This window comes from Zunongwangia sp. HGR-M22 (genome assembly GCF_027594425.1).
In the GTDB taxonomy this organism is placed as follows: Bacteria; Bacteroidota; Bacteroidia; order Flavobacteriales; family Flavobacteriaceae; genus Zunongwangia.
The window spans coordinates 2,179,115-2,236,785 of the sequence record NZ_CP115159.1 but is presented as its reverse complement, the minus strand read 5'-3'; the positions used below and the strand labels follow the sequence as shown (position 1 = coordinate 2,236,785).

The following is a 57,671-nucleotide window of genomic DNA, read 5'->3' as shown; positions in this document are numbered from 1 at the left end:
TAATCCAAATTTTTTGAGTGCTTTTTTTAATTCTTCCTGCTGAAAAGCATTTATGCTTTCAATAATTTCTATTTTACCTAATTCTACCAAAATAGAGTGAAGATTTAAAGATTTAAGAGTCTGTTTAACAATCAGCTTACATCTTGAGCTTACCATGTATTTGATATAAAAAACCATAACTAAAGAATTAAAATTATTCACTATAAGAATATTACAGTTTTAAAGTCCAAAACATCAAAAAGCGTAAGTGAAGGTAATGTTTAAAATCTCAATACTCTATCTTTATACATATATTATTACTGTTTTAAGTAAGATTTAGGGGTAAAAGAGTCTCTTTAACAAATAATCATCAAATAAAATCGGTTGACTTCCTCTTTTGGATTTAGAAGAAAGATTAAATTTGATAAACAAATGATACTCTCAGTTGACTAAAGGTGGGACAATGGTTTTTGTTACGCTTTCCGCAAATGATTATCAATATGGTAAAGGAAAAGAAATTTCACAAAATCGGTTTTTATCAAAGCACAACGTAGAATTGTATTTTCATAATACTACCACTATTGATGAAGAATTTGGTGAATTTGGATTAATAGGAGCTAAAGAAATCCTTGAACCGATAAAAAAATCAAAAAGCAACACTCATCAAACTCTTTGGATGGTCACTTGTAAAAAGGGCTAGCTTCGAAAGTTCAGGTTTGCAAATCCTGATTTTCTATTTACGTAGTTGTAAATATAGTCCTATAAGATTAATTTGGGTTTTAAAATTTGGAAGAAATTCAGAGATCCGCACCACTTACTGATGGTGAAGCCTTCATGGCGAGCTTCTAACATAATTTAAAATCATTTGGTTACATTTGTTACATAGAAAGCGTAAAGCGCTCTCGTTGATGTCTTAATTGATGTCCTATTTTTAAAATTAAGATATAAAATACTGGCTTAGAGAGATTTGGTTTTAAATTTTAAATCCTGTCATGATTTGAACAAAAATAGCTTGAAAACTTCAATAGCGAATAAATTCTTTTATTATCTGCACAATTAATTAGATACTGATTTTTCTATTTCCGAAGTCATTAGTACTGTACTTTAAAATACACGATATTTTAAATTTTAGCAGAAATTCAGAAATCTGCCACCACTTACTGGAAAAATAATTAAAAATGATGCTAGAGACCAACGTTAGAAAATGAAGTAACATGTATTTTCTCCATTAAATTCTCGGATAAAAACTTAGAATTTGGTTTCAATTGCCATCAAATGAGATTATTCGAAGTTGCTCTTTTTAATTTATTTGAAATAGGTGAAATTCTGTACCTATTCTGTACCCATAAAATAAAAAAAGGCTTTCGATTTCTCGAAAGCCTTATTATTACTGTAGCGAGACCGAGATTTGAACTCGGGACCTCCGGGTTATGAATCCGACGCTCTAACCAACTGAGCTACCTCGCCGTATCTTGCAGTATTACTGCTATACAAGACATTTGCGATGATCTGCAAATGCGGGTGCAAATATAGAAACAATTTCAAATGCTGCAAACATTATTTTCAAAAATATTTAAATTGTTTTCTTTTAATGTTACTAATTAATATATATATTGCTCGAAACTAATAAATCGAAAAATGGAAGATAAGATAAAGTACGAAATGGAATTTCCAATACATGCTTCTCCTTCATTGCTATATCAATATATTTCAACTCCTTCAGGATTAAGTGAATGGTATGCCGACAATGTAAATTCGCGAGGCGAATTATTTACCTTTATATGGGAAGGTAGTGAAGAGCAAGCTAAGCTTGTTAGTAAAAAAAGTGATGAGCGTGTGAAATTTAGATGGATGGAAGAAGAAGACACCCCATTTTACTTTGAAATTCGTATACAAGTAGATGATATCACCAAAGATGTATCTATAATGATTACTGACTTTGCTGAAGATGAAGACGAAGTGGAAGAAGGAAAAATGCTTTGGGAAAATATGATTTCAGATCTTAAACAGGTTTTGGGATCGGTTTAATATTCAATATTTAAAACTTACCTTTGCCCCGCTATAAAACGGGGCTTTTTTTATGATCAATTTCAACGGAACTCTAATAGAAGAAGATAAAGCTAAATTATCAATTACCAATCGTGGTTACGCCTACGGTGATTCGGTTTTCGAAACAATACGAGTTATTAACGGAAAAGTAATGTTTTGGGAAGATCATTACTTTAGATTGATGGCATCTATGCGTATAATGCGTATGGAAATTCCAAACCAATTTTCACCTGAGTTCCTAGAAGAAGAAATTCTGAGTTTAATAAAAGAGAATAACCTTGAGACGAAATCTGTTCGCGTTAAATTTTCAGTTTTCAGAAAAGAAGGAGGCTTATATACTCCAGAAGTTCGAGATATTGAATATTTTATTCTTACTTCAGAAATTAAAAATTCCTTTTATGTGCTGAATGATGATTTTTATGAAGTGGAACTTTTTAAAGATCATTATGTGACTAAAGGATTGTTGTCGACCATCAAATCAAATAACAAAGCAGTTAACGTTTTGGGTGGTATATTCGCTAATGAAAATGATTACGACAATTGTTTATTGATAAACGAGAATAAATCTATAGTAGAGGCTTTAAATGGAAATCTTTTTCTTGTAAAGGGAAATACAATTAAAACGCCACCATTAACAGATGGAGCTCTAAACGGTATTACAAGAAAACAATTAATAAGTATTATAAAGAAGTTGCAGGAATATAAATTTGAAGAGAAATCTATTTCTCCATTCGAATTGCAAAAAGCAGATGAGCTTTTTATAAGCAATGTAATTGTAGGTATTCAGCCCATTTCAAAATACCGTAAAAAAGAATACAAAAATTCAATAGCCAGAGATCTGCTTGCCAAGTTAAATGCAAAAGCAAGATTAGGCTAGGGAAAAATCGTCAATTGCGGAAATTCCTAATTGTAACTAGGATTTTCTGGTGCGTTAGACCATAAAACATATTCACCACCCAATTGCATCATTTGGTCTTTCCAGAAAGAATCGTATGGTCTTTCGATAACATTTTTCTGATCTTCGTTGGTTACCACGATCCACGAATTTGCATCTAGCTCAACATTTAATTGCTCTGCATCCCAACCTGAATACCCAAGAAAAAATCGAATTTGCTTCTCATCAATCAAATTTTGAGAGATCAAAGTGGTTACGGCATCAAAATTTCCACCCCAATAAATGCCATCTGCAATTTCTACACTATCGGGAATCAAATCTGGTATGCGATGTATAAAATAAAGGTTGTCCTGCTCTACGGGACCTCCATTATAAATTTGAAAGTCTACATTCAAATCGGGCAGAAGATCTTTAAGTGTGAAATCCAGTACCTTATTTAAGATAAATCCAACAGAGCCATTATTAGAATGTTCAGCTAATAAAACGACCGATCTGTTAAAAGAGACATCTCCTATTATGGAAGGCTCTGCTATTAAAAGGTGGCCTTTAGAGGGTTTTAGTGCAATCATAGGCATACTTTTTAACTAATCTAACTAATAATTATTAGCCTTACAAAAAAAATATTGAAAAAAATAATAAAAAAAAGCTTTCCAATAGGAAAGCCTTAATACTTTAACTTAAAAGCTGAAAATTATTAGTTTACTGCTTTTTGTAAATCTGCACCCGCTTTAAATTTTACTACATTTTTAGCAGCAATCTTAATTGTTTTTCCAGTTTGTGGATTTCTACCTTCACGTGCTGCTCTTTTAGATACAGACCATGATCCGAAACCTACTAATGAAACTCTATCTCCTTTTTTAAGAGAATTTTCAATTCCTCCTAAAAATGATTCTAATGCTTTTTTAGCTGCCGCTTTAGAAATCCCTGCGTCCTCAGCCATTGCGTCGATTAAATCTGTTTTGTTCATAATTTAAATTTAAATAATTGTTGGTTAAACACTTTGTTCAATTGCTCTTACAAATTTATATGGATTTCTCAGCCGTGCAAGTAATAGCAAGGGAAAACGGATGCTTTGTTGATAACTTTGGCAAAATGTTAATAATTGATTAAGAAAAATATTGATTTTTTATGATTTCAGTATTCATCAGGGTTCAGAGCATATAGGCATCCTTCTCTAAGGTTAAACCGTTTAGCAAATCTTTTATTCTCATTTTGCGTTTCCCAGGTAACTGAATTTCGTTCACCAAAATAAATCCGTCTGATGTTGCTATTTTAATTTGATTATCTTCAACACTTACTTTTCCTAAAGACTCTTGATGTTCTTTTAAAAGCATTTCACAATCAAAAATCTTTACATTCATCTTTTTTCCATTCATAAAATAACACCAAGCTGCAGGGTAGGGGTTGAGGCCGCGAATAAGATTGTAAATAGCAGTAGTATTTTGTGTCCAATCGATTTTGGTATTTTCCCGGGTCAATTTTGGAGCGGGTTTTAACTCCACTTCTTTGTTTTGTGAAATTGTTTCTACTTCACCATTTTCGATTAGCGCTAAGGTGTCTACAATAAGGTCTGCTCCCAAATGCATTAATCGATCATGTACCGCACCAACGTTTTCTGTTACTTTTATATCTACTTCTTTAGATTTAATAATGGCGCCAGTGTCTATCTTTTCGTCAATAAAGAATGTAGTTACACCAGTAGTCTTTTCGCCATTAATTACAGCCCAGTTGATGGGTGCAGCGCCACGATATTCGGGTAGGAGAGAAGCATGTAAATTAAAAGTGCCATATTCTGGGAACTTCCATACTTTTTCTGGTAACATTCTAAATGCTACTACAACCTGTAGATTGGGTTTTAATTCTTTAAGCTGATTTTCAAATTCTTCAGATTTTAAATTAGTGGGTTGTAAAACAGGTAAACCTTTAACGAGTGCAAATTTTTTAACGGCGCTCTGGTTTAGTTTTCTGCCACGTCCTGCTGGTCGATCGGGTGCAGTTACCACACCAACGACGTTGTAGCCAGCTTCGAGAATTTTTGCAAGACCTTCTACTGCAAAATCTGGTGTTCCCATAAATAATATTCGTAAATCTTTCATTTTAATTGGCTTTGTAGGTATTTGTCGGTGTTCTTATAATTCTATTTTTTTCAACTAAAAGGCGTAAAACTTGTAAAATATGAGATTCAGAAAAAGCTAATTCAGCTACCAATTCGCGCGATGATTTTTCAGAATGTCTCAATTTTTTAATGATTTCCAAATAAATCATATTCATTAAATCCCGAGTTAATTTTCCGGTTTGTTGTTGTGTACAAACCGAGCAAATACCGCAGTCATCTATTTCTTTCTCTCCAAAATAACCTAAAAGTTGTTTACTTCTACAGTTTTTGTTATTATCGATGTAGTTTAAAACCTGCTCTATTTTTTCTTTTTTATTCTGAAGATATTGCTGAATGAATTTAGTATGCGGTATCAAGGTTCGCTCGTCTTCCCTTGGTACTAAAAACGTAACAGAAGCATCATGCTGAGCATAATCAAACTCAATAATTTCATCTTTCTCTAGTTTCTGAAGTAAGTGCAGGGCTTTATCTTCAGTTAGATTTGTCTTTTGCGATAAGGAAGAAATATTGATAGCAGTGAGATTTTCAAAAACACCACCATAGGTGCGTAAAATAGCTCTGGCAAATTCAGAAATTTCAGGGCGTGATTGCAAATAATGGTTTAAACTTCCTGGCGATACTTCAAATTTTACAAGTGTCTTTTTGTGAAATTCTTCACTTAGTTTCAGTATAGAGCAGCGTTCTAATATTTGCAAAGCTGAATAGGCTTTATGAATATTGAACGAGTATTGCTTGCAAAAAGAGTTGAAGTTGAAGTTAAATATCTCTTGTTCACCTTCGCCGTAGGCTATTCTAAAATAGCTAAATAACTTCTTATAGATTTCTTTAATTTCGGAAACTGAAGGTAATTTTGCCAAAAATTGATTCTCTAAAACAGGAATATCGCTTTTATTGGTAATGACTGTGGCCGTTGCGAACTTTCCATCTCTACCGGCACGCCCGGCTTCCTGAAAATAACTTTCTAGATTTTCTGGTAAATTTAAATGAATCACTTGGCGCACATCGGGTTTATCGATTCCCATACCAAAGGCGGTTGTTGCGACCATTATCCTGAATTTATTGTTTAACCAATCTTCCAGTTTTCGCTTTTTTTCTTGCTGTTTCATTCCGCCATGAAAGGCTTCAGCCTGATATCCCTGGGTTTTTAGATAGTTTGCAATGTCTGTAGTTGCATTTCTACTTCTTACGTAAATGATAGCGGTTTCTTCAGCAGATGTTAAGAGCTTAGAAATTTCATAGAATTTATCTTCAGCAACCTTAACATTATAGGCAATATTAGGCCGATAAAAGGACTTTTTGTGCAGCTTTAAGTCAGGTAACTCTAATTGATCCTTTATGTCCTCGATAACATCCAAAGTCGCGGTTGCTGTTAACGCAATTAATGGAATTTCAGGCTTTAACTCCTTAAAAATTGAAATATTTCTATATGCTGGTCTAAAATCATGTCCCCATTGCGAGATGCAATGTGCTTCGTCTATTGCGACTAGGTTTACATTCATTAATCGGATGCGCTCCTGTACAAGCTCCATTTGTAATCTTTCTGGTGAGAGATATAGAAATTTATAATTTCCATAAATACAATTATCCAGTTTTTTATCTAAATCGTTAAAGGAAATTCCTCCGGTAATCGCCATAGCCTTTATCCCTTTGGATTGTAGACTGCTTACCTGATCTTCCATTAAAGCAATTAGTGGAGAAACTACAATACAAATTCCATCTTGTAAAAGAGCAGGTACTTGAAAACATATAGATTTTCCACCCCCCGTAGGCATTAGAGCAAGTACATTTTCCCCTTCAAGAACTGAAGAGATAATAGGCCATTGCAGCGATCTAAACGCTTTATGCCCCCAATATTTATTTAATATATTTAAAGCTTCCTGCACTATTAGGGCTCGATGTTCTTTAAAATAAAATCAGCTCGTTCTTTTACTGTCCCAATAGGGACAATTAAGGGTTTATATCCGTAGTTAATATAAGTATTCGATAAAAACTGAGATATTTTTTCAGCTTCAGCGAATGTTTCATATCGTTCATTATCGCTCTTATAAATTTCTTCCCAAGGTGGTAACATAAAAACCTGTTCGTATTTCCTTTTCTTGCAGATAGAAATAAAAGGCTCGTCGTATTTTGTATTAAAATAATCCATATATGCCACTACGTCATGTACGCCACGATCTATAAATATAAGATCCTCTTCAAAAGCTTCTGCTTCTTGATATTGCGCATCTCTTCCTTCCAAAAGTTTCTCACTAAATAAGAGAGGTTGCTCTAAAAATAATTGATCTATCCCTTCTTTTTGAGCTTCTAAAGTAACCTGTCTAGAAATCTCATGCAGGCAGGTGTAGCCTCTTTTTTCCAATTCGAAAATTATCGAAGATTTTCCCGTTCCCGGTCCCCCGGTTATTACAATTTTTTTTGCTTTCACTCTGCAAATTTCGACATTTGATTTTGATTATAAAAATGGTATAAAGCTTGTATCTTTGTTACCTTAAATTTTTGAACAAAGAATTATGAGTGAATCTAAAAATCCTGATGAATTTTACGCAAAACTAAAAGCTCAACTTCAGGATACAGCCATTTGGCCTTCAGAATATTTATATAAATTTATTGTTCCTTCAAGCGAAGAGAAAATAAAAGGAGTAGAGGATGTTTTTGACAATATGGGGGCGGTTATTACTACTAAAAAATCTAAAAAAGGTACATACACCAGCGTTTCTGTAAATGTTACGATGAAAAATCCTGATGAAGTAATTGCCAAGTATAAAGAAGTAGGGCAAAAAGTAGAAGGCGTAATTTCGCTATAACACTTTTATTGCTAAAAAGCCGTTATTATTATTCAACTTAGTTAATATTTCTTATTTTGCAGGCAGAATAAACTTCTGCAATTAAATATTACCTAATTTAAATCTATTTTTTTGACAAACGCATTAGAATATAACTCTGAAAGGAGTACGTTGATAATTCCTGAATACGGAAGACATCTACAGAAAATGGTAGAGCATGCTGTAAGTATTGAGGATGATGAAGAGAGAAACCGTGTTGCTAATTCTATTATCTCGGTAATGGGAAATATGAATCCGCATCTTCGTGATGTTGCAGATTTTCAACATAAATTATGGGATCAACTTTTTATAATTAGTGATTTTAAATTAGATGTAGAATCTCCGTTTCCTAAACCTAGTCGTGAAAAGCTAGAGGAACGCCCTGATACTCTTGATTACCCACAAAATTTCCCGAAATATCGTTTCTACGGGAACAATATTAAAAGGATGATTGATGAGGCTAAAAAATATGAGGATGGTGAATTTAAGGATGCATTAGTATTAGCGATTGCTAACCATATGAAGAAATCTTTTCTTAATTGGAATCGTGATACTGTAGATGATAATGTGATTTTTGAGCATTTAAAAGAGTTGAGCGGTGGCGAATTAAATCTGAAAAATTCCGACGAAGATTTAAGCGATTCTTCTAATCTTATGCGCGGTAAAAAGAAATTTACCAAAAATAATAATTCTAAAAGATCGGGTCGCAAACCCCGTAAACGTTACTAAAATTTAACCAATTTTAATGGGAACTTTTCAAATAGAAGGAGGGCATCAGCTTCAGGGGAAAATTCAGCCTCAGGGAGCGAAAAATGAAGCCTTACAGATTCTTTGTGCTGTCTTATTAACTTCAGAAGAAATAATTATTAATAATATACCCGATATTATTGATGTTAATAAGCTAATTAGCTTACTGAAGAATCTAGGTGTTAAAATTCAAAAATTAGGAAAAGGGCGTTATTCTTTTAAAAGTGATCAATTAGATCTTGATTATTTACAAAGCGAACAATTTAAAAAAGACGGTAGTGGTTTACGTGGTTCTATTATGATTGTAGGGCCTCTTTTAGCACGATTTGGTAAGGGGTATATTCCAAAACCGGGTGGTGATAAAATAGGTCGCCGTCGTTTAGATACGCATTTTGAAGGTTTTATAAATCTTGGAGCTACTTTTCGATACAATAAAGAAGATCGTTTTTATGGAGTGGAAGCTCCAAACGGACTTAAAGGTAAGTACATGCTTTTGGAAGAAGCATCGGTAACGGGTACTGCTAATATCGTGATGGCTGCGGTAATGGCACAAGGAACTACAACAATTTATAATGCTGCCTGTGAACCTTATTTACAACAGCTTTGTAAAATGTTGAATTCTATGGGAGCTAATATTAGTGGCGTAGGATCCAACTTATTAATTATTGAAGGAGTAACAGAATTAGGAGGTTGCGAGCATACTATTTTACCAGATATGGTAGAAATAGGATCTTGGATTGGTCTTGCGGCAATGACAAAAAGTGAAATTACTATTACCAATGTAAACTGGGAGATGCTAGGTTTGATTCCTACTACCTTCAAAAAACTTGGAATTAGAATTGAGCGGCGAGGTGACGATATTTTTATTCCTTCACATGCTGAAGGTTACGAGGTACAAAGCTTTATAGATGGCTCTATAATGAATATTAGCGATGCGCCATGGCCTGGTTTTACACCCGATTTGCTGAGTATTATTTTGGTAGTGGCAACTCAGGCTAAAGGTAGTGTGCTTATCCATCAGAAAATGTTTGAAAGTCGACTTTTCTTTGTAGATAAGCTTATTGACATGGGGGCGAAAATTATCCTTTGCGATCCCCATCGAGCTACCGTAATAGGTCATGATTTTCAATCGACCTTGAAGGCTACGACGATGACATCGCCAGATATTAGAGCGGGAATTTCCCTACTAATTGCGGCGCTTTCTGCAAAAGGAACATCTACAATCCATAATATCGAGCAAATTGATAGAGGTTACGAAGATATTGAAGCCCGACTAAAAAGTATAGGAGCTAAAATTGAACGTGTTGAATAGAATAAAAGATTTTCATTTATAAAACAAAAGCCTCGAGATTTTTTTCGAGGCTTTTTTATTGCTGCTGATTGATGTTTATCATCAAAAATATGGATGGTCAGCGAATAGATTGTTTTCGATAAATGGTTATTTATTTTTGCGGAAAGCAATATGTAGCACAATGCCAGATAAATTCGTAGTCTTCGCCATTATAAGTGCCGGGCACATTTTCATTTTTAGTGGTCTCTACGGTATATTTTGTATTCCACGGAAGTTTAAATGAGATTTTTCCCTCAGCATCGGTAGTTAATGTTTTAGACCAAAGATCTGAAACATAGATTTTTACTTCCTGTTTGCTAATCGGTTGTCCTTTATAAAACACCTGCAGGTTTTTTTCTTCATTCTCAGACGGTAATTCTCTGATGCTTAATCCTTTTTCGGTTATTTCTGAAGCTTTTTCTCCTTTTCCCACTTTTACTTTTGCGAAAGACTGATAATAGGTTTTAAAAATTCCGAAGTCATATTCAGTATAATCAACAACGTCGATATTATCATTTTTAAGCTGAATGGTAAATATTCCTTCATTTTTAGGAGTAAAATGACCTAAATAATGATCTTCTTTTTTGTCTAAATTTAGTTTGGTCGAAGTTCCATCTGGATTAATTACCCAAACCTCAAACTGCGAAACGCTTTTAAAAGCCTCACCATCGGTTTTTTCAAGAACTCCGTAGGTGTATTCGCCATAATGAATTTTTATTTCCTGCTCTTTATTCAGTTTACCTGTTGGATTGGTCTCGATCCATAAATAATGGGCAAAAGAGGATGTGTAACATAATAAGAATAGTAAAATAAGACTTAGTTTTTTCATATTTAAAATATTTAGTTTAAAGTGTTTATTTTCATTTTTTAAAATCTCTGAAAAGATCATTTGGGTTTAGCGTTTTCTGATTACTTCCACTATAGTTTTGCTATCTAGGAGGTGGAGGTTATTTGGTGTGCCGTTTTGAATCCTCACGAGGGTTAAAATTTATAGTTAAGGCTTAATCTAAAGTTTCTACCCGGTTCACTTTGCCAATATACATAACTTCCGTAATCGGCACCAGAGTATAGATATTCGTTAAGAAGGTTATTAAGGTTAAGTGATACACGGAATTTTCCATTCTCCCAGCTTAATGCACCATCCATCCTGAAGTAATCAGGTAAATCGGTTTGTCCTTCTGAAGCCCAAACCCATGACGACCGGTCAATCAGATATTGATAACCAAGGGAAACTCCAAATCCTTTTAATTTTGCATCCTGGAATTTATAATTTAGCCAACCATTGGTAACATGTTTAGAAAAACCGGCAATAGGATTACCATCTTCGTCTTCTAAATTGGTGTAAGCATAGTTAAGGATTAAGCTCAGACCTCTTGTAATTTCTCCACGAGTATCAAATTCAAATCCCTTAGAAGTGATATCGGTATCTTGTTGAATGGAATAATTTGCATCTTCAGGATCGATAACTAAAAATTTATCTTTATGAATATTGAAGTAAGTAGCGGTAGCATTCCATCTTCCATCCATAAATTGGAATTTTAGGCCACCTTCAATATCCTCAGCAGTAACAGGATCAAAAGGATCTCCTAATCTGTTTGTTCCCTGTTCTGGTAAAAATGATTGATCGTACATTCCATAAATGGTAAGATTATCCAAAATCGAATATGCTAATGCCACGCGTGGAGTAAAAACATTATCATCTGATGTCGCATTGTAACTACTTTCAAATTCAGTATATCGTCCTGCTAATGTTAAGCGAAGTGCATCTTCAAAAAATCCTAATTCATCTTGAAGATAATAAGACAAATATTGTGAGGTAATTATTCCATCAGCTCTTTGCTCTAAGCTTGTTTCTCTATCAAAATCAGGTAGGATGGCAGCCGGTTGAGGGTTATAAATATTAAAAGGGTTTCCTATGGTATCTATAGTAACCGACTGCGACCAATCGGCAATATATTTTTTGTTTCCATAATCTAAACCAGCCAGAATATTGTGAGAAATACTACCGGTTTGTTCTTTACCGCTTATAAATACCTGTCCCAGCTTTTGCTCTTCATGGGCATCCCAAATACTAATATCCCTTAATAGATCACCATTTTCTTTAACCCCAAAATTGCCGTCTATCCATAAACTTTGTCCCTCATGTTGATAATTAATATAACTTAATTGTGCAGTTAAATTCCAGTTATCAGCCAACTGGTGCTCAAAATTAATGAAACCGTAGTGCTCTTTCATTACCGATGGGCCTAGACGTGGATCTGAAAGTGTAAAATCCCTATCTAAATCGGCATATTTGTTTGGGGCAAAAACATAAGCCGAACCTATAAGTTTGGTTTTGTAATACTGATAAGTATATTGTGCTGTTACCGAAGTTTTTTCGTCAATCTGATATTTTAGGGAAGGGGCAAAGGTATAACGGTTTTCAGGCTCGTAATCCCTGTGTGATTCTTTTGTAGATGCAGCGCCAACAAATCGATATTGCAATTTATTATCATTAGATAATTTACCTTCTAAATCTAAAGTTGCTCTAAGCGTACTGTAACTTCCGGTAAGTAAACTTATTTCACCACGCTCTCTTCCGGTTGGCTTTTTTGTGACCACATTATATAATCCACCTGGTTCGCCACTGGAGAGCATAAAAGCCGAGGGGCCTTTTACTACTTCGATTCTTTCAACTAGTGCAAGATCTTCTGCCATTGGTCCCCATGTAGATAACACATTCATTCCATTTCTAAAAGGCGGAATCCTGAAACCACGCATATTAATCCTGGCAAAATTGCCCCAATGTTCGATCATTTGAGCGCCACTAACATTTCGGGTAATATTTTCCATCATTGATATGGTTGCCTGGTCTTGTAAAACATCGTTGGTAATAATCTGGATATTTTGTGGGATATTGATTAATTCCTGATCCAATTTTAATGAAGAAGAAACATTCCTACTAGTATAGCCTTTGTCTTTTTCTCCGGAAAGCCAAACATCTGAAAGAGTATTAACTTCTGTCCGCAGTTCAATATTTATATTTTGACTCGATTGCAGGTTAATTTTCAGTTCTTTTTTTATAAACCCTATTTCAGAAATAACGATGATATATTCCCCTTTTTCAATTCCATTAATACTAAAAGAACCATTTTGATCGGTATAAGTTCCGTAGGTAGAATTTTTTAAATATACATTGGCGTTATTAACTGGATTTTGTTGTTCATCCAAAACAAATCCTTTAAGTTCTATGTCTTGATTTTGTGAAAATCCGACATAAAATCTACTGAGAACAAGAATAAGAATGAGTAATGATTTTTTCATTTAATTTTTATTTAGATTGGTTATAAATAATGTAGCAAATGTATTAAACCGAAACGGATATTCACAAGAAATTATAACGTAATTTTTAATCAATCTAGATAATATCTTCTGAATGAAATATACGATAAGACGCTTTAAGCATCTGAATTAGGTAATTTTAATTTTGGTAAGAAAATTTAATTATTCAAAATTAAATAAAGAAGTGTAAATGTATATTCCAAAACATAAAAAAAAGCGATCAATAATTTGATCGCTTTTTTATTAAATTATAATTTCAAATTTTAGACTTTCTGAGCCTTTTCTTTATTTTCTTTATAATGAAATAAATTTTGTTCTTTAATCATGCCAGTCGTCTTTTCAGGTAGCATATCTTCCCAGCCTTCTTTACCGTCGGTTATCATTTGTAAGACTTCTCTAGAGTAAATGTCCAGAATTTCTGGGTTATAATTTTCAATATCTTCTACACGACCATTGTATTTAAAGAATTTATATAATTCTTTCATTCTTGGATGTACCATTAAGTTTTCACTGGTAGTAATTTCTCCGGTTTCAGAATCTTTAAGTGGGTACAGATAAACTTTTAAATCTTTAAAAAATAATTTACCGAAAGCTTCTAATATTCCACCGCTTAAATGACGGTAGTATTTCTCATCAAATACATCTACTAGGTTGTTTACACCCATCGCAAGACCCATTCTCATCTTAGAATATTTACTAAAGTATTCTACTACTTTATAATATTCCTGGAAATTAGAAATCATTACCGTTTGTCCCAAAGAGCAAAGAAGCTCGGCGCGATCCATAAAATCTCTTTCATCGATCTCACCTTCTGCTCTTAGGTTGGATAGCGTAATTTCAAAAATAACCTCAGTATCTTCTTCAGAAACTCTATTTTCACTAAAGAATAATTCTCTAGATTTTTCAAACATATCCATGTTCACCTTAGTTACTGGTCTAAAGCTACCACGAAGGGCAAGGATATTTTTCTTGTAAAGAATTTTTGCTGGTAAAACATTATTTCCGTTCGGGCTAAACATTACCGCATCGGTCATTCCGTTTTTTACCAACTGTAAGCTCATCAATCTATTATCAACTTTATCGAATCTTGGTCCCGAAAAGTTGATGGTATCAATCTCTAATTGATCTTTATCGATGTGATCGTATAAATATCGAAGTAATTTTTTAGGATTATCATACTTATAATAAGCACCATAAATTAAGTTAACTCCTAAAATTCCCAACGTATTTTGTTGGTGACGTGCATCATTTTCTTTAAATCGAATATGAAGACTAATTTCGTTATAATCTTCTTCTGGACTTACCTGATAACGAATTCCAACCCAACCATGACCTTTATATTTTTTTGCAAAATCGATTGTAGCTACAGTATTTGCATAGCTAAAAAAGAGTTTGTTGGGGTGTTTTTCTCTGGAAATTCTTTCTTCTATTAATTTAATCTCATGAGAAAGCATTTTTTTTAGTCGGGCTTCAGTAACGTACCTTCTGTCATCTTCAACACCGTAGATGGCATCACTAAAATCTTTATCGTAAGCACTCATTGCTTTTGCGATCGTACCCGATGCACCCCCTGCTCTAAAAAAATTTCTTACGGTTTCCTGTCCTGCGCCAATTTCAGAAAAAGTACCATAAATATTTTCGTTTAGATTTATACGTAGCGCTTTACTTTTTATTGAAGGAACATTCTCAAATTCCTTGTCGCCCATTATGGTGATTGGCATATTTTTCCTTTTAGATGAATTCCTTTTTTTACGCTGTCAAAGGTACTAAAACACCAAAGTAAACAAAAAATATTAATTAACTTTGTCACAAATATAACATTCTTGAAAGTTACATTTTTAGGTACAGGCACATCACAAGGAATCCCAATAATTGGTAGTAATCACCCCGTTTGTTTAAGCGAAAATCCTAAGGATAAACGCTTAAGGGTTTCGGTAATGGTAGAGTGGAACGATTTAAACATACTTATAGATTGTGGTCCAGATTTTAGAATGCAGATGCTGGCAAATAATTTTTCAAAGCTGGATGCCATTCTTTTTACCCATGAACATAATGATCATGTTGCTGGTTTAGACGATATACGTCCTTTTTTCTTTAGACAGGGTGATATCCCAATTTATGCTCACAATCGCGTGTTGGATTCATTAAAAAAGCGTTTTAATTATATTTTTGTTACTGAAAATAAATATCCGGGAGCACCTGGCGTTAAGCAGCATGTAGTTACTAATGATATTTTTGAGATAGGTGGAAAAGAAATTATTCCGGTAAGCTATTTACATAATCGATTGCAGGTTTACGGTTATCGAATGGATAAATTTGCGTATTTAACCGATATTAAGTCTATTTCTGACAAAGAAGCAGAAAAACTGCACAACCTTGATGTAGTCGTTGTTAGTGCGCTGCGAATGGAGCCACATCATTCGCATTTTAATCTTGCTGAAGCTTTAGAATTTATTGAAAAAATCCAGCCTAAAAAGTCTTATTTAACGCATATAAGTCATTTGCTTGGTTTTCACGAAGAGGTAGAACAAAATTTACCCGAAAATGTACATTTAGCTTATGATAATTTGAAAATCACGATTGATGAAAAATAAGATCCTACTATATTTATTCATATTCGCTGCGTTGTTTGCGATATTTATTTATGTGAACGACAAGAAAATTCTTGACGATCAAACAAGCAGAATCGTAAGCCTCCAAAAGAAATTAGATAAGTTAGAAGCTGAAGAAGAAAATACAGATATTACTGAATCTGAAAATTTCTATGATTTTAGTCTGAAAAGAAACGAGCCTGCAATCACTTATTTTGAAAATAATGGTTTTAAAGCGGCTGAAGTAGAGCAGAAAGTTCAGGATGCTTTAATTGATATGAATAAAGCGGAAGAGGATAACGAAATGGTTCCTTTTGAAGGCATGAAAGATCCTATGCGTATCAATAAAATCAAATTGCTTAATCACAAATGGGTAATCGCTGAATTCACTGATGGAGAACATTGGGGCGAAGTTTTATTAAAGTATTTTATTAGCGAAAATGGAAGTGTAGAGTTTGAGCCACTAAACTCCTTTTTATATCCTACTGAATAATTTTTATACCTAATTACGAGTAACAAATCTTTACGTGATTCGTCTTTAAAGAAAGACATCAATCATGAAAAGATTATCATCAGTTATTTTAGTTTCTTTATTATGTATTTTTCAATCTGTTTTTGCCCAAAATCAGCAAATTTCAGCACAATTAGATTCTATTTGGAAAACCGATCAGGGAATTAGAATGGAACTCATCCAACTTCAGCAACAGGGAAAAACGAATACTTCAGAATTCAAGAAGCTTATCAGCGGAATGAAAACTCAGGATTCGATCAATCAAAAAAAAGTGATTGAAATTTTACGAAATGGATGGCCAGAAAATCTGAATTTACAGCAAAATCAAACCCTGTTTTTAGTTATTCAGCATGCCGATTTAGGTAAGCAGAAAAAATATCTGCCTCTTATCGAATCTGCCGTTAAAGAACGTAAAACTTTAGCATCGAATCTTGCATTGCTTCAAGATCGAATAGCACTAAGGGAAGGAGGGAAGCAAATTTATGGTAGCCAGGTTTGGATCGATAATGCTACTGGCGAAAAATATGTACGACCAATACAAAATCCTGAAAAAGTTGATAGCTTAAGAGCAGAAGTAGGTCTGCCTGATATGCAAACTTACCTTCAGCAAGGATTTCAGATCAAATGGAGTCTTGAAAAATATTATGAACAACTACCTAAAGTGAGAGCGCTAACTGGCAATAAATAATTCTTTTAAATTTCAAATTAGATAAAAAAGCTCAGATTCTTTAGAATCTGAGCTTTATCAACTTTACAGAAAACTAATTTAGTTTACCAAAGCATAAGACTGCTTGGCAATCTCTAATTCTTCATTCGTAGGAACAACCAAAATCTTTGTTTTTGCTTCTGGCGGATTTATAGGACGAATTGTTTTTCCGCGAACATCATTTTTTCGATGATCCAAATGAAGTCCTAAATATTCCATATCTTCTAAAGCAATTTTACGAATCACACTGCTATTTTCACCAATTCCGGCTGTAAATACAATGGCATCAACACCATTTAAAGCAGCGATGTAAGAACCAATATATTTTTTTATACGATACCCGTTCATGTAAAGCGCTAATCGACAGGTTTCATCACCTTCAGCCGATTTTTCTTCAATATCGCGCATATCGCTATAACCGGTAAGTCCTAACATTCCGCTTTCTTTCAGCAAAATATCATTTACTTGTTGCGGTGTGTAACCAAGCTTATCGATTAAATAAAAAATTACAGATTGATCGATATCACCAGCACGAGTACCCATAATAAGTCCGTTTGCCGGTCCCATTCCCAAAGAATGATCGATAGCAATTCCATCTTTAATTGCAGTTATGCTGCATCCGTTACCAAGATGTACGGTGATTATTTTTTCTGAAGGAAGCCCTTTTTCATTTAAATATTCAATTGCTTTTTCAGAAACATATTTATGACTGGTTCCATGAAATCCATACGATCTTACCGCATTTTCTTCCATAAACTTTTTAGGAATTGCATATTGATACGCTTTTTGCGGCATAGTATGGAAAAAAGCAGTATCAAAAACGACCACTTGTTTCGCATTTGCAAAAACTTTTTCAGCCACTTCAATTCCTCTTAAATTATGAGGATTGTGTAGAGGAGCCAACGGAAATACATTTCTAATCTCTTCTTTAACTTCCGCAGTAACTTCAACTGTTTTTGTTAAACTTTTTCCGCCGTGAACCACGCGATGTCCAACAATCTGAATATGATTTTCATCCTCTATTACACCAACTTCGCTATCCATCAAAAAAGTAGTAATTCTTTTTAATCCGGTTTCGTGATCCGGGATTTCTACTTCTTTACTAAGTTTAGTTTCACCTGCATTATAATGAATTAAAGCCTTATCTAAACCTATTCGCTCTACAAGACCGCTTGCGGCAACGGTTTCTTCGGGCATTTTTATAAGTTGGTATTTTATAGAAGAACTACCTGAGTTTATAACTAAAATATTCATATTAAAATCCTTGTGCTTGTATTGCGGTTATAATTACTGTATTAAAAACGTCGTCCACGGTACATCCTCTACTTAAATCGTTAACCGGTTTATTAAGTCCCTGTAGCATTGGTCCTATAGCCAATGCGCCGGTTTCTCTTTGTACGGCTTTGTAGGTATTGTTCCCGGTATTAAGGTCTGGGAAAATAAGTACGCTCGCCTGTCCTGCAACTTCAGAACCTGGTAATTTACTTTTTCCTACAGTAGCATCTACCGCAGCATCATATTGTATAGGTCCTTCAATTTTAAGGTCTGGGCGCTTGTTTCTAACGATCTCGGTCGCTTCACGAACACGATCTACATCTTCGCCTTTACCCGAAGTTCCTGAAGAGTAAGAAAGCATGGCAATTTTTGGTTCGATACCGAATGCAAGGCTACTCTCTGCGGAAGAAATTGCAATTTCAGCAAGTTCTGCAGCATTAGGATTAGGATTAATCGCACAGTCACCAAATACTGAAACACGATCTTCTAAACACATAAAAAATACTGACGAAACTACAGATACGCCTGGTTTTGTTTTGATGAACTGAAGCGCGGGTCTAATGGTATGCTGGGTGGTATGTGCAGCACCAGAGACCATGCCGTCTGCATCACCTTTATGGATCATCATGGTCCCAAAGTAAGAAACATCGGCCATCATATCACGAGCCATATCCATATTTACATTTTTATGTTTTCTTAGTTCATAAAAAGTTTCTGAATACTCGTCGTATTTATCGGAATGTACGGGATCGATAACATTAATTTTGCTCAAATCGATATTTAACCCAAGATCTGCGATCTTATTTTTGATTTTATCGATGCTTCCTAATAGCGTAATGTCTACAATATTAAGTGCGATAAGACGCATTGTAGCAATTAATATACGCTCGTCGGTTCCTTCTGGAAGCACGATACGTTTTCTAGACTGCTGCGCACGTTTGTAAAGGCTATACTGAAACATCTTTGGCGTAAGCGCTTTTGGCTGAAAATTGAAGAGTTTTTCAGTAAGACTATCAAGATTTAAATATTTATCTGAAACAGCCAGAGACGTCATGATTTTCTGTTTGCTGTCTTTATATATTTTTGATTTAATATTACCAATACGATTAGTAACACTAAAAGTTCCGCCCTGTACTGAAACTATTGGAACTATTTGTGAAAGCCCTTCGATCAGTTTTAAGATACTATCTTCAGGGATTAGTCCGCCGGTTAGGATAATTCCAGATATTGGAGGGTAGTTGGCAGAAATATGCGCTTGTAACGCACCAAGAATAATATCTGCACGATCTCCCGGTGTGATTACCAAGCTATTCTCTTTAAGTTTGGTAAGATAATTACGCAGTTGCATCGCGCCAACACCAAAATTCCCGGTTTGATTGTTTAAATGTGTTTCTCCAAATATTACTTTACCCTCAAGTTCTTCTACAATCTCTTTGATGGTGGGATGGAGCAAAGTTTTTATCATCGGAACGATAGAAACTTCTACCTCTTTCGGGAAGAAATTATTGAGATCGGTTCTAACATTTTCAACGTTTTCTTCCTGAATTTTATTGGCAACTACTCCAATAACTTTTACATCACGATTACTAAAAGAACTGTAAACAAAATTTAGCGCGTCAACGAGTTCCTTCTTACTTTTATCCTTACCGCTTGAGATAATTATGGTAGGCAGACCAAGATTTTTTGCGATGGTTACATTGGTGTCGAATTCAAAAACATTTCCCTTTACAGAAAAATCGGTTCCTTCCACTAAAACAAAATTAAACTCTTCTTCTAGCTTTTTGTATTTCTGAATGATGACGTCTATAATTTCGCCTGCTTTACCGTCATTTCTTTTATCAACCAATTCTTTTCTGGTTACTCCATAGGCTTCTTCGTATGGAATTTCAATATCAAATTGAGATAGAACAGTTTCGATATGATTATCTTTCTGACTTTCAGGAAAATCATCGATTATTGGTCTAAAATATCCTACTTTATCTGTTTTTCCTAAAAGAGTTTGCATCAGCCCCAGGGATATTAATGACTTTCCACTGTCTTCTTCCATGGTAGCAATGTAGATACCTTTATTCATAATACTTATTTTTTGCTCACCTAAAAGTGAGTTCTTGATGTTAATTCTCGTTTTTTGCGAGGTTATTAACAATTAAATTAGTTTCAAAAAAATGCTTCTTTATTTGCAAGAAGTGGTACAAATTTACCAGTATTTTTGAGCATGAAACCTAACAAATGTCATATTATAAAGTTAAAAGAACTTTAATAGGTTGGAAGAGCTTTGAGAATTAATCACCCATTTTTCTCCAGCCATTCCTTAAGTTCAAAGAAATTTTGTGGTGCTACTCCGTGACCAACGGGAAATTCAGAATAGGTATTTTTGATATTTAATTGATCAAGGAAAGGTTTGGTTTTTCTAGCCCAATCGATTGGGATAACCTGGTCTACAGTTCCGTGGGAACAATAGAAATTTAAATGGTCAAAATCATTATTTTCGAAACCAGATTTAATGATGTCTTTATTTACGTATCCACTTAGTGCAACAATATTTTTAACTTTTTCTGGATAAGAGAGTGCAACGGCATAACTTAAAATACTGCCCTGGCTAAAACCTAGTAGCGTAACTTTATTCTTGTTTATTGGGTAAGTTTCAATGGCTTCATCGATAAATTGAGCGATTAAATCCCGTGATTTAATGGCTTGCTCGTCGTCGCTAAATTTTCCGCTAGCGTCGTCAAAATATATTGCATACCATGCGTTACCACTTGGTTGCATGGGGTATGGCGCTCTCACCGAGATTACAAAAAACTCTTCGGGTAACTCGCTTGCAAAACTAAAAAGATCTTGTTCATTACTACCATAGCCATGAAACATAAAAACTACGGGAGCTTTTTCAGTTTGACCTTTTGGTTGTTTTATAACGTGTTCTAAAGAAAGATTCGCTGTTTGCATTAGGTAATTGATTTAAACCATTTTTGAAAATATTCACCAATATAAGGAATCAACCTAAACTCCCCCTGTATTGCAGCTACGAGACCATAAATAGCTAAAACAACATAAACTAAATAAAAAGCAGTTGGTATAAAAAAATTAGTAAATATTGATGCTATAGCTCCTAGCACGTAAAATAGTATATGTGTCCCAAAAGCTTGTCGAATATGAAAACTAGCTAATTTATGTTTATTTTCCATATTAAAAAAAATGGCAAGTATAAAGCCAAATATCGTTATATAGGCTGTAATTGCTGCAGTTTTACCATCTTTAGTTTTAGTTGGGGTATTTTGAGTCATAGTTTTATAAATCTTCGGAAATGATTAATTGATTGTTGTTAAAAATACCAATCGCTTTTCCTTTTAATTTCTGCCCTAAAAATATACTGTTTTGTGAGGTTGAAAGAATATCAGATTTCTGGAAAGTGTACTTTTCTTCAGGTAAAAAGAAAGATAGTTTTGCCATTTCTTCTTCAGTAATTATAGAACTTTCAGCTTTAAAGCGTTCTTTGCCGCGCGTTAAGATTTCCACAGTTTCTTCTGTAGAAAAGATAGTTTGTAAAGCACCAAAAGCACTTTCTAAACCAATTGTTCCGTAATTGGCGTTATCGAATTCAACTTTTTTATTTTCGATATCGATTGGATCGTGATCGCTGGTTACAAAATCGATCGTTCCTTCTTTTAATCCTTTAATTAAGGCTTTGGTGTCTTTTTTTGTCCTTAGCGGAGGCATTACTTTGGCGCGAGTATCAAACTCACTTAGCAAATCGTCGGTAAGTACTAAGTTGTGGATGGCAACGCTACAGGTAACATCCAGACCTTTTTTCTTAGCTTCCTTAATTAGTGCAACAGATTTTTCTGTAGAAACGGTTGGGATATGCAGTTTCCCTCCGGTATATTCTAAAAGATAAAGATCACGTGCAATTTGCAGGTCTTCAGCAAGATTGGGTATTCCTTTTAAGCCTAGAAGTGTACTGTTATGATGCTCATTTACAATTCCCTTTCCTGCTATTTTCTTTTCTAACGGAAAAGATTGCACCAATCCATCAAAATTTTGTGCGTATTGCAAAGCAATTTTTAGGAGATTAGGATTGCTTACCGGTTTTTTATAATCTGCAAAACTTACCGCACCGGCATTTCCCATATCAAAAAGTTCAGCAAGATCGACACCTTCAGTTTTTACGGTTAAGGCGCCCGTTGGCAAAAGGTTTACTGCATTTCCTTGTGCCTTTGCTTTTACCGAATAAATGGCAGAGCTATTATCTATTGTTGGATTGGTTTGCGCATTTAAGACCACATCGGTAAATCCGCTAAATGCTGCGGTTTTTAGTCCGTTTTCGATTGTTTCACGTTCTTCATAACCTGGTTCTCCAAAACTCACGCTGCTATCAAACCATCCCTGTGAAACGTGTAATCCTTCAATGCTAATTTCTTTATCAGCTTTAGTTTCAATAGCATTTCCGATTTTTTTAATAACGCCATCTTCAATGAGAATATCGGCTTTTTTTAAATGATAATCGCTTTGCTGGTCTACGATTGTGGCAGATTTTATAAGTAGCTTCATTTAAAGAATTTTAAGAGGAGCATCTCTATGGTTAAAAAGATCAGTGCAAAAATAATAAACCATTTCCAAAGCACATCGATTTGTTGAGCAGCTTTTGTACTTTCAAAAAATGTATTAAGGTCGGTTTGCTTTTCGATATTTTCAAATTCGTTAATATCCAGATAATTAAGATCACTTTCGTTTCTTGGATAATTATAACTAATTGGTAAAATTCTCTTTTCTTGGTATGTTATCATGTAATTTCCAGCATTTTCAGGCAGCTCTGTGGTGGTTACCGTGATCTTGTCTGAGGTATTTTGTTGAAGCGGAATAAAACTATCGGCAGAATTTTGCTGAATTTCAACTACCTGATCACCGTTTCCTGCTATATTAACATCGAAGATATTTTCCTGGCCGACTTCAAAATATAAGCTTGGAGTTTTTAAAGCTGAAATTCCCAAATTATAGAAAACAGGAACGATTAACGGCGAATTTTGAAAGTTAGAATTTTCCTGACTGATTGGTGCTGAAAATAAATAGCTATTGCCAGAATTCATTAAGAAGGCATTATTATTTTGATAAGCTAATGCAGCTGAAGCATCCTTATTAAAATTGTAAAAGCTTTGTACTTCAGGATATTGAAAGTTGCTGATCTCTTTTTCGAATGTATCCTCAAATAGTGGGTGCTCAAAAGAAATTTCAGTAATTAATAATTCCTTGTTTTGTTTATTCTTGATAATTGGTAAGCCAAGATTCGATAAAAATGAATTATAATTTTGAAGCTGAAGATTAGAAGCTGGGATAATGCAAACAGGCGTTCCTTCTTTTGCTTTTTCCAGCACCTGGTTTTGTAAAGCAGTATTTATGTGCTCTACTTCGTTTAAAATGATCAAATCTGCACTGCTAAAAGCACTAAAATCAACTTCATTTTCATCAAAATTGATATAGCTGAATTGGTCTTTAGTGAAAATTCGGTTAAGAAAGTCGGCATCGCTACCCGAAACACTTAAAACATTGATTTTTGGTGTTTCAGCATAAGTAAAAAACAGTTCGTTATCGTAAACAAGGCCGTTGTCTTCAATCGAAATAATTCCGTTTTCAATTTCTTCAGCCTGTAATCGAAATTCGACTTCTTGTTGCTTATTTTCTTTAAAATTGATGCTCTTTTTAGCCAAAATCTGCTCGCCATTTTTCAGGCTAATAGGAATATCACGATCTAATTTTTCAGTAGTGCTAAAATTGGCTCTTAGGCTAAGTTGATTCAGGTTTTTATCGATCGCATAAGCCGAATCTACACTAATATTCGAGATGTTTTGCGCTTCATTTTTTACGAAATGATATGCTATATTTTCAAGCTTATTTAAATCCCCTAAATTTTGCTGAAAATCTGAAATTAAAACCAGTCGCTGTACTTCTGCTGGGTGCTCATTAAAAAACTGTCGAGCTTTTAAATTGATCAGGTTAAAATTCATCGAATTTGAGCTGTAATCGATATCCTGAAGTTCAGATTGATCTTCTGAAGGAGAGATAATTCCGAAGTCTTTATTATTGGTAAACAAGCCAAACTGATCATTTTGCTGGCTATTTTCTAATAATTGCTGAATGTTATGTTGCAACATTGGCCCGTGCTCGCCTCGCAATTGCATGCTAAACGAATTATCCAGATAGAGCAGGGTAGAGGTGCTTTGTTTAGCTGTTTTTCCTGAAGGAATAAATGGCTGCGCAAAAGCGAGAATCAAAAAAGCCAAAGCTAAAGTCCGCGCTATAAGAATTAGCCACTTTTTGAGCTGATTGCTTTTGCGGTTTTCCTGAACTACTTTTTTAAGCAATTTTACATTGGTAAATGCTTCTTTCTGAAATTTACGAAGCTTAAACAAATGAACAATAAATGGAATTACCAGTAAAATTAAAGCATAAAGAAGTTCTGGATGTCTAAACTGCATACCGCTTTTAAAGATTTCTCAAATATAAAGAAATTGTGCGGCAGGCAAACTGGATAATTGAGATTAAATGCTCAGAGAACCTTAAAAGAATTATTTATTTTTTAGTAGATGTTTTCTCGTTTTGTCTGATAATTGTTCTTCTGATCACTGCTATTTAAAAACCTCAAAAATTTAAATTAATTGGTATAGGCTTATAGAGAGTGCTTAGTTGATCTTAATCGCCTTTTTTATACTAAATTCAAAACAAGTGCTTTCGCCTAAAACTGATTGTACGCTAATTTTTCCGCCAAGAGAGGTCACCAATTTTTTAACGGTAGAAAGTCCAATACCATTTCCTTGATTTCCTTGTCTGTCGGTAATATAAAGTGTTTTGAATAGCTGAAAAATATTGGAAATCTGATCTTCAGGGATACCAATTCCGTTATCTTTTACGCTAAAATTGTAAAAATTTTCATCTTCAGAACTTTCAATATCAATAATAATCTCTTCCTTATTGTTATATTTAATGCTGTTGTTTATTAGATTAATTAGAATCTGCTCTAAGGCAGATCGATTACAATTCAGCATAATATTTTCTGAAGGGAAATTAATTTCGCATTTATCATTAATATTCATCAAATCGATGATATCCTCTAGCAGATGATGTAAATCAAATTCAACAAGATCAGAAGATACAATACGATCACTCTCATAGTGATTTAATATTCCGTTAATATAGTCGCTAAGCTTTAAGGCCGATTTTTTTAAATTAGCGAGAAGTTCCTGCCCCTTTTTATCTACATGATCTTTGTACCTGGCTTTAATTAAATCTGCAGTAATAATCATGTTTGCTAAAGGCATTTTCATATCATGCGAAACTACACCGGCAAAATCCTTCAATAAAGAGTTGTGATCGTCTAATTCTTGTTTAATTTTTTCTAAATATAGATTCTTCCGTCGCAATTCGAATAATTTTTCTACTTGCTTAGCTAAAGCTTTTAAAGCGTTTTTTTGATCTTCGTCTAATTTATTAATCTTGGTGTCTAGCACACATAGGGTTCCCAGAGCACATCCATTATTATCAAGCAAGGGCATACCTGCATAATAGAGAATTGGTGACTCTGGATTAGATGTAAAGGGATTATCTTTAAATCGCACATCCTCACGTAAATCTTCAACTTCCATTAAATCGCCAGGTTGTAAAATGGCATGGGCACAATGCGAAAGTCTTCTTTCAGATTCAGTAATAGAAGGCCCACCGTGATTAGATTTATACCAGTTTTTTTCAGTTTCAACCAAAGTGATTAGTGAGATGGGCGTTTTGCAGATATAAGATGCAAGTTGCGTGATGTTATCAAATTCTTCTTCAGAAACTCCTTTTAGAAGTTCTATAGAATTGAGAGAACTTAAACGTTCTTTTTCGTTAAGAGGTGTAGCGGGTTGAATCATTGAATTTTCACAATTTTCTGATTGAAAAAACGGAAATTGCGCGAAACGTTAAGACGAATTTAACAATTTTAGATCGAAATTAAGCAAATAAGGCATCAATATTTTTCGAAAGCACCAAGACCAAATAATGCAAAATCATATTTCACTGGATCCTGATGATCTAATTTACGAAGTGCGGTATCCAATTCGGCTAAAGCTTTGGCATCGTTTTGTTTTCTCTTAAGTAACTTTAATTTTCTTGCAATGTTGCCTGAGTGCACATCGAGCGGACAGGAGAGTTGCGAAGAAGAAATCGACTCCCAAATACCAAAATCGACACCACAGTTATCTTTTCTTACCATCCAGCGTAAAAACATGTTTATACGTTTAGCTGCAGAATTTTTTAGCGGATCACTTACGTGCTTTTGTGTTCTTTTTTGATGCGGAAGTTCAAAAAAAATCTTTTTAAACTCATGTATTGCTGGCTGAAGCGAAATTGCAGTAGCATGATTACTGAAGATTTCTTCCAGGCTTCCATGATTCTTATAAATATTCTGAAGCGAACGCATAAAATAGCAAAGATCAATACTATTGAAAGTGCGATGCACAAAACCTTCCATGGTTTCTAAATCTTTTTCTTCGAAATTTAGGATAAAATCATACGGAGATCGCTCCATGCGTTCCATAAGATCGTTCGCATTTTTCAGAATACTTTTTCGATTTCCCCAGGCAATAGTTGCAGCCAAAAAACCTGCAATTTCAATATCTTCTTTTTTACTGAATTGGTGTGGAATCTGAATAGGATCTGTACCTATAAAATCTGGGGTGTTATATTGATTAACTTTAAAATCTAAAAACTCTTTTAATTCGCTTTTCTTCAAAAATATAATCTTTTAGAGGCGATGTTTAGTCGAAAATTACTTAGAAGATTACACAATTTCACCATCAACCATGGTCAACTTTCTATCGGCCATATCGGCAAGCTCTTCGTTGTGTGTTACAATTACGAAGGTTTGTCCAAATTCATCTCTAAGTTTAAAGAAGAGTTTATGGAGATTTTCAGCAGATTCACTATCCAAATTCCCTGAAGGCTCATCAGCAAAAATAACTGCAGGGTTGTTCATTAATGCTCTGGCTACCGCAATTCGTTGTTGTTCTCCACCGCTTAAAGTAGAAGGTTTGTGATTCGCTCTATTTTTAAGTCCTAGAAATCCTAATAATTCCATCGCTCTTTTTTCGGCTTCGGCTTTTGGAGTATTTTTAATGTACGCCGGAATGCAAATGTTTTCTAACGCAGTAAACTCTGGTAACAATTGATGAAACTGAAATATAAAACCAATATGATCATTCCTGAATATCGCCAGGCTCTTAGCATTTAGACCATAAATATCAGTTTCGTTGATTATAAGTTTAGATTCCTTATTTTTTTCAGGCAAATCTAGTGTTCCCAAAATCTGAAGCAAGGTTGTTTTCCCGGCACCCGAGGCACCAACTACAGAAACAATTTCGCTTTTTGCGATATGAAGATCGACACCTTTTAATACGTGTAAATCGCCATAATACTTATGAATATTTTCAATTGTAATCATAACGTCTATAAAGAGCTCGAAAATTAGCTAATTTAATCGCGACCCCCAAGTATAACATCTTTTAATTATTTTCTGAAATTTTAAGAGGTTTCGATCGTTCAATTTTTATTAAAATAACGTGAACGGGCTATGCCTTTGCTATTGTAAATCTTACATTTGAGATAAATATTTGCTATTTATGAAAAATGAAGAGTTGGCCACATTAGCTGCAGGATGTTTTTGGTGTACCGAAGCTGTTTTTCAACGGCTGGAAGGTGTAAGTGATGTAAAATCTGGATTTACCGGCGGGTTTATTAAAAATCCTCCTTATCGAGAAGTAGTCACAGGAAGAACCGGGCATGCTGAAGGCATTCAGTTTTTATTTGATCCTGAAATTATAAGTTTTCAAGAATTATTATTGATCTTCTTTTCTACTCACGATCCCACAACTTTAAATCGTCAACAAAACGATAGAGGAACACAATATCGTAGTGCTATTTTTTATCATTCAGAAGAACAAAAGCGAATAGCAGAGCAGGTTATTGCTGAATTAGAAAAGCAGGAAGTCTTTCAAGACCCTATAGTTACTGAAGTTACCGAAGCTTCAGCGTTTTATGAAGCCGAAGCGGAACATTTCGACTTTTATAATCAGAATCGAGAACAACCTTATTGCCAATATATTATCGATCCTAAAATTCAAAAATTAAATGCTCTTTTTGCCGAAAAACTAAAGAAATAAGTATGTAATATTAGTAAGTATCTGAAAACTGGCACTTTATTTGATTTAATTAACTGAATCAATACAAAAAAAGATGCTAAAAGATAAATTGTTTTTAAAAGGACTATTGCTAGATGGTATTGGTATGGTTACTATGGGAGTTCCATTAATAGGGCCTTTTTTGGATATTTTGTGGGCACCTTATGCTGCACGAAAAATCAGAGAAATGTATCCCGGTAAAAAAGGAAAATTAGCTTCGGCTATTGTGTTTATAGAAGAGATTCTACCATTTACCGATATCGTTCCAACATTCACCTTGATGTATTTGTATACATATGTTTATAAAAAAGACACTGCTGGTCAAGTACGTACTATCGAAGTTGAAAGCTGGTAACATCATCAATTATAAAATAACAAAAAAGCCTGTTTGAACTCTCAAACAGGCTTTTTCTTTATAATGAAATCTTAATTCAGGATTATAAAAACCACTGCACAGAAACCATAATATTTCTTCCAATATTGGAAATCCCATCGGTTTTAAGTCGGGATAAGTGCGATATATATGTTTTATCTAAAAGATTATTGCCGTTAACCGATATCTGCACTTCAGATTTTTCTAATTGTACACGGCCGCCAATACCTGCCCCTAATAATGAATAACCACCAGTTCTAGTTTCAAAAGCGCTGGTGTTCTCTTTATCGAAAACATTCTTCAACCTAATAAAAGCATACTTATTTTCGATAATTTTGCCTTCATTAAATTCAACTCTAAACGTATTGGTAATGCTATTAGCCGGAATTAACGGAAGGTAGGCATCATCACTTCTTTTGCCGGTTACAGTTTCAAAACTACTTTCTATATGTAACCAATCCCAAGGATGCGGGTGTATGTGGATACCAGCCTCACCACCATAAAGTTCAGCATCATCTTGCACATAATCATAAACAGGGTTTTCATTTATTGTTTCACCTGTGGGATTTAGATAGATGTAATTGTTAATCGTGTTATGAAAAGCATTTGCAAAAGCTTCAAAATGTTCATTTCTCCACTCAAGAGAAAAATCTATCTGAAAGTTTTGTTCGTTATCCAGATTAGCATTTCCAACCTCATAACGATTTGCGCCGTGGTGAGAACCATTGCTGGTAAGTTCAGCTAAATTAGGTGCTCTAAATCCGCTTGCTAAATTTAGGCGAGCATTTAAATGTTTATTGAACTGGTACTTCGCACCAAAGGCACCATTAAAACTATTAAAGTCACGATCTACAGCTTGAATATATTCAGCATCATCTGTATCGCCATACACATCGCTATCGATGTTTCGGGTATCGTATCTTAAACCCGCCTGAAAATCCCACTTTTTTAAGTGAAAATGCGTTGTTGTGAATATTCCAAAGTCTACCGTTTCAGCATTAGGTATTAAAACTTCTTCTCCCGTATTTTTATTTTCTTGCCACATTCCCTGTATGCCGGCGATAGTTTCAAAATTGCCTATCTTAGGAAGATTATATTTAATATTATAATTGAAGGTTTCTAATTCCATATCTAAAGCAGGATGCAATTCTTCGCTTTCCTCTTCATGGTCGTGGTCCTCATGTTCTCCCTCGTGATCATGTTCCTCATCAGCATGATCTTCATGTTCTTCTTCGCCATGCTCGTGATGATCTTCAAATTCTTTTCGATTGTTAAACTGATAACCAAATTTTGCATCGATACTCGAGTTTGCAAAATAGATTTTATTGTCTAAACTAAGAATATGGTTATCGATTTGTTGGTATGGCAACACAAGAGTTTTCGATGTCGTTTGTTCAGCAATTTCCTCGGGAATTCCTAGCTCGCTACGATTAAAATTATATCTCAAATCAGATTTAAGTTTAGCATTTTGATATGCAATTCCGGTTTTTAAATCTTTTTCGTTGAATCTCGTATTGGTAACACGCTCACCATTACCAGCTTTATAATCTGAATGTTCTGCAAGACTTCCGCGAGCGATAAATTTTAATTTATCTCCCGAGGTTTTAGCCATGGCGCTGGCTTGATAACCTAAAGTGTTACTGAAATAATCTCCGTTGACTTCAGCATTAGTTTCCCCAGCAGAAGCATATTGTTCGGGATTTAGATAAAGAACTCCACCTAGCGCATCACTTCCGTAGAGAAGAGAAGCAGGGCCTTTAATAACTTCTACGCTGCCAATACCTTTAGAGCTTATTCCCAAACCATGTTCGCCACCAAATTGCTGATTTTCCATACGAACACCCTGAGTATACGTAAGCACTCGATTTGAGCTTAATCCTCGAATTACAGGTTTTCCAATCCCTACGCCGGTGCTTAAATTTTCTACTCCGGCAATTTGTGAGATTCCGTCAGCAAGCGTTACCGCACCTTTCTTGTTGAGTTCAGAAACACTCTCGCGTTCTACACGCATCACATTTTCACTTTGTAATTGATGAAATGGTGTAGAAACAATAACCTCTTCCATTTCTACTGCGGAAGGATTTAAAACAATCTTGAAGTTGGATGAAGGGATGCTTACTTCATTAGAATACGAGGTAAAACCAATTGAAGAAACCACTAATTTATAATTTCCTGATGGTAAATTTTTAATTGTAAAGTTACCATCAATATCAGTAGTTGTACCTTTTTCTAATCTAGCGAAATAAACGGTGGCACTAAAAACAGGTTCACCGGTTTCATGATTGGTTATATTTCCGCTAAATTGATTTTGAGCATATATAATAGGCGCCATTGCCGTAAAAAGCAATGTAATGAGTAACATTCTCATTGTAAAAATTTTAAATGGATTACGAAAAATTTAATTCCGAAGAAAGAATATCGGAAAATTAAGAGCTTTAATTAAGATAGCCCAGGAGGGCCTCGAAGCTCAAAAGAGAGTTTTTGGTAATCACTTAAAAAATCGTAAACACTAAAAATATGTTTAACCTGTGTATTAATAACGACAAGCTCGAATGTGAAAACACCAAAATTAAAAGAAGGACTTTGATGAAATTTTGCAAGATTACAATCTAAATCGGACTGATGGATGTGTTGTTTCGCATAATTATCACAAAGACCGTGATGATGACCGCTAAAAATATGTGCACAATTAGCAATTGCCGGGAATACGATAATAAACGCCGCAAAAACTATGAGAATATTTTTAATGGTTTTAATCATCTATTACTTAAAAAATTTACCCAATCCCAATCGGCTTAGCATTTTCTTTTCGAAAGCCCAGAAAAAGTCAAATTGGCCAAAAATCCATCCAATTACTACTAGCAAAACCTGATAAATAGGAAATATAAGTAAGATTCTTGCGGGCCAGTAGATATACCACCCATGCTCTGAAGTAATGCCTAGAAAAGCTGTAACCGGTGTTGCTAATTTTGCGGCCGTGGATCCGGTAATTGCAAAAACTATAAAGATTACAATAAGCTGGCGGTTAGAAGTTAATCCCCAGCGTTCTTTTAATTTCTCCATAGTGCAAAGATATGAAAACCAATGAAGTTATAAAGAGTTCAACTCTTAAATGCGAGTAGGGACGCTAAACCTTTGATTGTATTGCCGGCTTAAATAAACAAAATAATAGTATAGAAGATAATTTACTTCGTACCCATAATCGATCTGAGGATCGTAATTAATTTGCTGCACGTAAAGATTATCATTATAACGCATCGGTTGGAGCACACGGTTATTATAATCTGTTACTAAAATGCGGTTTTTATTTTCTAAGTAATTTTGCGAATAATAACCTTCTGGCCTTGCAATACTATTTATAAAAAGATTAAAACCGGGCTCTATAATTATAATTTCATATTCCAAACTATCATTTGCAATGCGAACGGTATCGTTTTTAGTATTGGCGTTTCTGCCGCTTCTGCCATTATTCTTTGTTAAACCACAGCTGTATACAAACAGCACCATTAAGACTAAATAAAGTACATTTTTCATTAGGGCAATTTAGTTAAAAAGATATTTATTTGCCACCGGTGTATCCTTTTAAAACACTTTCTTTTTTATTATGCTTGCCTAATACCATACCAGAAGCTTCATTTATAATATTAGCACCTTCCTGGTGATCCAAAATAATCTCTAAAAAAGAGTTATTATATTTTGAAGAAGATCCAAGCGCGCTATCTATTAACAACTCAATATCATCATTCTTTAAATTCTCTTTTTGTTTTTGGATACTTAAAACAGCAATGGTGACAGGGATCGCAAGTTTCGCGATTTTTTGCACCAAATTTGGTGGTATACTCAAAGAATCGCTAATGGTTTTAGCGATATTCTCTAAATTTTCACCTAAAATAATTTCACTATAATCCTCTCCGCATTTAATAAGCTCTTTATTGTCTTTTTCTGAAAATATTTTCAAAAACTTAAAAGGATCTGGAGCTTCTTCTAATAATTCGTAAAGGCTATCAATACTACCTTCCTGTATTTTATTTTTAAAATTACCAAGAATAATAGGCAGTACCATACTTAAAACCGAAGAAACTTTTTCTGAAGATTCTCCGGTTTCATTTGAAGCTTTACTTATAAGCTCATTACCAAGATTTGTATTTAATATATCTAAGATTGAGGCCATAATTTTTCATTTGTTTGAATGTAATCAATAAATGCTAGCCGGGCTGTTAAAGCAATATTATAATCCTGATAAAAAGCTATTTAAAAAAATCCATTCCCGATTTTCCGTGGAATTTAGAGATAATTTTTTGCGCAATTAAATCTCCGGCACTTTCGGTGGCTGCACTGGTAAGGCTACCTATATGTGGCGTTAAAGAAATTCTCTCGTTCATTAAAAGTTTTATGGCTGGTTTCGGTTCATTATCAAAAGTGTCCAAACCTGCGAATTTCAGATTAGCATCTTCTAAGGCTGCGATTAAGGCTTCTTCATCTATTGCATTTCCGTTAGAAATATTAATGATTCCTGCTTCAGGTTTCATCATGGCAATCTCCTTGATGCCAATTAGTGGTTTTTGTTGAGTAGAAACGCTTATACTTATAAAATCTGAACTTTTTAAAACTTCTTCCAAAGAAACAGTTTCAAGCTTTATATTTACAGTTTGATCCTGAATTTGCAGCTGAATATTAGATTCCGCGACATTAGGATCGGTAGCGATAACCTTCATTCCAAAAGCAAAAGCTATTTTAGCCACTTCGTGACCTACTTTTCCTAGACCGATAATTCCTAGCGTCTTACCTTTCAGTTCAATTCCGCCTGCATAGAAATTCCTCAAATCTTTAAAACTCATATCACCTTCTAAAGGCATGGTTCTATTGGCATGATGCAGATAACGACTGCCACCCAGTAGATGTGCAAACACAAGCTCGGCTACAGATCTTGTTGCTGCAACATTCGATGTGATGATTTGTATTCCATTTTTTTCGGTGCGTTCTACAGAATCAACTATTTTTTGATCACCAATTACCGCAATAAACTTAAGTTGTGGACATTGATCTAAAATTTCATTTTCAATAAAAGTAGATCGTGAAATAATGCCTTCAATTTTTTTAGCATTGATATATTCTTTTAGTTGAGGTTGGGCTACTTTAACCGATAATACATTAAAACCAGCTTCGGTTAATTGTGAAACTGCGGCTTGTGAAAGTCCATCGGTAACTAAAATATTCATGGGTTGCTTAATTTTAATTTTTAAGAGGTTTTTTCGAAATGTTGCATTACATCAACAAGTGTTTGTACGCTTTCTAGAGGTAGGGCGTTATACATAGAAGCACGATATCCCCCCACACTTCTATGGCCGTTTATACCGTTGATATTGGCTTCTTTCCAAAGTTTATCAAAACTTGCTTTATCTGCTCCTTCAGTAAGATTAAAGGTAGGATTCATAGTAGAACGATCTTCTTTTTCAGCAAAGCCTTTAAATAGCGGGTTTCGATCTATTTCAGTATAAAGTAATTTTGCCTTTGCATCGTTCTGAGCTTCAATTCCTGAAATTCCGCCTTTATTTTTTAACCATCTTAAATTCAGTAAAGAAGTATAAATTGCGAAAACAGAAGGCGTATTAAACATGCTATCCTTATCGATATGTACTTTATAATCCATCATCGAAGGGATTTGGCGCTCTACTTTGCCTAGAATATCTTCTTTGACGATTGCAACAGTTACTCCCGCAGGTCCCATATTTTTTTGCGCACCGGCATAGATCAAATCAAATTGTGAAAAATCTAAAGTTCTAGATAAAATATCACTACTCATATCACAAACCAGTGGAGCAGTAGTTTTGGGAAAAGATTTCATTTGGGTACCATAAATAGTATTGTTACTGGTACAGTGAAAGTAGTCTATACCTTCAGGGATTTGGTAATCTTTTGGAATGTAATTAAAGTTTTTATCTTTAGAAGATGCAACCTCAGCAACTTTGCCAAACATTTTAGCTTCTTTTATAGCTTTAGAACTCCACGTACCGGTATTGGTGTACGCTGCTTTTTTCTGAAGTAAATTGTACGCCACCATCAAAAACTGCATACTTGCGCCACCATGCAAAAATAGCGCTTGATAGCCTTTGTTTTGAAGTCCTAAAAGTTCTAAAACTAGAGAACGCGCTTCTTCGATTACCGACACAAACGCATCACTACGATGTGAAATTTCCAAGATTGAAAGTCCGCTATTGTTAAAATCTAAAACTGCCTGAGATGCTTTTTCAAAAACTTCTTGTGGCAAAATACATGGGCCGGCGCTAAAATTATGTTTTTTCATAGTAACTTCAAGTTTGTCCTGTTAGAAGGAATTTTTTTTAAGGCTTATAAAATTTGATGATTTTTAACGCAATTTCAAATTTTATAATATGCCCAAAATTAGTTAGTTTAGATTAATTAAAAACTGAATGGTATCTACACCATCAGCATAATCCCATAATTTGGGATGCTGTGTTTTTCCAAATTTCACTTCATTTTTTGCTGAAGTTTCCTTTTTTACGATACACTGCAATTTTTCAGCCTCATCATTTAAACGTTGCTGAAGTTGGTTTTGGTCGTCATAATATTCGTAAAATAACACAGAGATAGGGGAGCCGTAGTTTTCATCTTCCTTCAGCATTAAAAATCCATTATCTAGAATATTAAACTGACTCATTAAATAAACCGCTTTATTATAATCGTAATTATTTGCGTATTTGTTTTGATTGATAATATCGTTCCAATGATAAATTCCTTTAAAGAAATGATCAAAATCGTAATTTTTAGGTATAAATAATTTTGAGACGTTGCGACATCCCAAACCAAAATATCTAAAAATATCTTCAGAAAGCAATTTCAATTCTTCTTTGGATTCTTCACCAGTTATTACAGCGACTGAATTTCGATTCTTACGAATAATATTCGGCTTATTTTTGAAGTAATATTCAAAATATCTTGCGGTATTGTTGCTTCCAGTGGCGATCACTGCATCAAAATCTTCCAGGCGATCTTTGGTAATTCTTATCTTGGATTTAAATTCTGAATTTAATTCAACTAAATAATTACATAGAATCGGTAAAAGCTGCTTATCGTTATCAGACTGCTTAATAAGCACATTGTGCCCACTAATTAGAACACTTAGAAAATCGTGGAATCCAACTAAAGGAATATTTCCCGCCATAATCACGGCAATCGTTTTTGGATTTTGTTCTTCTTGAAAATTATAAGGAGCTAACCAGATCTCAAGATTTTCTGAAGTTAATGCTTTACTCCACTGATCTAAAGAGAATAAAACATTTTCTTTAGTAAACCAGCCATTGTAATGTACAGCTGAGTTTACTTTTTCTTGAAGTTTATCAAAATATTTTCTATCCATTTCTGAAAGATTTAAAGCAGAAGTGTCTTCAGCTTTAAAATTCTTAAGAAAATCGCCTAATTTGGAAAAATATGAAATCCGTTCTTTTATTGTCATTCCTAGATTTGGTTATGAAAAGGCTTCACGTTAAATTTGTAAAAGCGAAATTAAAACTTCCTAGCTGGAAAAACTATAAAATTTCCTAAAAGCTGGGACAGAAAATAAGATTCGTTTTATTTTTACAACTTAAAAAAACAGCTATGGCAATCATTATAACAGATGAATGTATAAACTGCGGCGCTTGTGAGCCAGAATGTCCTAATACTGCGATTTATGAAGGAGCAGATGATTGGCGGTATGCAGATGGTACCGATCTTTCTGGTGATATCGTTTTACCATCGGGTACCGAGGCAAATGCAGAAGAAGCACAAGAACCGGTAAGTGATGAATACTATTATATTGTACCAGATAAATGTACAGAATGTAAAGGTTTTCATGAAGAGCCACAATGTGCAGCAGTATGCCCTGTAGATTGTTGCGTACCAGATGACGATCACGTAGAAAGTGAAGAAGTATTGCTAGAAAAGCAAAAGTTTATGCACGATTAAGGAATTATTTTATTCTGAAAAATATAAAGTCCGCTATTTGGCGGACTTTTTTTATGAAATCTGCACGCGTAATTCGTTTCTATAGATAGAAGGAGACTTTCCTGTGAATTTTTTAAACTGTTTATTGAAGTGGCTAAAATTATTAAAACCACATTCAAAACAGATATCAGTAATACTCATTTGTTCTTCGTGTAAAAGTTTAGCAGCGTGAGAAAGTCGATATTCGTTTACAAATTGCGTGAAGGTTTTTCCGGTAATTTTTTTGAAAAACCTACAAAATGCTGGTACCGTCATACTGGTTAATTCTGCTACTTCTTCTAAGGCTATAGAACGCTTAAATTCTTCTTTTACGAAATTGAAAATTAAATTAATACGATTATTATCCTGAAGCTCTGTTTCTAAAACAAAGCCTTTAGCATTTAAAATGGTGTAATTTTTGGCTTCTTCCAGATGATTAAAAATTTCTAAGAGTGCAATAAGTCTACTAAATGGTGTACGATATTTAAGCTCTTCAATTTTTTCACCTATATATCTTTTGTCTTCCCCATGAAATACAATACCCTTTTTAGCAGTTTCCAAAAGGGTTACTATATTTTTTGTTTCAGGAATATTGAAAAAAGTATCTCCTAAAAACTCTGGATGAATTTGAATTACAGTTTCTCGTTCATATTTATTTAATTTCTCAGTAAACCCACAATGCGGCAAATTAGATCCTATTAATATAAGATCTCCCTGGCGGTAATAAGAAACATGACTTCCTATTTGTCGCTTTCCAGATCCACTGCTTATATATACAAGTTCGATTTCAGGGTGATAATGCCAAAAGTTATTATTTTGATTTTGATGGTGATAATCGAAAGTTTCGTATTTAAAAGAACTACCAAATTGAGGTTCTATCTTTTGAAAAGCTGCTCTTTGTGATTTTATCATATCGATAACGTTTTAGTGGAATTCAGGGTATCTTTTATGAATAATTAATTATGTCCAAAATTAACCCATATGTGTTCAATTTGCAATATAATAGATTTACGATAATATTTTCGGTTAATATAGAACATGTTTTAGTATATTTTCTACTTAGCTACAGCTTAGTTTCGTTTTATATTTGCTGAACAATAATTAGAGAATTAACAAAAATCCCGAAAATTATGAAAAATCTATCTAGAATAGCAGTTTTGGTTTTAGCATTAGTATTAACTAATACTTTGAGCGCTAAAGATATAGAAGTTAAAATAAACAATGATAAATTAGTAGTTGAATTAGATCATAGCCAAAAAGGATCTACTTTGGTTCTTACAGATACTAACGGAGAAGTTCTTTTTAAAGATGCACTTATGGAGACTTCTTATAAAAAAGCATTAGATCTTCATACAATTCCTACCGGTACATATTTTTTAAATTTTGAGAAAGACGATAGTATTCTTACTACTGTTATAACTAAAGATGCTGAAGGAGTTAAAGTAAATAAGAGCGCATCAAAAATTTTCTTTAAGCCTTTTTACAAAACAATAGAAGACAAGGTATTAGTATCTTTTACAAACCCAAGCTATAATAACGCAACTTTTAAGGTTTACGATCAAGCAGGTAATCTAATGACCTCTTCTACAAGTAACGATTTAGTAGTTAAGAAAACATTCGATTTTTCTGAAGTTCCTGCAGGAAAATATGTGATTGCTCTTAACGTAGCAGGGCATACTATTACAAAAACTATAACTTTAGGATAAGAAAGCTCCAAACATATTTTGAAAAAAGCCAGGCCGAAACGTCTGGCTTTTTAATTGCTCAACATTTAAATGGCGTATTTGAATACGGACACTTTTATTAAAATCAATAAGAAATTGCCTTAATTTTAAAATTAAAGTTTAAAAGAAAAGCCATCATCTGTTTTTTTCTTATATTTTTCCTGATCGAATTTGTATAAAAAAGAACCTTTTCTGGAAGAACTCATGTCTTTTTCCTCTAGCTTTACCAGTATATCGAATGAATTTATCTTATTAATAAAATTTCTTTTATCCAGATCTTCGTTTAAAATCGCCTCATAAAGTTTTTGTAACTGACGCATTGTAAATTTTTCCGGTAATAATTCAAATCCAATTGGACCATTGGAAGCTCTATACCTTAATCGACTTATGGCATGTTTTACCATCTTACCGTGGTCAAAAATTAACGATGGTGATTCAGATAAGGAAAACCATTTGGCAGAATAATTTTCTGTAAGCTCTGTATCGTGCTCAGTAATATTTATAAGAGCAAAATAAGATACGGATAGAGTTCTTTCAACAGGATCTCGGTCTACCTTACTAAAGTTATATAACTGTTCTAAGTATACATTATTTAGCCCTGTTAAATGATGTAGAATTCGATTTGCTGCGTGGTCTAAATTTTCATCCTTTTTTAAGAAGCCACCCATTAGTGACCATTTTCCCTTTTCTGGTTCAAAATCCCGTTTAATCAGTAATATTTTTAACTCTTCGTCATCGAAGCCAAAAATAATACAGTCTACAGCAAGCAGAATTTTATCCTCGGTACTATAACTATGAATCATTGGTTGGTATTAGTTGGGCAATTTAGGTTTTTTCAAAAATAAATCATAATAGCCTTAACTTTTTTAAAACATAATAAATTTTAACATTTAAAGCATGATACCACAGGATACTACACTTTAAGCGGTTTATAATTATTAAATTCGTTTATTTTAAGATGTAAAGTTAAAAATATGTAAAAAAACATTTGCTAAATTAAGTAAACTTTAATTATATTTGGAAATGTAAAATTCACACTTATAAACTAAAGTTTAACTTATGCTAATTTTAAAATTACTTTTAAGAGCAATTAGTACATTACGAAAACCTTTTCGTTGTTTAGCCTTTTTCATATTTATAGGCTTTTCTGCTAATGCGCAAGATGGCCAGTTGATTACTGGTACTGTAACTTCTGAAAGCGATGGTCTGCCACTGCCCGGAGTTAACGTTATTATTAAGGGTACAAACAATGGAGCAGTTACCGATATCGATGGTAATTACGCTATTGAGGCTAACGCAAACGATGTAATTGTTTATTCCTTTATTGGATATAAGCAGCAGGAGGTTTCAGTTGGTACCCAAACTGAAATTAATGTTGCATTATCTGATGATTTGAATGCTTTAGACGATGTCGTTGTAGTTGGATATGGTACGCAACGTAAGGAAGATCTTACCGGGTCGGTTAGTGTAATAGACACCGACGAAATGCAAAAAGTTTCTAACAGTGATGTTTCTCAAATGCTACAAGGTAGAACAGCCGGTGTTACGGTTACTGCTGATGGACAGCCGGGAGCTGGAGCAAATGTTAGAATTCGTGGAGTAGCTACTTTTGGTAATAGCCAGCCACTTTATGTTGTAGACGGTGTGCCAGTTGGAACATCGATCAGGGATTTTAATCCAAACGACATCGAAAGTATTCAGGTTCTTAAAGATGCTTCTGCAGGTGCAATCTACGGGTCTAGAGCAGCCAATGGAGTTGTAATTATTACTACAAAACAAGGTAGAAAAAATTCGCCATTAAAAATTCAATACAGTGGATATTATGGTATTGATGAAGTGGCTCAAAGAATTCCTGTTTTAGGTAGAGAAGATTACCAGATGATCTCTAATGAGAAGAGATTGAATGCTGGACAGCCTCTAATACCAGGAAACGATCCTAATTCTGATTTATTTGTCGATGATATTAATACAGACTGGCAATCAGTTGGTTTAAAGAATGGACACAGACAAAATCATAACATTGGCTTATCTGGTGGTGGTGAAAATATAACTTATAATGCCTCTATTGATTATTTTGAAAATGAGGGGATTTTTGTAGGTAACGGGCCTGATTACGAAAGATATTCTGGAAGAATTAATACCGTAATGGAAAAAGGAAGGTTTAAGATATCTCCATCATTATACTACACACATAGTTTCGAAAATTCTCTAACCTTTAGAGATGATGTTTTAACTGGTGGCCGTCCTCCTTTAATTAATGATTTAATCAATGCAATTCCAACTTTGGGAGTTTTGGATCCAAATAATGAAGGAGGCTATGCAGGTACTTCTTCAGAAATCCATCAAGAAATAATTTTGAACGTACCAGGAATAAATAGTCTTTTTACTAACAATGTCGAAGTGGACAGAATCTTCGCTATCGTAAATCCTCAATTTAAGATTCTTGACAGTGAAAATCATGAACTAACTTATAAATTGAATACAAGTTACGATAAAACCCATGTTAGAAGTTTTTCATTTGTACCAGAATTTGAAATGGGATATTTCTTTGGATCTGGAATATCAAGATTAGATGATAATTCTACAATCTATACAGTAGGACTAATTGAAAATACCTTAAATTATAAAACGACATTAGGAAAAAATACTTTCGACCTTATATTAGGGCAAACCTATCAGGAAAATAAAACTGTAATTAGAACAGCTCATTCTGAAGATCTACCTAAGCCTTATTATCCTATTCTTTCCAATGGTGTTAATCAAACAGTAGGAGGTTCACTGGTAGAAAGCTCGATAGCTTCTTATTTTGGTAGACTAAACTATAATTTTGATGATAGATATTTACTTACCGCTACTATAAGAAGAGATGGTTCTTCCAGGTTTAAAGAAGAAAATAGATGGGGAACCTTTCCTTCATTAGCTTTGGGATGGCGAATAAATAATGAAGAATTTTTTAATGTTTCAGATGATTTAGTTAGCAATCTGAAATTAAGAGTAAGTTATGGGGAACTGGGTAATCAAAATATAGGCGATTATCTATATCAGGCTGTAATTAATAGAACTATTCCTTATAATTTTAATCTAAATAGGGTTTTAGGTGGTTTACAGACTAGTGTTATAAATGATGATATTGTTTGGGAAACAACAAAGTCTTTAGATATTGGATTAGAATCAACTTTATTCAACTCAAAAATAGATCTTACCTTAGATTATTATAGAAGAGAAACAGAAGATATTTTAGTAGGAGTTCCTATTCCTTGGTCTACTGGTTCTGTTAATGTAAATCCGTTGGTAAATGCTGGAAGTATTCTAAATTCAGGTATTGAGGCTGAAATAACTTACCATCATACAGGTGAAGATTTCAATTTTGATATATCAGCCAATGCAAGTACTATAAATAATGAAGTGCTAGCCTTAGGAGGTAATCAAGAGCCAATAACGGGAGCTGGATCTAGAACTCAAATTGGTAGAGAAGTTGGTGAGCATTTTGGATTTGTTTATGATGGAATTTTTCAAACTCAGGCAGAGGTAGAGGAACACGCTCTTCAGCCAGGTGCTGCACCAGGCGATGTTAGGTTTAGAGATTTAAATGGTGATGGAGAGATAAATGCTGATGATCGAACATTTTTAGGGAGTGCCCTTCCAAGTGTAACATTTGGACTTAATTTCGCTGCAAATTATAAGAATTTTGATTTTACAGTATTTACTTCTGGGGCCGCTGGGTATTACATAAATAGTAGACTTTATAGATCTTTAATGCTTTCTACAGGTTACATCAACGCGCATGAAGATATTTTAGACAGATGGACTCCAGATAATACAAATACAAATATACCTCGCGTGGTTGCAGATGATCCTAATAATAATGCTCGTGATTCCAACAGGCCAGGTTGGTTGCAAAAAGGAGATTACCTTCGAATTAATACTTTATCTTTAGGCTATACTTTACCAAGCGATATCTTTGATAAAGCTTTAAACTCTTTAAGAGTATATGGAACTGTCCAAAACTTATACACATTTCAGCATTACAAAGGATATAATCCAGATTTCAATTCTGGAATATTGGAGCCTGGTTTTGATAACGGGACATATCCAAGGCCTAGAACCTTTATGCTAGGTGTTGATTTATCATTTTAAAAAAAGAATATTATGAAAGTTAGAAATATATTAGCATTATCCTTTGGCATGCTAGCAATGACTGGATGCGAGGATGAACTAAACTTAGACAATCCTAACAGCATGACTTCTGCTGCTTATTGGGCAGATGAAGATCAAGCTTTAGCTGGTATAAATGCCACATATACTCCTCTTATTAACGATGGATATTATATGAGAATGACACCTGCATTGACTGATGGTCGTGCAGACGATTTTCGTGCAGATAGTCCTTGGCCGGATCTGGGACAAATTTCAAATTTCACCATTTTACCTACTTCAGATCCTATAAGATGGATGTGGGAAGCTTATTATCAACAGGTTTTTAGAGCCAATCAGGTAATACAAAACACACCAGATATTGAAATGGATGAGGATCTGAAACAGAGAGTTATGGGACAGGCCTATTTTTTAAGAGGTTTAGCCTTTTTTCATCTTGCTATAAATTTTCAACAAGTGCCTATTCCATTAACTCCTGCACAGAGTGAAGCAGATTATTATCAACCCACAGGAACTGAAGAGGAATTATGGGAACGAATAAAATCTGATTTTAGTCAGGCTCAGCAAATGCTACCTGTTGATTATGCGAATGTAAATGGACCAGATCGAGGTCAGTTAGGAAGAGCAACAAAAGGTGCAGCTACAGGTTTTTTAGGAAAAGCACATCTTTATCAGGAGGAATGGAGCGAAGCTGCTGCTGAGTTTAAAAAATTAATCGATGGTCCAGAAGTTAATGTGTATTCATTAATGGATGATTATAGGGATAATTTTAGTCCTTTTAGTGAAAATAATGCAGAATCATTATTCGAAGTTCAATTTGCTACACCAGATCAAGTAGGAGGTTCTGTGAAAAATTACGGTGGAGAGCCTCAGAATGCTTGGATGCAAGTTTCTTCAATTGGTCATACGTATGCTCAAGATGGATTCGGATATTCAGATTTTCTTCCTACTAGATGGATTTATAATAAATACAAAGAAGAGGAAACTGTCGATGATAATGTAGATCCTAGATTGTTAGTAACTCTTGCTTCTAATGAACCAGAAGCGAATTCAACCACAGTTTACGGTGGAGTAGAGTGGCCACATGCTCCCGATGCTATTTATCCAAGAAAGTACACACATGATGGTTTAGGTTTTGAATCTGAAAGCCAGGGTGGTAACGAACTTTCTGAAATTAACTATCGTTTAATGAGATATGCTGATGTTTTACTAATGTATGCAGAGGCTTTAAATGAATTGGGACAGACCCAAGATGCGTATCAATATATAAATCAAGTTAGAAATAGAGCAAATCTTGCAGATCTTGAGGATATTGCACCAAGTCTTTCTCAAGAAGGTATGAGAGATCAATTGGCAGAAGAAAGAGCACTAGAGTTCGCAATTGAAAGTATAAGATGGCACGACATTAGAAGATGGGGATGGTTATACGATGCTGAAAAATTAGCTGAACTTAGAGAACGTGATAATGAATTCAATTCTTGGAGACCGGGTAAAGAATATTTACCTATCCCGCAATCTGAACTTGATGTTAATCCAAATGCTGAACCAAATTCAGCTAATTAATAAACCATTTTTAATTGACTATGAAGAAAAACAGCTTAACAATATTATCGCTAATTTTATTTTTAATTGGATATACAGGACTTAGTGCTCAAACTGAAGTTAAAATTGAGGATCAAGATTCTTTGAGAATTAACCGTAATATCTATGGACACTTTGCAGAACATTTAGGACGTAGTATTTATGATGGTCTATATGTAGGTGAGGATAGTGAAATTCCTAATACGGATGGAGTGCGTAATGATTTAATTGAAGCACTTAAAAATCTACAAATTCCGGTGTTAAGATGGCCAGGTGGATGTTTTGCTGATACGTACCATTGGATGGATGGGATCGGTCCTAAAGAGGATCGTCCAACAATTGTAAATCAATGGTGGGGTGGAGTTACAGAAGATAATAGCTTTGGTACACATAACTTTCTTAACCTTTGTGAGGAGCTAGGAGCCGAGCCATATTTAGCGGCGAATATTGGTAGTGGAACAGTTAAAGAATTTGCTGACTGGATCCAGTATGTAAATCATGATGGTACTAGTCCTATGGCTAGTCTTCGTAAAGAAAACGGAAGAGAAAAACCTTGGGGAGTAAAATATTGGGGTGTAGGCAATGAAATGTGGGGTTGTGGTGGAAACATGACACCAGAATATTACGCTAATCTTTATCGCCAATATGCAACCTTTATGACCAGCTGGGATAATGAGACCGGTCTATACCGTATTGCGTCTGGTGCCAATGTAGACGATTATCACTGGACAGAGGTTTTGATGCGTGATGTTCCGCATCATCTAATTGAGGGTGTGGCTTTACATTCTTATTCTTTTGTAGAATGGGGAGATAAAGGTGATGCCGTAGATTTTAACGAAGCACAATATTTTTCTACTATGCAAACAGCTTTAAAAATGGAAGAGCTGGTAACTAAGCATAGCGAAATAATGGATAAATACGATCCAAAAGGAAATATTGAACTTATCGTCGATGAGTGGGGTGGATGGTATGATGTTCAGGAAGGTACAAATCCTGGATTCTTATATCAGCAAAATACCATGCGTGATGCCATGATTGCGGGTGTTTCTTTAAACATTTTCAACAATCACAGTAAACGTGTAAAAATGGCAAATCTGGCGCAAACTGTTAATGTGCTACAAGCCGTAGCCTTAACCGATGGAGCCAAGATGTTACTCACACCTACGTACCATGTAATGGAAATGTATAAAGTTCATCAAGATGCTAAATTACTTCCGGTTTCATTTGATTCCCCTCAATATTCTTATGAAGGAGAATCTTTACCTGCAGTATCAGTATCTGCGTCTAAAGACGATAAGAATGTTATTCATATTTCCGCGGTGAATATAGATTCTGAAAAAGAGAACGAAGTTGAATTTGAGCTCTCAGGCTTTGATATCGATGATTTTAATGCAGAAATATTGGTTTCTGAAAATCTTCAGGATCACAATACTTTTGATAGCCCAGAAAAAATAATTCCGAAACAATTCAAAGATTTTAAATTCAAAAGAGGGAACTTGAAGATTACATTACCTCCTTTTTCTGTGGTTGTTTTGGAGAGTAAATAAAAATTATGAGAATAATTAATGAAAAATCATATTTAAAAGGATTGATAGCAATATTAATCATCATCGGAGCATATAGTTGCTCCGATGATGATTCTGGAGGTTTTGTAGACGAAGTTGAAGAAGAGGAAGAAGAAAACATAGACGAGGAATCAGATTTCGATGGACCTACTTATAATGATGATTATACATCAATTGCATCATGGGATAATCGATCTTCCTGGAACTTAGCAAATGTTCACGATCCAAGTATAACTAAAGACGGCGAATATTTCTATATGTATCAAACCGATGCATCCTATGGGAATGCACATGAGGGAAATGGTCATTTTCCTTACAGAAGATCATCAAATTTGGTAGATTGGGATTTCCAGGGAATGGTATTTTCTGAAGTGCCTTCCTGGATCAAAGATTCATTAAATAGTATGCGATCTAAAATGGATCCGCCATTGCCTGCAATTGAAAATCCGGAATATGGATTTTGGGCGCCAGAAATAGCCGAGGTTGATGGTAAATATAGATTTTATTATAGCGTAGTTGTTACTAATCCTATTATAGGAAACGATAACAATACTTCCTGGACAGAGCGTGCGTTTATTGGTTTAGCTGAAACCGACGATCTTGCTTCCAATAACTGGGAGGATAAGGGTATGGTTGTAAACTCGATTCCTGACGGTCTAGAAACATATACAAGAACTGGTAGTGGAGATTGGAGTGGTTATTTTAAATATAATGCCATCGATCCCACTTATATTAAGTCAGCTAATGGTGAGCATTGGTTAATATACGGTTCTTGGCATTCTGGGATTGCTGCCGTTAAACTTGATGCATCTACTGGGAAACCATTTCAATTAAACGCTCTAGAAGACTATGGTACACGTATCGCCGGTAGAGGGAATGTAAACCAAAATCGTTGGCAGGCTTTAGAAGGTCCAGAGATTATTTATAATGAAGAAACTGGCTATTATTATTTATTCTTGGCTTATGATGAACTATCTGTAGCGTATAACACACGTGTTGCCCGTTCAGAAAATATTGAAGGTCCTTATTATGGGATTGATGGAGGTAATGTGACTAATGGAGCAGAAGCTTTCCCTGTTTTGACACATCCTTATCAATTTGACAACCATCCGGGATGGGTTGGTATTGCGCACTGTACAGTATTTAAAGATGAAGAAACCGGAAAATGGTTTTATTCCTCTCAGGGAAGGTTGCCAGAAGGGGTTGAAGGAATTAATGCCTCTAATGCTGTTATGATGGGGCATGTTCGTGAAATTTACTGGACAGAAGATGGTTGGCCGTTAGTAGCACCGGAGAGATATGCCGCAGTACCAGACGAAACCATAGTTAAAGAAGATTTAATTGGAACTTGGGAACAGATCACATTGCAATATCAATATAGAACCATGCAAACATCTGTTGATGTAATTCTTAACGAAGATAATACGCTTGGAGGAGCTATCAGTGGATCTTGGTCCTTTAATGAAAACGCACAGATGCTCGAAATTAACGGGAATAGTTTTATATTAGATAATGCTTGGGATTGGGAAGCATCTCCTAGAAAAACAACAATTACCTACGCAGGCATAGCAAATAACGGCTATTCTGTTTGGGGTAAAAAATCCAGATAATAAAAATATCAATGAAAATTAAACTCCCAGGTTTGAGAAAGGCTTTAATTGTTGGAATTATATTTTTATCCACAAATTTACTCGCACAGCAAAACAAACTATCAGTTTTTAAGCTTAATGATGTAAAACTTCATCAAAGTATTTTTGAAAAAGCGATGTATACCGATTTGGATTATATCATGCAATTAGATCCAGATAGGCTTTTAGCTCCTTTTTTACGCGAAGCCGGTTTAGAGCCGAAAGCAGAAAGTTATCCAAACTGGGAAAATACAGGTCTCGATGGTCATATTGGCGGCCATTATTTAACCGCGCTTGCCCAAATGTATGCTTCAGCCGGTAGCGAGGAAGCTTTAAAGCGATTAAATTATATGATTGCTGAATTAAAAAAAGCTCAGGATGCTAATGGAAATGGTTACATAGGTGGTATTCCGAAAAGCGACCGGATCTGGAAAGAAATTTCAGAAGGAAAAATAAATGAAGGTGGTTTTAGTCTTAACGGTGGTTGGGTGCCACTTTATAATATTCATAAAACTTATGCAGGTTTACGAGATGCCTATCTTATCGCCGGTAACAAACAGGCAAAGCAGATGCTTATCGATCTTACCGATTGGATGCTTGATATTACTGAAAATCTTTCCGAAGAACAAATCCAGGAAATGCTTATTTCAGAGCATGGCGGTTTGAACGAAACCTTCGCAGATGTCTATAAAATTACTGGAAATAAAAAATATTTAGATTTAGCCTATGCGTTTACCCAAAAACAAATACTGAATCCTTTAGAAAACGAGGAAGATATTTTAAATGGAATGCATGCGAATACGCAGATTCCAAAAGTTATTGGTTTTGAAACCATTGCCGCTTTAGATCACAATAAAGAATATCACAATGCGGCTACTTATTTTTGGGAAAATGTTGTAAATAATAGAACCGTTTCAATAGGAGGAAATAGCGTTCGGGAACATTTTCATCCCGCAAATGACTTTTCAAGTATGATGAGTAGCGTACAGGGGCCAGAAACCTGTAATACTTATAATATGCTGAAGTTAAGTGAAAAGCTGTTCTTAGCTGATGCTGAAGAAAAATATATGGATTTTTATGAGCAGGGATTGTACAACCATATTCTATCGTCCCAGCATCCAGAAGGCGGTTTTGTGTATTTTACGCCAATGCGTGCTGGCCATTATCGGGTGTATTCTCAGCCTGAAACTAGTATGTGGTGTTGCGTAGGTTCTGGTTTAGAAAATCATGGTAAATACAATCAGATGATCTACGCTCATAGCGAAAATGAGCTGTATGTTAATCTTTTTATAGCTTCAGAAGTTAATTGGTCAGCCAAGAATTTCAAACTGATACAGGAAACCGATTTCCCAAATTCAGAAGAGACTTCGTTTAAAATTGAAACCCGAAAATCGCAAAAAGTAACTATAAATCTTCGTTATCCCTCTTGGGCTGGCAAAGGATTTAATGTTGAGGTAAATGGAAAAAAAGTAAAATTCGATAAAAAACCGGGCTCTTATATTTCGATTAATAGAAAGTGGAAAGACGGAGAGCATATTTCGATGAATTTACCTATGAAAATTTCTTCGGAAAGATTACCAGACAATTCTAATTACGAATCTTTGAAATATGGGCCATTAGTACTAGCTGCAAAAACCGGAAAGGATGATTTAAAAGGTCTTTTTGCTGATGCCAGTAGAGGAGGGCATATTGCTGAAGGTAAAAAGATCCCACTTTCAGAAACACCAATATTTCTTTTAGATAATTTAGATAATCTCGCTTCTAAAGTTAAGGTGGATTCTAAAAAAGAACTTCGGTTTTCAGCAAAATCGGTTTTATATCCTTCTGAATTTAAAGATCTGGAATTTGAGCCGTTTTATAAAATACACGACTCTAGGTATATAGTTTATCTGCCGGTACAAACTCCAGAAAGTCTTGAGGCTATTCAGCAAAAAAGAAAAGAGCAGGAAATTGCCGAACGTGAGCTAGAGGAAAAAACGATCGATTATGTAAGCCCGGGAGAACAACAACCCGAATCAGATCACTTTATAAAATCGAAAAATTCAAATGCTGGTGTAAATAAAGATCGCCACTGGCGAGATGCCACAGGATGGTTTAGCTACGAATTTCAGGATGCAGCTAACGAAGCTGCAAGAATTAGATTAACCTATTTTGGACAAGATAAGGATCGAAAATTCAAAATTTTGGTCAATGGAGAATTGGTTGCCAATGAAGATCTAAACGGTGAAAATGGAGCCGAGTTCTTCACCAAAGATTACGAATTGCCCAAGAAGATTGTAGAACAAAAAAATGATACCCTAACCATACGCTTTGAAGCCGAAGCTGATTCTAGAACTGCCGGAATTTATGGCGTTAGACTTATGAAAAAACAATGAAAAAAATTGCAAAACTAGTAGTATGTGGTGCATTTATGGCTACTTCAGCTGTAGGACTAGCACAGGAAGAAAATTTTAATAATCCGATTATTACCAATAAATACACGGCAGATCCTGCTGCATTGGTGTATAAAGATTCAGTTTATATTTACGCAGGACATGATGAAGCGCCATTAGACCGTAACTTTTATAAAATGGACGAATGGTTGGTATATAGCTCGGCAGACATGGTGAATTGGAAAGAACATAAAGTTCCTCTAAAAGCGAAAGATTTTGAATGGGCTAAAGGTTCGGCGTGGGCTGCTCAGGTTATTGAAAGAGACGGTAAATTTTACTGGTATTTAACTGTAGAACATAATGATGAACATCCCGGTAAAGCCATTGGTGTTGCCGTATCAGATTCGCCGGTTGGGCCTTTTGAAGATGCCCGGGGTAGTGCGCTTATCACTAACGATATGACTACCGAATATACCGATATTTCCTGGGATGATATCGACCCTACCGTTTGGATTGAAGATAATGGAGATGCTTATCTATATTGGGGAAATACGCAACTTTATTGGGTGAAATTGAAGGATAATATGATCGAATTTGAAGGTGAAATTCAGACGGTAGACCTTCCACATTTTACCGAAGCTCCCTGGATCCATAAAAAAGATGATTGGTATTATCTTTCTTATGCTTATAAATTTCCGGAGAAAACAGCTTACGCAATGAGTAAATCTATCGAAGGACCGTGGGAATATAAAGGAATATTGAATGAAGTTGCTGGTAATTCCAATACCAACCATCAGGCGATTATAGAATTTAAGGATAAATGGTATTTTATTTATCACAATGGCAGCATTCCTACCCATGGAGGAAGTTTTAGAAGATCGGTTTGTATCGATCGTTTATACTATAACGACGATAATACATTAAAAAGAATAATAATGACTTCAGAAGGAATACAAGAATAATATGAAAAATTTGAGATATTGTTTATTAGGGTTATTGCTGAATGGTTTTCTAGCTTCAGCACAAATGATAACTCCAACTAACGAAACCATGGTACATGATCCGGTAGCTATAAAAGCTGAAGGAAAATATTATATGTTTTGTACCGGTAGAGGAATTTCAATGTTTTCTTCGGAAGATTTAAAAGAATGGAAACATGAAGCTCCGGTTTTTGAAGAAAAACCTTCATGGACCGATGGGGTAGTTCCTGAATTTAGAAATCATATTTGGGCACCCGATATTGTTGAGCATGAAGGCAAATTCTATTTGTATTATTCTGTTTCAGCATTTGCTAAAAATACTTCAGCAATCGGCTTAACGATCAATTCAACTTTAGATCCAAATAGCCCGAATTATAAATGGGAAGACCAGGGGATCATTGTGCAATCTGTTCCTAATCGCGATATGTGGAATGCCATAGATCCCAATATTGTTTTTGATGAAGAAGGTACGGCCTGGTTAAACTTTGGTTCTTTTTGGGACGGACTCAAATTGGTGAAATTAAGTAAAGATTTAAAATCTGTAGCGCAACCGGAAGAATGGTATACCATTGCCAGAAGAGAGCGCTCTTTTGATATTCCAGATAAAAATCCTGGTGATGCGGCATTAGAAGCTCCTTTTATTTTTAAGAAAGATGGCTGGTATTATCTGTTTATCTCCTGGGATCTGTGTTGTCGCGGGGAAGACAGTACTTATAAAGTGGTAGTAGGAAGATCAAAATCGGTTAAAGGGCCTTATTTAGATCAATCGGGTAAATCTCTGGCCAATGGCGGAGGTACGTTGGTAGTAGAAGGGAATGAAAACTGGTATGGAGCAGGGCATAATAGCGTATATACTTTTGATGGTAAAGATTATATGTTTTTCCATGCCTACGATGCTCAAGACGGAGCCAAGCCAAAATTAAGGATCAAAGAATTAAGCTGGGAAAATGATTGGCCAGAACAACTAAAATTGAATTAAAATTCTCACGAAAAATTAATAATATGAAAATTAAATCATTTTTAAATATGGTTTTGGTAGCTATTTCTGTTCTTGGGATGGCTAACTATTCTCAGATTAATGCACAGGGTGATCCATCAAAAGATAAAAATTTTGTAAAATCTAATGATCCTATTGTGTTGCAACGAGCAGATCCATTTGTATATAAACATACAGATGGATATTATTACTTTACAGGATCTGTTCCTACTTACGATGCTATCGAAATAAGAAGAGCAAAAACTATTAAAGGTTTGCAGGATGCTAAACCGGTTCGGGTTTGGGAAAAACATGAAAGTGGACCCATGAGTCGGCATATTTGGGCACCAGAAATCCATTTTTTAGATGGAAAATGGTACGTGTATTTTGCAGGAAGCGAAGAAAGTGATATTTGGAAATTAAGACCTTACGTTTTAGAATGTACCGGCCAGAATCCCTTAGAAGATGACTGGAAAGAACTTGGAATGATGCAAGCGGCAGACAATGACCCGATGAGTTTTACTGATTTTTCTTTAGACGGAACTGTTTTCGAAAATAATGGGAAACGTTATTTCTGCTGGGCCGAAAAAACCGGCGGACAATTTGCGGCTTCTAATTTATATTTAGCTGAAATGGAATCACCAATCAAATTAAAAACGGTTCAATTTATGCTAACAACACCAGATTACGACTGGGAGCGAGTAGATTTTTGGGTAAATGAAGGTCCTGCAGTAATCAAAAATGATGGTAAGATTTTTATTACTTTTTCTGCAAGTGCCACAGGAGCTTCTTACAGCATGGGAATAATGGAGGCTGATGCTGATGCAGATCTATTGGACAGAAATTCCTGGACAAAATCAAGATATTCAGTTTTAAAAACGAATGAAGAAAAAAGCATTTATGGCCCAGGTCATAATTCTTTTACCGTAGATGAAAATGGTAATCCTTTAATGATCTATCACGCCAGGGATTATGAAAAGGCAGTTGGTGATCCTAAAATGGTTCCAGAATCAGATAAAAGATCTTTAGAAGAAATTAAAGCAGATCCATTATATGATCCTAATCGACATGCAAGGTTAATGGAAGTAAAATTTGATGAAAACGGCAGACCAGTTTTTAAATTATACTAACATAAATGAATAAATGGGGATTTAGAATTAAGGAAATGAAGGCCTTATGTAAATCCTCTTTTGTTCATTTTTATTGAGAATCAGATAAATTTTAAGTATCGATAAATCATAAAATTGAAACCTTATTCATTTTAAGAATAAAAATTAAAGAAATCTTAAAATTATAAGTGTTTCTATTACACTTAATAAAACAAAAATTATATATTTGTTTCAGACAAAAAGTTAGAATACATGGAAAGTTATGTAATAGGACTTGATTACGGGACAGATTCTGTAAGAGCTGTTTTAGTAGATAGTAAAAGTGGAAAGGAGCTTGCTTCAGACACGTTTTGGTATCCACGCTGGAAAAAACAACTTTTCTGCGATGCAAGTCTCAATCGATTTCGGCAACATCCTCTGGATCATATTGAAGGTCTGGAAAAAACAATAAAGGGAGTCATTGAAAAAAGTGGTGTAAATGGCGAAGCAGTAAAAGGTATCTGTATAGATACCACAGGTTCTTCACCTGTACCGGTAACTAAAGACGGTACACCTCTAGCTTTAACCGATGGTTTTAAAGATAACCCCAATGCCATGATGATCTTATGGAAAGATCATACAGCCATTAAAGAGGCTAATGAGATTAATGAGTTAGCAGAAAACTGGGGTGGCGAGAACTATACAAAATACGAAGGAGGTATCTATTCTTCAGAGTGGTTTTGGGCAAAAATAACACACATCGTTAGAGAAGATGAAGCGGTTAAAAACGCTGCATATTCTTGGATGGAACATTGTGATATTATGACCTATCTTCTTATTGAAGATACCGATCTAGCTTCTTTTAAAAGAAGTAGATGTGGTGCAGGACATAAAGCAATGTGGCACGAGAGCTGGGGAGGTTTACCATCAGAAGAATTTTTAGGAAAATTACATCCATATTGTGCAGATTTAAGATCAAAATTATACGACGAAACTTATACCTCAGATGAAGTTGCTGGTAAAATCAGTAAAGAATGGGCTTCTAAATTAGGCCTTTCTGAAGATACTGTTATCGCTGTTGGTACATTTGATGCACATTCTGGTGCCGTAGGTGCAAAAGTAGAAGAGCATGCTTTGGTACGTGTTATGGGGACTTCAACTTGTGATATTATTGTTTCACCTTATAATGTAGTAGGTGATAACACGGTTAAAGGCATATGCGGACAGGTAGATGGATCTGTAATACCGGGGATGGTTGGTTTAGAAGCTGGACAATCTGCTTTTGGTGATGTGCTGGCCTGGTTCAAAAATGTATTATCATGGCCATTAAACCATCTTGTATACAATTCTGAGATTCTTTCTGAAGAACAAATTGCAGCATTAAAAGCTGAAGTTGATAAAAAATTTATTGCTGAATTATCTGCTGAAGCAGAGGCTATAGATATTAGCGATAGTATTCCGGTAGCGTTAGATTGGATTAATGGTCGCCGTACTCCAGATGCAAATCAGGAATTAAAAAGCGCAATTAGCAATCTTTCATTAGGAAGTAAAGCGCCACATATCTTTAAGGCATTAGTTAACTCTATTTGCTTTGGAGCAAAAGAAATCGTAGATCGTTTTAAAGAAGAAGGGGTAGAAATAAAAACAGTTATTGGTATTGGAGGAGTTGCTAGAAAATCTGCTTATATCATGCAGACTCTTGCGAATACTTTAAATATGCCTATAAAAGTTGCGGCTTCAGACGAAGCACCAGCTTTAGGATCTGCTGTTTATGCTGCAGTCGCTGCTGGTTTATACGATGACGTTATTACAGCCAGCAAAACTTTAGGAAGCGATTTTGAAGCGGAATATTATCCACAGCCAGAAATGCTGGTAGCATACGAAAAACAAATGGCAGCTTATAAAGAATTAAGTCATTTTGTTGAAGAAAGTATCACAAAAAAACATAAATAATGAGTTCTAAATATCAAGCACTGAAACAGGAATGTTACGAGGCAAACATGCAATTGGATGCATTAGATCTAGTGATTTATACTTTTGGTAACGTGAGTGCAGTAGATCGCAAAGAGAAGGTTTTTGCTATTAAACCTAGCGGTGTACCGTATGCAGAGCTTAAGCCTGAAGATATTGTAATTCTTGATTTCGATAATAATGTAATCGAAGGCGAGATGCGTCCCTCTTCAGATACAAAAACTCATGCTTATTTATATAAAAACTGGGAAAATATTGGAGGAATTGCGCACACCCATGCAACATACTCTGTAGCTTGGGCGCAATCACAGCTAGATATTCCAATTTTTGGAACGACCCATGCAGATCATTTAACAGCCGATATTCCATGTGCCCCACCAATGAAGGATGAGTTGATTGCTGGTAATTACGAATATAATACCGGTATTCAAATTCTGGATTGCTTCAAGGATAAAGGCTTGTCTTACGAGGAGGTTCAAATGGTTCTATTAGGAAACCATGGTCCTTTTACCTGGGGGCCAACTGCGGCAAAGGCAGTTTACAACAGTAAGGTTTTAGAAGAAGTTGGTAAAATGGCTTATCTAACTTTACAAATTAATCCTAATGCCCCAAGATTAAAAGATTCTTTAATTAAAAAACATTACGAGCGTAAGCATGGTAAAAATGCCTATTACGGTCAAAACTAATAACCCTAACAAAATAATCAATGGTTGCTATAGAAAGTAAAGAAATCTGGTTTATAACAGGAAGCCAGCATTTATACGGACCTGAAACTTTAGAGCAGGTAGCAAAAAATTCAAAAGAAATTGTAGAAGGATTAGATGCATCTTCAGAAATTCCGGTTAAAATTGTTTATAAAGATACAGTAAAAACTGAGGATGAAATCGCAGCAGTGATGCGCGACGCAAACAATTCAGAAGGATGTATCGGTTTAATTGCTTGGATGCATACTTTTTCTCCAGCAAAAATGTGGATTAAAGGTTTAACTTTATTAAGTAAGCCAATTTGCCATTTACATACACAATTTAATGCAGAGGTGCCGTGGAGTGATATCGATATGGATTTTATGAATCTTAATCAATCGGCTCATGGTGATCGCGAATTTGGTTTTATGATGTCCAGAATGCGTAAAAAACGCAAAGTTGTAGTTGGACATTGGAAATCTGAAAGGGTACAAAAGAAACTTGGTATTTGGTCTCGTGTAGCTTTAGGATGGGACGAAATGCAAAATTTAAAAGTTGCTCGTATTGGTGATAACATGCGTAATGTTGCCGTTACTGAAGGTGATAAAGTTGAAGCACAATTGAAGTTTGGAGTTGCTGTAAATGCATACGATTCTTCTGATGTTGTAGCTAAGATTAATGAAATTACCAATGAGGAACTAAATCAACTTTTAGAAACTTACGCTAAAGACTATAATCTTACCGAAAGCCTTAAAGAAGGCGGCGATCAAAGACAATCTTTAATCGACGCTGCGAAAATCGAATTAGGTTTACGTAAATTTTTAGATGAAGGCGGTTTTAAAGCATTTACTGATACTTTCGAAAATCTTGGCGAATTAAAACAATTACCGGGTCTTGCCGTACAACGTCTTATGGCTGATGGATATGGTTTTGGAGGCGAAGGTGACTGGAAGACAGCTGCCTTAACACGAGTAATGAAAGTTATGGCTCATGGCCTGGAAGGTGGAACTTCTTTTATGGAAGATTATACTTATCATTTTACTCCAGAAAAATCATTAGTAATGGGATCGCATATGCTAGAGATTTGTCCAAGTATTGCAGATGCGAAACCTTCATGTGAAGTTCATCCTTTAGGGATCGGAGGAAAAGAAGATCCTGTACGTTTAGTTTTTAATTCTCCAGTTGGAGATGCGATAAACGCTACTTGGATTGATATGGGAAATCGCTTTAGACTTATAGTTAATGAAGTTGAAGCAGTTGCTCCCGAGCAAGAATTGCCAAAATTACCAGTAGCTAGAGTTCTTTGGGATTGTAAACCAGATCTAGAGGTAGCTGCTACCGCATGGATTTTGGCGGGTGGCGCGCATCATACAGTTTATTCTCAGGCTTTAACTACAGAATATATGGAAGATTTTGCAGATATTGCAGGAGTAGAACTTCTGGTAATCGATGAAAATACCAGAATAAGAGAGTTTAAAGATACCTTAAATTCAAATGAAGCGTACTACCATCTCTTTCAAAACAAAATGTAATTGTACTTAATTATGAAAAAAATAAAACATACGGTTTATTTCCTATGTTTATTCAGTTTTCTGTTTTCCCTTACTAATTGTAAGGGAGACGGAAAGTCTGAAAAAACAGAGGAAGAAATATCCACAACCAAATCCGAAATCGATTTCTTGTCTAAAGAGAATTACGGTACAACTGCTAACGGCGAAAAGGTAGAACAGTATACCTTAACTAACGAAGCAGGGATGGAAGTAAAAATTATTACTTATGGTGGTCGTATAACATCATTAAAAGTTCCAGATAAAAATGACGAATTTGAAGATGTAATTTTAGGATTCGATTCATTGAGTCAATACACTTCAGAACATCCTTATTTTGGTGCTTTAATTGGTCGATATGGGAATAGAATTTCCGAAGGAAAATTCAGCTTAGACGGTGAGCAATATCAACTTCCGCAAAACGATGGAAAAAACTCTCTTCACGGTGGTGATCAGGGGTTTGATAAAGTTATTTGGACTGCAGAAGTTCCTTCTGATAGT

General features: G+C 34.8%; 53 protein-coding genes and 1 tRNA gene (2 of these 54 running past the window's edge). 25 read left to right on the top strand and 29 right to left on the bottom strand.

Annotated elements, in window-relative coordinates:
• On the bottom strand, window positions 1-177 hold the 5' portion of the coding sequence (locus PBT91_RS09720) for a helix-turn-helix domain-containing protein (RefSeq protein WP_270058285.1). Its footprint begins 384 nt before the window's first position; 177 of the gene's 561 nt are visible here — the first part of the coding sequence; the start codon lies at window positions 175-177; the stop codon falls past the left edge of the window.
• Between the two features lie 265 nt (window positions 178-442).
• Here PBT91_RS09720 and PBT91_RS09715 point away from each other — a divergent pair, with 265 nt between their 5' ends.
• A complete protein-coding gene (locus tag PBT91_RS09715; protein ID WP_270058284.1) occupies window positions 443-679 on the top strand; it encodes a hypothetical protein in 237 nt (78 codons plus the stop codon).
• A 693-nt stretch (window positions 680-1,372) separates the two neighbouring features.
• On the opposite strand, the gene PBT91_RS09710 is transcribed toward PBT91_RS09715, so the two are convergent.
• Window positions 1,373-1,446, bottom strand: a tRNA-Met gene (locus PBT91_RS09710).
• A gap of 171 nt (window positions 1,447-1,617) precedes the next feature.
• Here PBT91_RS09710 and PBT91_RS09705 point away from each other — a divergent pair.
• Window positions 1,618-2,007 carry an START-like domain-containing protein gene (locus PBT91_RS09705; RefSeq protein WP_270058283.1) on the top strand — a complete coding sequence of 130 codons (390 nt, stop codon included), beginning with the start codon at window positions 1,618-1,620 and terminating at the stop codon, window positions 2,005-2,007.
• Between the two features lie 52 nt (window positions 2,008-2,059).
• Window positions 2,060-2,905 (top strand): aminotransferase class IV, encoded by an 846-nt coding sequence (locus tag PBT91_RS09700; protein WP_270058282.1) that lies wholly within the window; start codon window positions 2,060-2,062, stop codon window positions 2,903-2,905.
• 26 nt (window positions 2,906-2,931) lie between these two features.
• On the opposite strand, the gene PBT91_RS09695 is transcribed toward PBT91_RS09700, so the two are convergent.
• From PBT91_RS09695 to PBT91_RS09675, 5 genes are all read right to left on the bottom strand, one after another.
• A complete protein-coding gene (locus PBT91_RS09695; RefSeq protein ID WP_270058281.1) occupies window positions 2,932-3,492 on the bottom strand; it encodes a YqgE/AlgH family protein in 561 nt (186 codons plus the stop codon).
• Between the two features lie 125 nt (window positions 3,493-3,617).
• Complete coding sequence (locus PBT91_RS09690; protein WP_270058280.1) at window positions 3,618-3,890, bottom strand: HU family DNA-binding protein; 273 nt, start codon at window positions 3,888-3,890, stop codon at window positions 3,618-3,620.
• Window positions 3,891-4,074: 184 nt separating this feature from the next.
• Window positions 4,075-5,019, bottom strand: a complete 945-nt coding sequence (gene fmt, locus PBT91_RS09685; RefSeq protein WP_270058279.1) for a methionyl-tRNA formyltransferase — start codon at window positions 5,017-5,019, stop codon at window positions 4,075-4,077.
• Between the two features lies 1 nt (window position 5,020).
• Entirely contained in the window at window positions 5,021-6,922 is a 1,902-nt protein-coding gene (locus PBT91_RS09680; protein ID WP_270058278.1) for a RecQ family ATP-dependent DNA helicase, read from the bottom strand.
• 2 nt (window positions 6,923-6,924) lie between these two features.
• Window positions 6,925-7,464 (bottom strand): ATP-binding protein, encoded by a 540-nt coding sequence (locus PBT91_RS09675; protein WP_270058277.1) that lies wholly within the window; start codon window positions 7,462-7,464, stop codon window positions 6,925-6,927.
• Window positions 7,465-7,549: 85 nt separating this feature from the next.
• Between PBT91_RS09675 and PBT91_RS09670 the strand changes: the two genes are divergently transcribed.
• The 3 genes from PBT91_RS09670 (at window position 7,550) to murA (ending at window position 9,920) form a co-directional block, all read left to right on the top strand.
• Window positions 7,550-7,843, top strand: coding sequence for a DUF493 family protein (locus PBT91_RS09670; RefSeq protein WP_270058276.1), 294 nt, complete (start codon window positions 7,550-7,552; stop codon window positions 7,841-7,843).
• A 111-nt stretch (window positions 7,844-7,954) separates the two neighbouring features.
• Window positions 7,955-8,590: a DUF4290 domain-containing protein gene (locus PBT91_RS09665; RefSeq protein WP_270058275.1), complete on the top strand. Its 636-nt coding sequence runs from the start codon at window positions 7,955-7,957 to the stop codon at window positions 8,588-8,590.
• Window positions 8,591-8,606: 16 nt separating this feature from the next.
• Entirely contained in the window at window positions 8,607-9,920 is a 1,314-nt protein-coding gene (murA, locus tag PBT91_RS09660) for a UDP-N-acetylglucosamine 1-carboxyvinyltransferase (RefSeq protein ID WP_270058274.1), read from the top strand.
• Between the two features lie 130 nt (window positions 9,921-10,050).
• Here the strand turns inward: murA and PBT91_RS09655 are convergent, their stop codons facing one another.
• The 3 genes from PBT91_RS09655 to PBT91_RS09645 all read right to left on the bottom strand — a co-directional run bounded on the left by PBT91_RS09655 (window position 10,051) and on the right by PBT91_RS09645 (window position 14,980).
• Window positions 10,051-10,767, bottom strand: a complete 717-nt coding sequence (locus PBT91_RS09655) for a DUF4198 domain-containing protein (RefSeq protein WP_270058273.1) — start codon at window positions 10,765-10,767, stop codon at window positions 10,051-10,053.
• Between the two features lie 152 nt (window positions 10,768-10,919).
• Complete coding sequence (locus PBT91_RS09650; RefSeq protein ID WP_270058272.1) at window positions 10,920-13,241, bottom strand: TonB-dependent receptor; 2,322 nt, start codon at window positions 13,239-13,241, stop codon at window positions 10,920-10,922.
• A gap of 281 nt (window positions 13,242-13,522) precedes the next feature.
• The gene (locus tag PBT91_RS09645) at window positions 13,523-14,980 is read right to left on the bottom strand and encodes a TonB-dependent receptor (protein ID WP_270058271.1); all 1,458 of its coding nucleotides are present in this window, start codon (window positions 14,978-14,980) and stop codon (window positions 13,523-13,525) included.
• Between the two features lie 102 nt (window positions 14,981-15,082).
• On the opposite strand from PBT91_RS09645, the gene PBT91_RS09640 reads away from it, so the two are divergent.
• The 3 genes from PBT91_RS09640 to PBT91_RS09630 all read left to right on the top strand — a co-directional run bounded on the left by PBT91_RS09640 (window position 15,083) and on the right by PBT91_RS09630 (window position 17,049).
• Window positions 15,083-15,853: an MBL fold metallo-hydrolase gene (locus PBT91_RS09640; protein WP_270058270.1), complete on the top strand. Its 771-nt coding sequence runs from the start codon at window positions 15,083-15,085 to the stop codon at window positions 15,851-15,853.
• Window positions 15,843-16,343 (top strand): hypothetical protein, encoded by a 501-nt coding sequence (locus PBT91_RS09635; protein ID WP_270058269.1) that lies wholly within the window; start codon window positions 15,843-15,845, stop codon window positions 16,341-16,343. Before PBT91_RS09640 ends, PBT91_RS09635 begins: the two co-directional genes overlap by 11 nt.
• A 64-nt stretch (window positions 16,344-16,407) precedes the next feature.
• On the top strand, window positions 16,408-17,049 hold the full coding sequence (locus PBT91_RS09630; RefSeq protein WP_270058268.1) for a DUF6624 domain-containing protein: 642 nt from the start codon (window positions 16,408-16,410) through the stop codon (window positions 17,047-17,049).
• A gap of 78 nt (window positions 17,050-17,127) precedes the next feature.
• Here the strand turns inward: PBT91_RS09630 and PBT91_RS09625 are convergent, their stop codons facing one another.
• The 9 genes from PBT91_RS09625 to PBT91_RS09585 form a co-directional block, all read right to left on the bottom strand.
• On the bottom strand, window positions 17,128-18,321 hold the full coding sequence (locus tag PBT91_RS09625) for an acetate/propionate family kinase (RefSeq protein WP_270058267.1): 1,194 nt from the start codon (window positions 18,319-18,321) through the stop codon (window positions 17,128-17,130).
• A 1-nt stretch (window position 18,322) separates the two neighbouring features.
• Window positions 18,323-20,416, bottom strand: a complete 2,094-nt coding sequence (gene pta, locus PBT91_RS09620) for a phosphate acetyltransferase (RefSeq protein WP_270058266.1) — start codon at window positions 20,414-20,416, stop codon at window positions 18,323-18,325.
• A gap of 212 nt (window positions 20,417-20,628) precedes the next feature.
• Window positions 20,629-21,288, bottom strand: a complete 660-nt coding sequence (locus PBT91_RS09615) for an alpha/beta hydrolase (protein WP_270058265.1) — start codon at window positions 21,286-21,288, stop codon at window positions 20,629-20,631.
• Window positions 21,288-21,626: a hypothetical protein gene (locus PBT91_RS09610; RefSeq protein WP_270058264.1), complete on the bottom strand. Its 339-nt coding sequence runs from the start codon at window positions 21,624-21,626 to the stop codon at window positions 21,288-21,290. Before PBT91_RS09610 ends, PBT91_RS09615 begins: the two co-directional genes overlap by 1 nt.
• A gap of 4 nt (window positions 21,627-21,630) precedes the next feature.
• Window positions 21,631-22,890, bottom strand: a complete 1,260-nt coding sequence (locus PBT91_RS09605; protein ID WP_270058263.1) for a dihydroorotase — start codon at window positions 22,888-22,890, stop codon at window positions 21,631-21,633.
• Window positions 22,887-24,812 carry a BatA domain-containing protein gene (locus PBT91_RS09600; RefSeq protein WP_270058262.1) on the bottom strand — a complete coding sequence of 642 codons (1,926 nt, stop codon included), beginning with the start codon at window positions 24,810-24,812 and terminating at the stop codon, window positions 22,887-22,889. The genes PBT91_RS09605 and PBT91_RS09600 overlap by 4 nt, the downstream gene beginning before the upstream one ends.
• 204 nt (window positions 24,813-25,016) lie before the next feature.
• Window positions 25,017-26,240, bottom strand: coding sequence for a sensor histidine kinase (locus tag PBT91_RS09595; protein WP_270058261.1), 1,224 nt, complete (start codon window positions 26,238-26,240; stop codon window positions 25,017-25,019).
• A 95-nt stretch (window positions 26,241-26,335) separates the two neighbouring features.
• Window positions 26,336-27,100: a TIGR02757 family protein gene (locus PBT91_RS09590; RefSeq protein WP_270058260.1), complete on the bottom strand. Its 765-nt coding sequence runs from the start codon at window positions 27,098-27,100 to the stop codon at window positions 26,336-26,338.
• Window positions 27,101-27,148: 48 nt separating this feature from the next.
• Window positions 27,149-27,808 (bottom strand): ABC transporter ATP-binding protein, encoded by a 660-nt coding sequence (locus tag PBT91_RS09585; RefSeq protein WP_270058259.1) that lies wholly within the window; start codon window positions 27,806-27,808, stop codon window positions 27,149-27,151.
• A gap of 178 nt (window positions 27,809-27,986) precedes the next feature.
• Between PBT91_RS09585 and msrA the strand changes: the two genes are divergently transcribed.
• Both msrA and PBT91_RS09575 read left to right on the top strand, forming a co-directional pair.
• A complete protein-coding gene (gene msrA / locus PBT91_RS09580) occupies window positions 27,987-28,526 on the top strand; it encodes a peptide-methionine (S)-S-oxide reductase MsrA (RefSeq protein ID WP_270058258.1) in 540 nt (179 codons plus the stop codon).
• Between the two features lie 73 nt (window positions 28,527-28,599).
• On the top strand, window positions 28,600-28,899 hold the full coding sequence (locus PBT91_RS09575) for a hypothetical protein (protein ID WP_270058257.1): 300 nt from the start codon (window positions 28,600-28,602) through the stop codon (window positions 28,897-28,899).
• Window positions 28,900-28,981: 82 nt separating this feature from the next.
• Here PBT91_RS09575 and PBT91_RS09570 read toward each other — a convergent pair whose 3' ends face one another.
• From PBT91_RS09570 to PBT91_RS09535, 8 genes are all read right to left on the bottom strand, one after another.
• Window positions 28,982-31,285 (bottom strand): TonB-dependent receptor, encoded by a 2,304-nt coding sequence (locus PBT91_RS09570; RefSeq protein ID WP_270058256.1) that lies wholly within the window; start codon window positions 31,283-31,285, stop codon window positions 28,982-28,984.
• Between the two features lie 71 nt (window positions 31,286-31,356).
• Window positions 31,357-31,677 carry a hypothetical protein gene (locus tag PBT91_RS09565; RefSeq protein WP_270058255.1) on the bottom strand — a complete coding sequence of 107 codons (321 nt, stop codon included), beginning with the start codon at window positions 31,675-31,677 and terminating at the stop codon, window positions 31,357-31,359.
• A gap of 3 nt (window positions 31,678-31,680) precedes the next feature.
• Window positions 31,681-31,980 carry a DUF6787 family protein gene (locus PBT91_RS09560; protein WP_270058254.1) on the bottom strand — a complete coding sequence of 100 codons (300 nt, stop codon included), beginning with the start codon at window positions 31,978-31,980 and terminating at the stop codon, window positions 31,681-31,683.
• A 45-nt stretch (window positions 31,981-32,025) separates the two neighbouring features.
• Window positions 32,026-32,451, bottom strand: a complete 426-nt coding sequence (locus PBT91_RS09555) for a DUF6146 family protein (protein WP_270058253.1) — start codon at window positions 32,449-32,451, stop codon at window positions 32,026-32,028.
• 25 nt (window positions 32,452-32,476) lie between these two features.
• Window positions 32,477-33,088 carry a DUF937 domain-containing protein gene (locus PBT91_RS09550; protein ID WP_270058252.1) on the bottom strand — a complete coding sequence of 204 codons (612 nt, stop codon included), beginning with the start codon at window positions 33,086-33,088 and terminating at the stop codon, window positions 32,477-32,479.
• Window positions 33,089-33,164: 76 nt separating this feature from the next.
• The gene (locus PBT91_RS09545) at window positions 33,165-34,136 is read right to left on the bottom strand and encodes an NAD(P)-dependent oxidoreductase (protein ID WP_270058251.1); all 972 of its coding nucleotides are present in this window, start codon (window positions 34,134-34,136) and stop codon (window positions 33,165-33,167) included.
• Between the two features lie 20 nt (window positions 34,137-34,156).
• Window positions 34,157-35,221: a 3-phosphoserine/phosphohydroxythreonine transaminase gene (gene serC / locus PBT91_RS09540; RefSeq protein WP_270058250.1), complete on the bottom strand. Its 1,065-nt coding sequence runs from the start codon at window positions 35,219-35,221 to the stop codon at window positions 34,157-34,159.
• Window positions 35,222-35,323: 102 nt separating this feature from the next.
• Complete coding sequence (locus PBT91_RS09535) at window positions 35,324-36,391, bottom strand: acyl-CoA reductase (protein WP_270058249.1); 1,068 nt, start codon at window positions 36,389-36,391, stop codon at window positions 35,324-35,326.
• 143 nt (window positions 36,392-36,534) lie between these two features.
• Between PBT91_RS09535 and PBT91_RS09530 the strand changes: the two genes are divergently transcribed.
• Window positions 36,535-36,882 (top strand): 4Fe-4S dicluster domain-containing protein, encoded by a 348-nt coding sequence (locus PBT91_RS09530; protein WP_270058248.1) that lies wholly within the window; start codon window positions 36,535-36,537, stop codon window positions 36,880-36,882.
• 51 nt (window positions 36,883-36,933) lie between these two features.
• Here PBT91_RS09530 and PBT91_RS09525 read toward each other — a convergent pair whose 3' ends face one another.
• Window positions 36,934-37,812: an AraC family transcriptional regulator gene (locus PBT91_RS09525; protein ID WP_270058247.1), complete on the bottom strand. Its 879-nt coding sequence runs from the start codon at window positions 37,810-37,812 to the stop codon at window positions 36,934-36,936.
• Window positions 37,813-38,030: 218 nt separating this feature from the next.
• Here PBT91_RS09525 and PBT91_RS09520 point away from each other — a divergent pair, with 218 nt between their 5' ends.
• Window positions 38,031-38,606 (top strand): T9SS type A sorting domain-containing protein, encoded by a 576-nt coding sequence (locus PBT91_RS09520; protein WP_270058246.1) that lies wholly within the window; start codon window positions 38,031-38,033, stop codon window positions 38,604-38,606.
• A 131-nt stretch (window positions 38,607-38,737) separates the two neighbouring features.
• On the opposite strand, the gene PBT91_RS09515 is transcribed toward PBT91_RS09520, so the two are convergent.
• Window positions 38,738-39,427 carry an NUDIX hydrolase gene (locus PBT91_RS09515; protein WP_270058245.1) on the bottom strand — a complete coding sequence of 230 codons (690 nt, stop codon included), beginning with the start codon at window positions 39,425-39,427 and terminating at the stop codon, window positions 38,738-38,740.
• A gap of 256 nt (window positions 39,428-39,683) precedes the next feature.
• Here PBT91_RS09515 and PBT91_RS09510 point away from each other — a divergent pair, with 256 nt between their 5' ends.
• The 12 genes from PBT91_RS09510 to PBT91_RS09455 form a co-directional block, all read left to right on the top strand.
• The gene (locus PBT91_RS09510; protein WP_270058244.1) at window positions 39,684-42,761 is read left to right on the top strand and encodes a SusC/RagA family TonB-linked outer membrane protein; all 3,078 of its coding nucleotides are present in this window, start codon (window positions 39,684-39,686) and stop codon (window positions 42,759-42,761) included.
• Between the two features lie 12 nt (window positions 42,762-42,773).
• Window positions 42,774-44,342, top strand: a complete 1,569-nt coding sequence (locus tag PBT91_RS09505) for a RagB/SusD family nutrient uptake outer membrane protein (protein ID WP_270058243.1) — start codon at window positions 42,774-42,776, stop codon at window positions 44,340-44,342.
• A 20-nt stretch (window positions 44,343-44,362) separates the two neighbouring features.
• Window positions 44,363-45,907 (top strand): alpha-N-arabinofuranosidase, encoded by a 1,545-nt coding sequence (locus tag PBT91_RS09500; protein WP_270058242.1) that lies wholly within the window; start codon window positions 44,363-44,365, stop codon window positions 45,905-45,907.
• Window positions 45,908-45,912: 5 nt separating this feature from the next.
• Window positions 45,913-47,535, top strand: a complete 1,623-nt coding sequence (locus PBT91_RS09495) for an arabinan endo-1,5-alpha-L-arabinosidase (protein ID WP_270058241.1) — start codon at window positions 45,913-45,915, stop codon at window positions 47,533-47,535.
• An 11-nt stretch (window positions 47,536-47,546) separates the two neighbouring features.
• Complete coding sequence (locus PBT91_RS09490; RefSeq protein ID WP_270058240.1) at window positions 47,547-49,928, top strand: glycoside hydrolase family 127 protein; 2,382 nt, start codon at window positions 47,547-47,549, stop codon at window positions 49,926-49,928.
• Window positions 49,929-49,963: 35 nt separating this feature from the next.
• Window positions 49,964-50,887 carry a glycoside hydrolase family 43 protein gene (locus PBT91_RS09485; RefSeq protein ID WP_443089646.1) on the top strand — a complete coding sequence of 308 codons (924 nt, stop codon included), beginning with the start codon at window positions 49,964-49,966 and terminating at the stop codon, window positions 50,885-50,887.
• 1 nt (window position 50,888) lies between these two features.
• Complete coding sequence (locus PBT91_RS09480; RefSeq protein ID WP_270058238.1) at window positions 50,889-51,884, top strand: arabinan endo-1,5-alpha-L-arabinosidase; 996 nt, start codon at window positions 50,889-50,891, stop codon at window positions 51,882-51,884.
• A gap of 23 nt (window positions 51,885-51,907) precedes the next feature.
• Complete coding sequence (locus PBT91_RS09475) at window positions 51,908-53,011, top strand: family 43 glycosylhydrolase (protein ID WP_270058237.1); 1,104 nt, start codon at window positions 51,908-51,910, stop codon at window positions 53,009-53,011.
• A gap of 231 nt (window positions 53,012-53,242) precedes the next feature.
• Window positions 53,243-54,922, top strand: coding sequence for a ribulokinase (locus PBT91_RS09470; RefSeq protein ID WP_270058236.1), 1,680 nt, complete (start codon window positions 53,243-53,245; stop codon window positions 54,920-54,922).
• A complete protein-coding gene (locus tag PBT91_RS09465; RefSeq protein WP_270058235.1) occupies window positions 54,922-55,626 on the top strand; it encodes an L-ribulose-5-phosphate 4-epimerase in 705 nt (234 codons plus the stop codon). The genes PBT91_RS09470 and PBT91_RS09465 overlap by 1 nt, the downstream gene beginning before the upstream one ends.
• A 20-nt stretch (window positions 55,627-55,646) precedes the next feature.
• Window positions 55,647-57,155, top strand: coding sequence for an L-arabinose isomerase (araA, locus tag PBT91_RS09460; RefSeq protein ID WP_270058234.1), 1,509 nt, complete (start codon window positions 55,647-55,649; stop codon window positions 57,153-57,155).
• A 12-nt stretch (window positions 57,156-57,167) separates the two neighbouring features.
• Window positions 57,168-57,671 carry the 5' portion of an aldose epimerase family protein gene (locus PBT91_RS09455; RefSeq protein ID WP_270058233.1) on the top strand. Its footprint extends 681 nt past the window's final position, so 504 of the gene's 1,185 nt are visible here — the first part of the coding sequence; it begins with the start codon at window positions 57,168-57,170; the stop codon falls past the right edge of the window.

Bases quoted from the DNA above. Each gene is read 5' to 3' on its own strand.
- PBT91_RS09715 (WP_270058284.1), top strand. From the start codon at position 443: ATGGTTTTTGTTACGCTTTCCGCAAATGATTATCAATATGGTAAAGGA.
- PBT91_RS09705 (WP_270058283.1), top strand. From the start codon at position 1,618: ATGGAAGATAAGATAAAGTACGAAATGGAATTTCCAATACATGCTTCT.
- PBT91_RS09700 (WP_270058282.1), top strand. From the start codon at position 2,060: ATGATCAATTTCAACGGAACTCTAATAGAAGAAGATAAAGCTAAATTA.
- PBT91_RS09695 (WP_270058281.1), bottom strand. From the start codon at position 3,492: ATGATTGCACTAAAACCCTCTAAAGGCCACCTTTTAATAGCAGAGCCT.
- PBT91_RS09690 (WP_270058280.1), bottom strand. From the start codon at position 3,890: ATGAACAAAACAGATTTAATCGACGCAATGGCTGAGGACGCAGGGATT.
- fmt (WP_270058279.1), bottom strand. From the start codon at position 5,019: ATGAAAGATTTACGAATATTATTTATGGGAACACCAGATTTTGCAGTA.
- PBT91_RS09670 (WP_270058276.1), top strand. From the start codon at position 7,550: ATGAGTGAATCTAAAAATCCTGATGAATTTTACGCAAAACTAAAAGCT.
- murA (WP_270058274.1), top strand. From the start codon at position 8,607: ATGGGAACTTTTCAAATAGAAGGAGGGCATCAGCTTCAGGGGAAAATT.
- PBT91_RS09655 (WP_270058273.1), bottom strand. From the start codon at position 10,767: ATGAAAAAACTAAGTCTTATTTTACTATTCTTATTATGTTACACATCC.
- PBT91_RS09650 (WP_270058272.1), bottom strand. From the start codon at position 13,241: ATGAAAAAATCATTACTCATTCTTATTCTTGTTCTCAGTAGATTTTAT.
- PBT91_RS09645 (WP_270058271.1), bottom strand. From the start codon at position 14,980: ATGCCAATCACCATAATGGGCGACAAGGAATTTGAGAATGTTCCTTCA.
- PBT91_RS09635 (WP_270058269.1), top strand. From the start codon at position 15,843: ATGAAAAATAAGATCCTACTATATTTATTCATATTCGCTGCGTTGTTT.
- PBT91_RS09630 (WP_270058268.1), top strand. From the start codon at position 16,408: ATGAAAAGATTATCATCAGTTATTTTAGTTTCTTTATTATGTATTTTT.
- PBT91_RS09625 (WP_270058267.1), bottom strand. From the start codon at position 18,321: ATGAATATTTTAGTTATAAACTCAGGTAGTTCTTCTATAAAATACCAA.
- pta (WP_270058266.1), bottom strand. From the start codon at position 20,416: ATGAATAAAGGTATCTACATTGCTACCATGGAAGAAGACAGTGGAAAG.
- PBT91_RS09615 (WP_270058265.1), bottom strand. From the start codon at position 21,288: ATGCAAACAGCGAATCTTTCTTTAGAACACGTTATAAAACAACCAAAA.
- PBT91_RS09610 (WP_270058264.1), bottom strand. From the start codon at position 21,626: ATGACTCAAAATACCCCAACTAAAACTAAAGATGGTAAAACTGCAGCA.
- PBT91_RS09605 (WP_270058263.1), bottom strand. From the start codon at position 22,890: ATGAAGCTACTTATAAAATCTGCCACAATCGTAGACCAGCAAAGCGAT.
- PBT91_RS09600 (WP_270058262.1), bottom strand. From the start codon at position 24,812: ATGCAGTTTAGACATCCAGAACTTCTTTATGCTTTAATTTTACTGGTA.
- PBT91_RS09595 (WP_270058261.1), bottom strand. From the start codon at position 26,240: ATGATTCAACCCGCTACACCTCTTAACGAAAAAGAACGTTTAAGTTCT.
- PBT91_RS09585 (WP_270058259.1), bottom strand. From the start codon at position 27,808: ATGATTACAATTGAAAATATTCATAAGTATTATGGCGATTTACACGTA.
- msrA (WP_270058258.1), top strand. From the start codon at position 27,987: ATGAAAAATGAAGAGTTGGCCACATTAGCTGCAGGATGTTTTTGGTGT.
- PBT91_RS09575 (WP_270058257.1), top strand. From the start codon at position 28,600: ATGCTAAAAGATAAATTGTTTTTAAAAGGACTATTGCTAGATGGTATT.
- PBT91_RS09570 (WP_270058256.1), bottom strand. From the start codon at position 31,285: ATGAGAATGTTACTCATTACATTGCTTTTTACGGCAATGGCGCCTATT.
- PBT91_RS09565 (WP_270058255.1), bottom strand. From the start codon at position 31,677: ATGATTAAAACCATTAAAAATATTCTCATAGTTTTTGCGGCGTTTATT.
- PBT91_RS09560 (WP_270058254.1), bottom strand. From the start codon at position 31,980: ATGGAGAAATTAAAAGAACGCTGGGGATTAACTTCTAACCGCCAGCTT.
- PBT91_RS09555 (WP_270058253.1), bottom strand. From the start codon at position 32,451: ATGAAAAATGTACTTTATTTAGTCTTAATGGTGCTGTTTGTATACAGC.
- PBT91_RS09550 (WP_270058252.1), bottom strand. From the start codon at position 33,088: ATGGCCTCAATCTTAGATATATTAAATACAAATCTTGGTAATGAGCTT.
- PBT91_RS09545 (WP_270058251.1), bottom strand. From the start codon at position 34,136: ATGAATATTTTAGTTACCGATGGACTTTCACAAGCCGCAGTTTCACAA.
- serC (WP_270058250.1), bottom strand. From the start codon at position 35,221: ATGAAAAAACATAATTTTAGCGCCGGCCCATGTATTTTGCCACAAGAA.
- PBT91_RS09535 (WP_270058249.1), bottom strand. From the start codon at position 36,391: ATGACAATAAAAGAACGGATTTCATATTTTTCCAAATTAGGCGATTTT.
- PBT91_RS09530 (WP_270058248.1), top strand. From the start codon at position 36,535: ATGGCAATCATTATAACAGATGAATGTATAAACTGCGGCGCTTGTGAG.
- PBT91_RS09525 (WP_270058247.1), bottom strand. From the start codon at position 37,812: ATGATAAAATCACAAAGAGCAGCTTTTCAAAAGATAGAACCTCAATTT.
- PBT91_RS09520 (WP_270058246.1), top strand. From the start codon at position 38,031: ATGAAAAATCTATCTAGAATAGCAGTTTTGGTTTTAGCATTAGTATTA.
- PBT91_RS09515 (WP_270058245.1), bottom strand. From the start codon at position 39,427: ATGATTCATAGTTATAGTACCGAGGATAAAATTCTGCTTGCTGTAGAC.
- PBT91_RS09510 (WP_270058244.1), top strand. From the start codon at position 39,684: ATGCTAATTTTAAAATTACTTTTAAGAGCAATTAGTACATTACGAAAA.
- PBT91_RS09505 (WP_270058243.1), top strand. From the start codon at position 42,774: ATGAAAGTTAGAAATATATTAGCATTATCCTTTGGCATGCTAGCAATG.
- PBT91_RS09500 (WP_270058242.1), top strand. From the start codon at position 44,363: ATGAAGAAAAACAGCTTAACAATATTATCGCTAATTTTATTTTTAATT.
- PBT91_RS09495 (WP_270058241.1), top strand. From the start codon at position 45,913: ATGAGAATAATTAATGAAAAATCATATTTAAAAGGATTGATAGCAATA.
- PBT91_RS09490 (WP_270058240.1), top strand. From the start codon at position 47,547: ATGAAAATTAAACTCCCAGGTTTGAGAAAGGCTTTAATTGTTGGAATT.
- PBT91_RS09485 (WP_443089646.1), top strand. From the start codon at position 49,964: ATGGCTACTTCAGCTGTAGGACTAGCACAGGAAGAAAATTTTAATAAT.
- PBT91_RS09480 (WP_270058238.1), top strand. From the start codon at position 50,889: ATGAAAAATTTGAGATATTGTTTATTAGGGTTATTGCTGAATGGTTTT.
- PBT91_RS09475 (WP_270058237.1), top strand. From the start codon at position 51,908: ATGAAAATTAAATCATTTTTAAATATGGTTTTGGTAGCTATTTCTGTT.
- PBT91_RS09470 (WP_270058236.1), top strand. From the start codon at position 53,243: ATGGAAAGTTATGTAATAGGACTTGATTACGGGACAGATTCTGTAAGA.
- PBT91_RS09465 (WP_270058235.1), top strand. From the start codon at position 54,922: ATGAGTTCTAAATATCAAGCACTGAAACAGGAATGTTACGAGGCAAAC.
- araA (WP_270058234.1), top strand. From the start codon at position 55,647: ATGGTTGCTATAGAAAGTAAAGAAATCTGGTTTATAACAGGAAGCCAG.